This window comes from Pectinatus brassicae, from assembly GCF_014201835.1.
Classification (GTDB): domain Bacteria; phylum Bacillota; class Negativicutes; order Selenomonadales; family Selenomonadaceae; genus Pectinatus; species Pectinatus brassicae.
The window spans coordinates 1-57,671 of the sequence record NZ_JACHFH010000002.1 but is presented as its reverse complement, the minus strand read 5'-3'; the positions used below and the strand labels follow the sequence as shown (position 1 = coordinate 57,671).

Genomic DNA, 57,671 nt, shown 5'->3' with positions numbered 1-57,671 from the left:
GGAACTAGGAGCAGATGAAGTCATAAATGTCCGGCAGGAAATAGATATTGTCAGCGTATTAAGTGAGCTGACTGCTGGTCGAGGTGTAGATATAGCAATAGAAGCAGCTGGTACACCGGAAACATCGGCACAGGTATTGGCATTGCCGAAAAAAGGCGGCAAAGTTATATATATGGGGATTCCTTATCATGATGTCATGATAAAACGGTTTTATTTTGAGAAAATTGTTCGCAGTGAGCTGGCAATTTTTGGTACATGGAATGCGATATCGGGACCGTTTCCAGGCAAGGAATGGAGTACTTGTGTCGATTTTTTAGCAAAGAAGATTCTACAGACAAAGCCCTTGATAGCAGTGGATCTGCCTCTGGAGCAAGGCCCTGTTGCTTTTGAGAAGGCAGTAAAAGGTGAATTCGCTGGAAAAGTAATTTTTACCCCATGGGAAAAGGAGTAATATCTTATGGTAAATTGGAATGAACATCTTAATAAAAAAATAAGCTGTACATGTGGTCGCGACCATGAATGTGATATAGCACATGTTGAAATTGGTCAGGATGTTATTGAAAAATTAACCGAATATGTACAGGCAAATACATATAAAAGTATTTGTATCATAGCAGATAAAAATACAATAAAAGTTGCTGGTGATAAGGTTTATAAAGCCTTAGAGCAGGCTGAAGCCAGTTATGCACAATATATTTTTGCTGATGACGAATTGGTACCAAATGAACTTAATATAGGAAAGATATTTACACATATTCCGTATGACTGTGATTTTATTATTGCCGTAGGCTCCGGAGTTATCAATGACTTAATACGTTTTGTGGCACAGAAATTAAAATGTCCATATGTGATAGTGGCAACGGCACCATCAATGGATGGCTATGCTTCAGCTGTGTCACCGCTTATTGTTGATAATATGAAAACAACCTATGAACATCTTGGTTTTCCTTGGGCAATACTAGGTGATGTGGAAATATTGAAAGATGCACCAGAGCATATGATTGCCTCGGGTGCAGGTGATATTTTCGGAAAATATGTTTGTTTGGTAGAATGGAAACTGGCAAATATAGTCAATGATGAATATTATTGTCCGGAAATTGTAAAAATAATGCAAAATGCTGTAAATGAAGTGGCAAAAGCGGCTGATTTTGGTATAAAAGAACGAGATCCTGCGGCTATGGCATCGGTGATGGAAGGATTGGTATGGGCAGGGACAGGCATTAGCTATTGTGGTAATTCTCGTCCAGCATCAGGTTGTGAACACCAGATGGGTCATACCTGGGAAATATTATTCTTACAAAAAGGACGCCATGATATTTTGCATGGTACTTTAGTCGGTGTGGCAACTATCGTTGCACTTCATGTATATAAAGAAGCATTGGAAATATTGCAAAATAGTGAACTGTTGACGGCAAGTTCTTTTGATGAAATTGCTTGGACTGAAAAAATAAAAGCTTTTTTTGGTCCAGCAGCACAAGAAGTATTGAAACTAGAAAATACAGTGCATAAAAATGCTGAGGCTAAAATAGCAAAACGCTTGCAAAATGTTCTTGCCAATAAAGAAGAAATAATTGAACTACTTAAAACATTGCCCGATATAGATGTAATGATAAATAGAATGAAAAAAATCAATGAACCATACTTACCTAAACAAGTAAATGTATCACCAGAGTTATTGCGTAATACTATAATATATGCTAAAGAACTGCGTAACCGTTATGGTGTATTACAGATGCTGTTTGATTGCGGCAAACTGGAAGAAGCTGCCGATAAAGTATGTGCTAAAATTGCTAAAATCTCCTAATTTTAGATAAATTTCTCTATACTGCAAAAGCTGGCGATTTAAACCAGTTATAAACAAAAAACACCTGATAACAGGTGTTTTTTGTTTATAAAGATAATTTTATTCAGTTACGCCGTCTTTCATTATGGCTATTTCATGAAAATCCATATGTTCTGATTTAGTGAGCTGCCCAGAAGCTGTTTTTATTATTAAATCAAATAATTTATCACGTAGGGAATCTATGGAAACGTTATTTACTAATTCACCAGCATTGAAATCTATCCAATTGGCTTTATAGTCAGCTAACTGAGTATTAGTTGCAATTTTTATAACTGGTGTAATAGTTCCCCATGGAGTGCCGCGCCCGGTAGAAAATAATATGAGTTGACAGCCGCTGGCAGCTAAGGCGGTAGTTGATACGGAATCATTGCCGGGGGCATTTAATAGATTAAGACCTTGTTTTTCGAGGACAGCACCATAGGATAATGTTTCAACTACGGGCGCCAGGCCGCCTTTTTGTACGCAGCCTAGGGATTTATCTTCCAATGTTGTGATGCCACCTTGTTTATTGCCGGGAGAGGGATTATCGGAGATTATTTGATTATAGCGTTTAAAATATTTTTTAAAATCGTTTATTAAATTGACGGTTTTATTGAATACATTCTCGTTGACAGCTCTATTCATAAGCAGCGTTTCTGCACCGAACATTTCTGGGACTTCAGTAAGAACAGTGGTACCGCCACTACCAATAACAAGATCGGATAATTTACCGATTAGAGGATTTGCCGTAATGCCGGAAAGGCCATCGGAACCGCCGCATTTAAGACCAATGCGCAATTTATCAATGGAGCAGGCCGTACGTGTGAACTGATTGGCAAAGGTCATTAGTTCAGAAAGTAATTTTTCACCAACACTATTTTCATCAGTAACTTCCTGAGTTACAAGAAACTTTACGCGGTTATCATTATATGTCCTCAGTACTTTTTTAAATTCAGAGATATTATTGTTTTCACAGCCCAAGCCGACAACTAATACTGCACCGGCGTTAGGATGATTTACAATATCGGCTAAAATAGTCTGAGTCATTTTTTTATCATTGCCTATTTGAGAACAGTCGTAAGGGTGGGTTATAGCAATACAATTATCGACATTAGTAAAGTTTTTAACCAGTGTTCGACCAAATTGTTCTAAATAGCGAACTGTTGCTGTAACACAATTTACGGTAGGGATGATAAAAATATCATTGCGAATACCAACAATGTCATTGTCACGTTGATAGCCCATAAAAACGGCATTTTTACTGGGGAGACTGGCTGGAATAGCGGGTTTATAAGTGTAGTCAAGAATATTGCCTAGATTAGTTGTGATATTATGTGTGTGGACATGGCTGCCAGTAGGAATATTACAATTGGCATGACCGATAGGAAAGCCATATTTTATGATGTTATCATTGGCAGCAATTGCCTGCAGGGCAAATTTATGCCCCAAATTGATATCATCAAGCAGAACCACTTGTTTATTGTTTATTGCAATAATGTCATTTTTAGATAAATTTTCTAAAGCTACAGCTACATTGTCATTTTTATTTATTTGCAGTGCCTTCATAATGATACTCCAACACTTAAAAGATTTTTCATAACCGCTTTGCAGCCTTTTGTATCTATCTGATATAAGTAGCTGCCAACTGTTTCAGCAACTTCGGGAAATACCGAAAAATCTGTATCCCATAATGACGCATCATTTACAATTGCCACAGCAGTTTGCTGGGCAGTTGATTCACTATTAGCATATAAGCCCCAAGCCTGTTCTAATTTATTGATATTTATTTTATTATCAGTAAGTTCATATTCCTGTCCTTTTCGCAGGCCGTATAAATGATTATCGGCTGTACGAACAGGTTTATAAATATAAATATAAGCAGCAAAACTAAACAATAATTCATCAGGAAATTTATTAAATTTATCATGGTACTGCAATAATGAAGGAAGTACTCTTACTTTAAATTTAGAAGTTGAATTTAAGAGAATACTGAGCAAATAATGTTTGATAAATGGATTTTGAAAGCGTTCTACAACGGAATTAGCAAATTCAGACAGCATTTTTTTATCCATATTAATTGAAGGAAGGATAATATCATTGATGACATGGCGGGAAAATCTGCCGGTTGTACTATCATCCATCATTTGGGCAACAGTATCAAGACCGCTGAGAAAGGCTGCCGGAACATTAGCTGTATGACCGCCATTTAAAAGTCTGACTTTGCGCTGGCGGTATTTGCTGATATCTTTTTCTACGACAACATTAAGACCAATTTTAGCAAAAGGAAGTTTTTCTTTTAATATTTCATCACCTTCGATAGCAAAGAAATGAAATGGTTCACCGCAGACAAGTAATTTATCTTCGTATTGCAATTTGTCAGTCAATTCTTCAATTTCATCTTTAGGATAGCCGCTTACTACCCTATCCACGAGTGTATTATAAAATTTATTATTGTTATTTAGCCAGTTGATAAAGTTTTGCGGTAAATTCCAATCAGCGCAGTAATGCAGGATAATTTTTTTTAGTAAATCCCCATTAGCTTCGAGTAATTCGCAAGGTATAATATACATGCCCTTATCAGCAGCACCGTGGAAATATTCATAACGATGATAAAGATATAATGTCAATTTTGCGGGAAATGATAAAGGCGGCTGCATTTGGGCGGTATCCTCATTATTATAAGTAAGACCGGCTTCTGTAGTGTTGGAAAATACATATTCAATAGCAGGATTTTCAGCGCATTTTAACACATTATGCCAATTGGTATAAGGATTTATACCGCGGCTTACAGAGTTTATTATTTCGGCTTTATTTATAGTAGTACCGTTTTGGATGCCGCGCAGGATAGTTGTATATAGAGCATCCTGTTCATTAAGTTTACCAACTATCTGACCGTGTGGTGTTGGCTGTATGGCAACAACTCGGCCGTTAAAAAGATTTTTATCATTTAAGCGTTTTATCATCCAGTCGATAAAACAGCGCAAAAAATTGCCTTCGCCAAATTGAATTATTTTTTCAGGTAAGTTGGTTTTCATTTCAGGCTGGGTAGTCATATTTAACATTTTCATAAGAAAGACTCCTAAATTTAAAATTTAATTATAACTTTAAGCATGGAAGCGGCATTTTTGCTAAAGTCAGAAAAGGCCTTATCAGCGGTATCTAAAGTATAAGTATTGGTTATGATTTTTTCTATATCGACAGCGCCGGATTTTACTAAATCAATTAATTCTAAGAAATCTTTTTTTAAAGCGTTGCGTGAACCAAATACATTTAATTCCTTTTTTTGCAGCAGGGTAAAATCAAAATCATGATTTTTTTTGCCGACACCTATTTGTACCATACGACCACCAAAGGTTACAGCATCAATACAATTTTGGAATGTAGCAGGTAATCCTACTGCTTCAATAGTAACATCAAAAAGATTGTTATTGGTTATTTCATTTACTCTGGTTATAAATTCTTTGGGATTTGTATTTAATATACCACCATCAAGATTAAATGTTTTTATAGCGTAATCCATTTTTTCTTTAGAAATATCAGAAATATAAACATTGGCTTTAGCAGCTTTGGCAGCGATAGCTGCTAAGACACCAATTGTGCCAGCACCAACGATAAGTACATTGTCACCAGGGGTTATATGGGCACGGCTGACACCATGATAACTTATACAAAATGGTTCAATTAAGGCCAGCGTTTTTGCCGGTAGGCCTTTGCCGTCATAAATTCGCTCAACAGGCATTGTTATATATTGGGAAAAAGCGCCATCTCTTTGTGCACCTAAGGTTTCATTACTGGTACAGCAGTTTACGAGCCCCCGCTGGCAGGAATAACATTTGCCACAGTTAAAATATGGATTGCAGGTTACAATCATACCGGTTTTTAAATTATAGTCATTGTCATCAATTTCAATAATTTCAGCGGAAAATTCATGGCCGGGAATACGGGGATAAGAAGCATAGGCAAAGGTACCGCGATATGTGCCAAGATCACTGCCGCAAATGCCGCCGTATAATATTTTTAAAAGGGCTTCGCCCTTTTTGCGCGGTGGTTTTTCTGTTTCGATAATTTTTACTTGCCCAGGTTCAGGAATAATTACAGTTTTCATACGAGTACACCTCAGTATAGTTTTTATAAATATATATAAATAAAATAATGCAAATTATATGCCAATTTAATAAAAAACATTCATAAATATTTTATATAAAAAGAAAAACACAGCTGCAGCAAGGGCAGTGTGTTTGTAATAAATATATTTATGCAAGTTTTGTAAAATTTAATGTTGTTCATAGATAGTAAAATAATTTCAAAAATGAAATAAATAAAATTCATTTTTGAAATTATTTACATTTTCGCCATAATGTAACACGACTTATTTTCAGCATTTGACAGACTTCATCAGGTGAATATTTATCTAAAAGCTGCTGTAAAATATTTTTTTCCATTTCCTTTAAATCATTAACAATAGGGATTTTTAAATTGTTATCAGAGCTTTCCATGGCAGTATCATCAAGAATTGTTTTTATTGCACAGAGGTTTAAGTTATCAGGGTAACTAAAGGCTAGTGCCTCAGCCATATTTTTCAATTCACGTACGTTACCGGGCCAGAAATAAGTTTTTAGATATTTTATAATGTTTTCAGGGAAATTTGGCTTAGAGGAATTTTTAGCTGGTAAATATTTATGGAGATAAAAATAAATTAACGGCATAATATCTTCCTGTCGCTCACGCAGCGGCGGCAGGCTAAGGCGCAGTACATTGATACGGTAGTAAAGGTCTTGGCGAAATAGCCCATTTTTTATTAATTGTTTTAAATTTTTATTAGTGGCACAGATAATGCGGATATCTATCGGCATTATCTTATCGTCACCGATGCGCATTATTTCCCGTTCCTGCAGAACACGCAATAAGCGGCTTTGGATATCTAAGGGTAAATCACCTATTTCATCGAGAAATATTGTACCGGTATGGGCAAGTTCAAATAAGCCTTTTTTCCCGGAGCGGCGGGCACCGGTAAAAGCACCATCAACATAGCCGAATAATTCTGATTCAATTAAGGTTGGTGGCAGGGAGGCACAATTAACAGAAACGAAGGGTTTATTACGGCGCGGACTGCTATTATGGATGCTTTGGGCCAGACCTTCTTTGCCGGTGCCGGTTTCGCCGTAAATTAATATATTGGAGTTAGAATTAGCGAATCGCTGTGCTAATGTGATGACAGCAGCCATTTCTTTTGAGCTGTATTTTATATCGGAAAATTTCTTTTTAGCATATAAGCCTTTTTGTTGCAGGGCTGTGCGAATTCTTCGCGCGGAATTTTCAATATTGCTGACCTTTTGGAATATCAATATATTGTTTTTATATTCATTTGTTATATTTAATTCAATGAGGTCGAGTAAGATTTTTTCTGAATTTAATTCAATAACTTTTCCTTTATATTCTTCTAAATCTTTTATTAGTCGTTTAGAGTAATTATCAAAGAAAAAAGCAGGATTAGCTGACAGAATTTTTTGGCCTTCTTTATTGGAAAAAATAATTTTTTGTTCTTGGTTGCAGCCAATGATTCCTTCGTCAATATTATCAATAATAGCCTGCATGGTCTTTAACCGCAGCTGTTTATTTCGCTGATTAGCATCAAGTGATAAAGCTTCTTCAAGGGCTTTAGTTATAGAAAGAATACCAGAATCAATGTAAATACTGTTTTTAATTTGCAGGTTGTGTGCTGTTTTTACTGCCTGGATATCACCAATAATACCATCAATATTACAATTCGATAATTCTTGAATTTTTTTTATGATATGGGTATCATCTTTGCACGGACAAAATTTAATATTGATATCGCCAAAATTAAATAAATTACTGGCATTTTCTAAAATATTATCAGTGGAAACAATGGCAATATTTTTACTGCCGGCAGCAGCAATCTTTTCTATAGCGGTGCTTATGTCAATAAACGAAGTATGCAACTCAACTATTATTTTATTGGTATATTGGCGTAAATCACGAGCAGTGCCCCCGCGGCTTATAATTATAGAAATTTGTTCCTGGGTAATAGCTGCATTTACAGCGGCTTGATTGGAGGCCGTGATTACAGGGATATCGATATGCATTTTTTTAATAATCATTTGAGCAGTAGCGGCGATTTCTTCATGAGGAGCAATAAATAATATAGAAGTCATTAGCAATGTCTACCTTTATAAATGATTTTGATTTAGTTAATAAAAAGCGTATAGTAACTTTGTATTTTATGGTTTGAAGCCGGCCCTTTAGGGAAGGTGGCACTGCGAAGCGGTGACGGAAGGGTTAATATATCATATGTGACAGTCCTCTTTTGCTACTCAAAGTTTTATATATTATTATGTAAAACTTTTAAAACGGCTTTAGCAACACCATCGTTATCACAGCTGTCGGTTACAAAAGAAGCGGCTCCTTTGGCTTCGGGAATAGCATTTTCCGTAGCAACTGATAAGCCGGCATATTTAAGCATATCAATATCATTATCGCCATCGCCAAGAACCATGATTTCATCTTTAGTGATGCCGAGGTATTCACCAAGTCTTTTTACGCCAATAGCTTTATTGATATGCGGTGGAGTGATATCGATGGTATAGCCGGTATTTTGCTGGAATTTAACAGCAGTTTGATATTTATCTGTTAGAGTATTTAGTAAATCAGTAGGGATATTTTCTTCACTACGCAGAACAATCTGAGTAATATTTTTTGTATAGTTTTTATAATCTGCACCTAGTTCATTAATGGTAAAGTTTTTAACAGTACGATAGCCGGGAAACATATCCCAGGAAAAATAAGGTGCATATATCTGCGTGCCAATGTACCAGCTGCAATATATATTATGTGCATATAAAAAAGCCAGTAGATCTTCGCTGACAGTATCATCAATATATTCTTCATAAATAGCTTCATCGGTATTGATGTCGCGAATCATGGTGCCATTACAGGAAATAACCGGCACATTAGAACCGATGGTTTTGCCGAAAAACGATGCGGCCATATGCATGCGTCCTGTAGCTATGGAGGAAGCAACTTTCTGCTTCGAAGCTTCGGCAAAAGCTGCAATAGTAGCTGTGCTTACTAGTTTTTTAGTGTTTAATAATGTTCCGTCAAGATCACTGATTATGAGTTTTATTGCCATTTGAATCATCCTTTATAAAATCGAATTAACTAAAATGAGTATAACTTATTTAATGAATAAAATAAAGTCATCCTTATGGTGATAAAAGGTATTAATCTGCAATTTTGTATAAATATTAAGTTGCTTACAATTTTACAATATAGTAGAATTAAAACGTATATCTATATTGCTGCATAAAAATTAATATATAAGAATAAAATATCATAGTGAATGGATGATTTTATGAAAAAAGTTTTAACGATTGCGGGGTCTGACTGCAGCGGCGGTGCGGGAATTCAGGCTGATTTAAAAACAATAACGGCACATCGTTTATATGGCATGAGTGTAATTACAGCCCTTACAGCCCAAAATACGACAGGCGTTCAGGCGGTGCAGGCAATTGATGCCGATTTTGTTGGAGCGCAGCTGGATGCTGTTTTTTCTGATATAATACCGGATGCTGTAAAAATTGGCATGGTAGCAAATAAGGAAATAATACAAATGATTGCCAGAAAAATGCAGCAGTATAAGGTGCGAAATATTGTACTTGACCCAGTTATGGCAGCCACAGCAGGCAGTAAGTTATTGCAGAAAGAAGCAACAGTTATTTTACAGAACGAATTAATGCCGTTAGCTTCTATTATAACGCCCAATATTGGCGAAGCAGCAGTGCTGGCAGGTTTTACACCAACTACTACTGATGAAATGGAAAAGGCGGCAAAAATTATCTATGAAAAAGTTTTTGCTAAGAGACAAGATGATTGTGCAGTGCTGGTAAAAGGTGGTCATTTAACGGATTCGGCTGATGATGTTTTATGCGATAAAAATTTGACATATATCTATAATAGTAGAAAAATAGATAATAAAAATACACATGGTACAGGCTGTACTTTATCATCGGCAATAGCCTGTAATTTGGCGGAAGGGTTTAATCTTCAACAAAGTGTTAAAAATGCCAAAAAGTATGTGACTATGGCCATGCAAACAAATCTTGATTTAGGCAGTGGTGCAGGACCATTAAATCATATGGCAGCTGGTGGTTGGTTGACTTCGGATATTTGGCAGTGAATTTATAAGTTATTGACTGAGTAGTGTTTATATCCGTAAAAACTGTTGTCGGGTTGAGAAGCCGGATAGTTTTATTAAGGGATTTTCCAGGAGTAATTTTATGTTAAAAGATATATTAAAAAATGATAAAGTCGGTTATAAAGGTTCATCATTGCGTTTGCGCCAAATGCTCAGCGTACTGCGTAAATACGAAGTTGTACGTGGAATGAATCCAGAAAAAATGCGCTTGATATTAGAGGAACTCGGTCCCACTTTTGTAAAACTCGGACAGGTAATATCAATGCGTCCGGATTTTTTATCGGGGGAATACATTTACGAATTAAGTAAATTGCAGACGCAGGCTAATCCTTTACCATTTTCTATAATAAAAGAAGTTATTGAACAAGAATATGCCCAAAAATGGTCGAATGTTTTTGCTGATATTGATGAAGAGGCTTTAGGTTCAGCTTCGATTGCCCAGGTGCATAAAGCAACATTGAAGAATGGTGATAAAGTAGTAGTTAAAGTGCAGCGACCGGGAATATATGAAGTAATGGCACAGGATATCACGTTGCTTAAGCGAGTTGTACAGCTGCTGCAATTATTCAGCAAGTCACATGATGTTGTTGATTTTATGGCAGTTCTCGACGAAATGTGGACAATTACGAAGCAGGAAATGGATTTTATGATGGAAGCCGACCACATTGATGAATTTCGTCACTTAAACAGCGATGATTCTAATGTTGGTTGTCCGTATGTTTATAGAAAACTTACGACAGCACGTATTCTGGTTATGGAATATATAGCAGGAATACGTATTGACAAAGTCGATGAGTTAAAAAGAGCCGGTTATAATATTGAAAAATTAGGCTTAAATTTAGGCAAAAATTATATCAAGCAAATAATAAATGATGGTTATTTTCATGCCGATCCTCATTCGGGAAATATCTGGGTAAATAATGGCAAAATTATTTGGCTGGATTTGGGGATGATGGGGCGTTTATCACAGCAGGAACGAGCCGCATTAAAAAAAGCCATATACGCATTGGCCCATAATGATACTTTTGCGATGAAGTCAGCAGTGTTGTCACTAGGAACTGTAAAAACTAAGATAAATCATATAAAACTATATGAAGATATCGATGTATTAATGATGCATTATAATGATTTACAGTTCAAGGAATTAAGCTTAGGAGCGCTTTCGCATGATATTATAGCGGTACTGCGTCGCCATAATTTAGGTGTGGCACCGGGGCTTAGCATGTTTGCCCGAGGGATAATGTCTATTGACGGAGTTATGCAGATTGTTTGTCCGCAGGTTAATTTTGTTGATATAATGCGGGAACAGCTGCAAAAAGATTTTTCCCGTGATTTTAATTGGAAAGATGAAATAAAAAAATTCCAGCATGAAAGTTATTCTCTGATGTATCGTTCTATGCAGCTGCCGGAACAGTTATCAGATATGATAAAGATGACCATGAGTGGACAAACCAAGGTTAATCTTGATGTTACCGGCTCAGAAGAGCCGCTTAAATATGTTGATAAAATGATTAATAAGCTTATTATTGGTATCATAAGTTCGGCATTGTTGCTGGGATCATCAATAATATGTACGACTAATATGTCACCTAAGTTTTTGGAAATTCCTTTTCTAGGAGTATTAGGCTATTTAGCCGCACTGATTTTATGTGCACGCTTAATTATAAGTATATGGCGGCATCGTTAGATTTTGTATAATGATTTTAGGAGGAGATTTTGTTGCGGGGAATTCGTGGGGCAATAACTGTGGAAAAAAATGAAAAAACAATAGTAAATGAGGCTGTCCAGGAATTATTACAAAAAATAATTTTAGCAAATGACATAAATACAGAAGATATAGGGGCGGCAATTTTTTCAGCAACAACCGATATAGATGTGACTTTTCCAGCAGCTGCTGCCAGAAAACTTGCTGGCTGGGATATGGTGCCATTATTTGATGCCCAGCAGATGGCGGTTGATAACAGTATTGAAAAATGCATTCGCGTATTATTATTAGTCGATACTGATAAAAAGCAAAATGAAATACAGCATATTTATTTGAGAAGAGCGCAAAATCTGCGTCCGGATATAAGCAAGATATAATAAAAAAAACAGTTGGATTAATTCCAGCTGTTTTTTAGTTGCGCAGTACATGCAGTAATAAATCTCCGTTGTGTTTGAGCCACAGGCGATGTTTTTTATACGAAGGGTCATATTGGGCAACGATTGACCAGAATTTTACGGAATGATTCATTTCTTTTAGATGTGACAGTTCATGAACAATAAGATAATCGATTATATTATCAGGAGCCATCATAATGCGCCAGTTATAATTTAAGTTCTTTAAGGAAGAACAGCTGCCCCAGCGGCTTTTTTGATCTTTTACGGAAATATTGGCAGGATTTACCTGCAGTTTTTCTGCCCAAAAAATAGTGCGCTCAGTTAAATATAAGCGTGCCTGCATTTTGTACCAGGGTAAAAATATTTCTGCAAGTGGCAGCAGTAATGAGCTGGGATAGTATATATTGATATGGTCATCAATTAGTTGTACAGCTGGATATGTAGGGGAAAAGATACGACTGATATTAATTTTTCTGCCACGATATAATATGTAATTATCATTTATAGGGGCCTGCTGTGATAATTTTTCATAAGCTTGATTTTTTTCTTTTATCCAATCAGCATAGCGCTGCAAAATATCACAGGCTTCTTTTGCTGAAATATTATGGGGGGTTTTTATTAAAATTTGACCAGCATTTTTTAAAGCTATGGTTATGGTTTTGCGTTTTTGTTTTTGCTGAATATAGTCAAAACATGTATTGCCAAGCTGGATATTGGGCATGTTACCACCTTCGATAATAAAAAAGAGATTATAAATAATATGTTAAATACGCGTAGTATTTATAGTTATGTAAACAATTAAACGATAATAGCTGTATTAATAATAACAAATTGTATTTATTAATACAATGTTCATAATGTAAAATAAAATATTTTTCTATTTTTTTTAGTGTGATATAATAAAATTGTATGCAGTATATTAAATTATATCTAATATATAGAGTAGGCTTAGCATATTAGTTACCTTATAAATTTTATTTGGGAGGTATTAAAATATGGATTACGTTATTTTAGGCGCAGGCGGAACAGGAGCATGTATAGGCGGATTTTTAGCGGCAGCAGGCAAAGATGTAACACTTATTGCCAGAGGAAAACATTTGCAGGCACTAAAAGAAAATGGCCTTATATTGCATTCTGATAAAAAAGGTGAAACTCATCTGCCGGATATAAAGGTAATGAGTACAGAAGAATATAAAAGCAAAGCTGATGTTATTTTTGTAAGTGTGAAGGGATATTCCATTGATGAAATAGTTCCATTTTTAAAGAAGGTATCAGATCGTCATACTATTATAATTCCAATATTAAATATTTTTGGGACGGGCAAGCAATTGGCAGAAAAACTGCCGGGAAAAAATGTCCTGGAAGGATGTATTTATATTGTAGCTTGGGTTTCAGCACCAGGGGAAGTAACCCAACGTAGTGATATATTTCGCGTTGTTTATGGTACACGTGGGGAAACTGCTCTGCGTCCTAAATTAGAAAAAATTGCCGCTGATTTATTAGCGGCGGGCATAGCACCAGTGGTATCACAAAATATTGCTGCCGATACTTATCGCAAGTTTACGTTTGTCTCACCGATGGCAGCCGCAGGGGCATATTATGATATAACAGCTGGTAAAATGCAGCAAGATGGAGTGGAACGTGATACCTTTATCGCATTAGTTGATGAAGCAATAAAAGTAGGGCAGGCCATGGGGCTTGAAGTTGATGATGGGCTCAGAGAAAAGAATTTGGCAATTCTTGCAGCGCTTACATCGGAAACCACTGCTTCAATGCAAAAGGATTTAAAAAAAGGCGGCAATTCCGAAATAGATGGGCTGGTGTTCGAGGTTGTCCGGATGGCTGAAAAAGTAGGAATTTCTGTTCCTTGGTATAGTAAAATAGCTGAGAAATTTAATTTTAAGAAATAATATTGGCTGCCGTAACAGTATTTTAACTGGCGGCAGCTTTGTTTTATGGTAAAATAAAATTATATAAAAAGATGCGGCTAATTGGGAGAGTGAACATTTTTGGAACTTATAGTTTTATTTGCGGTAGGGATAGGCGTAGGGGCATTTGGTACATTAGTAGGTATTGGCGGCGGACTTATAATGATCCCTTTATTTATTTTATTTATGACGGGCAGTGCCTCAGCTCCAGCTAGTTTTTTTAATACTTTTCATAATGTTTATCAGGCTGTTGGGACATCATTGTTTGGCGTATTCCTAAATACGGCATCAGGTTCGTGGGCTTATATAAAGCAAAAAAGAGTTTATTTTGATGCGGCAGTTCCTTTTGCTATAGCTACGCTTCCTGGAGCTTTTTTAGGCAGTTATATAGCTGAATACTTCACTGGTAAGGTTTTTAATTTTGTCTTTGGCATGATGTTAATTATTTTGGCGATTATTATGTATTGGAAATCTTCAACTAAAAAGGCGACAGCTGAGGACTTTAACCAGAAAAATTTTAAATATCCTAAAAAATTAGGGATAACAATCAGTGTGTTTGTTGGTTTTTTATCTAGTGTATTGGGAATCGGCGGTGGTGTAATCCATGTACCACTGATGATATATGTATTGGCGTTTCCACCGCATGTAGCGACGGCTACATCACATTTTGTATTGGCAGTATCATCATTTATGGGCTGTGTTTCCCATTTTTTATTGGGACATATTGTTTGGAAACCGGCACTTGGTATTGGTATAGGTGCAATGGTAGGTGCGCAGATTGGTGCAGTAATATCAAAAAAAACCAGACCGCGCATTATTGTTATTTTATTATCACTAACAATGTGTGCATTGGGAATTAAGTTGATTTTTTTATCTGATTTATTGAAGTAATATATAGGGGCTGATACACATAAATAAATGTGCATCAGCCCCTTGTTTGTACGTTTTAAACTTGTATTTTCAGAGATAGTGTTATTCAAGCAATAATATAGTCAATGGCTTCACGAACAATTGATTCCGGAACATTATTGTCTAAATGAACCTGACCAATATCATCGAGTAGTACCCAATTTATTTTGCCGCCAATGGTTTTTTTATCATGGAAAAGATCGTTATAAATAGCATCAGCAGCGCAGTTAGAGCATTTTTGCGGCAGCTGGCATAATTGTAAAATATGCTCAATAGCAGGCAGAATACTGTTTTCAATCAGGTTCATTTTTACGCTTATAAAAGCAGCGGCGACCATGCCAATACCAACAGCTTCACCGTGATTATACTTTATGTAATTTGTTTCTCGTTCAATGGCGTGACCGATAGTATGACCAAAATTAAGTATGGCGCGCAGGCCATTTTCTTTTTCGTCCGTACTGACAACAGCAGCTTTTATCTCGCAGGAGCGGGCAATGATCTGGCTTAAAACATTTTCATTGTAGTTGAATATTTTAGCGGAATTATCTTCTATATAGGAAAAAAATTCTTTATCATAAATAAGACCATATTTGATAATTTCGCCGAGCCCAGTAGCAATTTCCCGTGGGGGCAGGGTTTTTAGCATTGAAATATCAATAAACACCGCTTTGGGCTGATAGAAAGCCCCAATGAGATTTTTTCCTAAAGGATGGTTTACGGCTACTTTACCACCTACGGATGAATCAACATGGGCCAGCAGACTTGTAGGGATTTGGATAAAAGGTATGCCGCGCATATAAGTAGCGGCAATAAAACCGGTAATATCGCCGACAACTCCGCCGCCTAAAGCAATTATCGGAGATTTTCTGTCAAGACCGGCATTTATAACTTCGGTATATAATATTTGCGCGGTCTCCATTGATTTGGAAGCTTCACCGGCAGAAATCATATAGCCAGTAACTGTATAGCCGGCTGTTTGCAGTAATTGAGTGATTTTTTCCTGGTATAAAGCACCAGTATTACTGTCAGAAACGATAAAGGCTGTACGGGAAAAGTTGCTTTGGCGGAAAAATTCAATTATTTTATCATCCAAATTATTATCAATATATATATCATAGCTGTTATCTGGTAATTTTACCTGTACAGTTTTCAATTTTTTCCCCTTTTTAAAAACAACATTATTTCACAAACTATCTGCCAGGGAGATAAATCATTGGTGTCAATTATAAAGTCGGCGTTATTATAAGCAGGACGACGTTTATTTAAAAGAGCAGTTATTTTGTTTTTTTCCTTGGCTAATAAAGGTCTATTATTGCGGTTTTTAGTGCGCTGGATAATTGTATCAACACTGGCACATAGGCAGATAATAACACCAGTTTCCCGTAAAATTTTCATATTTTCTATGTCCATGGGTACGCCGCCGCCAGTAGAGATGACCGCATTACACTGGGCTGCGGCTTTTTTTATGGCTTTTTTTTCTTTGGTGCGAAAGTAAGGTTCACCAAATTTAGTGAACATTTCCGGTATGCTCATTTGATTATCATTTTCAATTATTATGTCGGTATCTATAAAGGAAAAATTTGTTTTTTCAGCCAGCAATCGCCCTACACAGCTTTTGCCAGTGCCCATAAAGCCTATTAAGACAATGTTTTTCATTGTGCAGCCAATCTTTTTTTATAATTTGCCACAGAGTTTTTTATATCAATCATGGCATGACCGGCAAACTGCTCAAGCACAGCATTGGCAATCGTTATAGAGACCATGGCTGCACCAACTATAGAAGCGGCAGAAACAGCACAGGCATCACTGCGTTCTTTGCAGGCCAAAACTTCTTCACGACTGGCAATGTCAATAGAATGAAGCGGCTGCATTAGTGTAGGAATTGGCTTCATGACAGCGCGGACAATAATAGGCTCACCGTTAGTCATACCGCCTTCAAGACCACCGGCATGGTTTGTTTTGCGGTAAACTTTTTTATTTTCATCGTAAAACATTTCATCATGCATTTTACTGCCGGAATTATTGGCATATTCAATACCATCACCTATTTCAACAGCTTTTATGGCTTGAATCGCCATCATGGCTTGAGCTAGTCTGCCATCGAGGCGTTTATCCCATTGAATATGGGAGCCTAAGCCCTCAGGTGCACCGGTTACAATAACTTCAAAAGCACCACCCAAGGTATCACCGTCAGCCATAGCCTGACGGATTTTTTCACACATTTTTTCTTCAGCAGCAGTGTCAAGACAGTTAAGCTCAGATGTATTGTCATTTATTTTAGTATAATCTATTTTTGTTTTATCAACGGTAACACCGCCAATATTAACGACATGAGAAGCAACGGTAATGCCTAATTCAGCCAAAAACTGCTGGCAGACAGCACCAACAGCAACTTTACTGGCTGTTTCCCGGGCACTGGCACGTTCTAAGATGTCGCGGATATCTGTTCGATTATACTTATGTATTCCTACTAAATCTGCATGACCGGGACGGGCGGCGGTTACTTTATCACCAAATGGTTCACCGCTTACAGACATTTTTTGCGTCCAATTTTCCCAGTCACGATTTTTAATTTGTAAGGTAATGGGGTCACCCATGGTCTCACCAAAACGTACACCAGATAAAATATCGGCAGTATCGGTTTCTATTTTCATACGGCCGCCACGGCCATAACCCATTTGGCGGCGAGCCAGTTTTTGATTTATCATATTAATATCTATTTTTAGACCGGCTGGAATCCCTTCCAGTATAGCACTTAAACATTGTCCGTGTGATTCTCCTGCTGTTAAAAAACGTAACATATCAACAATCCTTTCTTAGTGGTCAGTCTGTTTTTATCCATTGATTCCATACAGGTGGAACAAAGATTTCATTGAATTTAGCAACAGCATAGCTGTCGGTTAAACCGGCGATATAGTCAACGACTATCTGCTGTTTTCCCCAGGCATCTTCTTTTATTAAGAATTCAGTGGGCAGTTTATCAAAATGCTTCATATAATAGTGAAAAAGCTGTTCGATGATAAAGCGGGACTGATAACGTTCCTTGGCTAATATTTTAGAGTGATAAATTTTTTCAAACATAAAATTGCGAAATGAATTCATTACCTCAGTCATATGTTCTGATAATAAAATATCATGTTTGTTGCTCGATGACAATATCATATCACAAACCATACCTGTTATCATAGAGGAAGGAACATCGCCCAATGATTTTTTTACAAGAGAAGGTAAATCATTTTTGCTAAGGAGCCCCGAACGTAGGCTGTCATCATAATCATGGCAAAGATAAGCAATCCGGTCAGCTGTTTTAACAATTTTTCCTTCAAGGGTTTTGGGCAATGTTTTACCGGTATGGTTTAAAATACCATCTTTTACAGCTACAGTTAAATTTAATCCCTTGCCATTTTTTTCGAGATATTCAACCATACGCAGACTTTGTTCATTATGGGAAAAATGACCGATTAAATCAGCCATTGTTTCTTCGCCAACATGACTAAATGGGGTATGACCAACATCATGACCTAAAGCAATAGCTTCGGTTAAATCTTCATTTAGACGCAGACCGCGGGCTATAGTACGGGAAATTTGAGATACTTCCAGACTGTGGGTAAGACGGGTGCGATAATGGTCATCAGAAGTTATATATACCTGAGTTTTATGTTTGAGTCGGCGAAATGATTTAGAATGAAGAATGCGGTCGCGATCACGTTGGTATGCTGTGCGGAATGGACAAAGAACCTCATTGGTTTTTCGTATGGCTTCGCGGCTTTTGGCAGCATCTGGTGATAGAATTTTGTATTCAAGCTCCTCGGTTATTTCTCTGACATTCATGATTAATTGGCACCACCTTATATAATAAAATCTAATGTATCTAGTCATATTATTGATTATATTAAATACCGCTAAAATCCTTTATAAAATGTATTTTAAAAGATAATTCTTATTATGATTATATAACATATGTCGTGTTGTACTAGTTAATAAACTAGTGTGTCCTTAAAGCCGTCCCTGCACGGTGTGTATTGTATTTCTAAAGTGCTAAAGCACTAAGAACTACAGCATAGGGAAGGTGGCTTGACGAAGTCAAATCGGAAGGGTTAACCCCTCAGGCAGCTTTGCTGCCAGCTCCCCTACAGGGGAGCCTTTCAGGCATCTAAATTTCAATTAGCACAATGCGAAATATATGGTATAATAAAAAGAAAATTAGATTTAATGGAGGCTTTTCAAATGCGTATTTTAAAAACGTCAATTTTATTAATGTTTATAATGCTGATCACATCATATACAGCTTTTGCGGCTGCACCTAAAGTTACGGCAGATAAGACCACTTTTGATATTTTATCGGGTACATATAAACTCGATGGCAATGTCAATGTTGATACTAGTAAGTTTTCGGTAAAAGCAGATCATGCCCAGGTTAATTTAACATCCTTTGAAGTGTGGGCACAGGACAATATTAAATGTGTTTATGGTAATAAGGAAGATAACAGCCTTATTAATTTTGCCGGTGATGATTTATATGGAGCATGGAACGATAAAACAATAACGGTTAAAGGCGGAACCAGCTTTAAATATGGTGATTTATCAATAACGGCAAATCAGACATCCTTTAACTGGGATACCAAAATAGCTGATTTTTCTGGTAATGTAGTTGTTAATGAAAATGGCAAGATATCATCATATAATGAAATAAAATATAATGTCATCGATAAGAAATTTTTAAATAATGATGGCACAGAAAAATAAATAATATATAGTGGAAATGATAAAACAGGCACCTTTCAATGCCTGTTTTATTTTTTTACATATTTTTAATGGGAATAATGCCGCGTGATAAAGCAATTGGACCGGTGCGGGCAATTTCAATGATTTCATAACAGCTGAGCATATCAGTTAATGCCGCCAGCTTATCTTCTTCCCCAGTAAGTTCAACAACAAGATTTTGATGACCTACATCAACAATATGTGCCCGGAAAATATTGGCAATGTTTACAACGTCAGCGCGTCCCTGGGCTGAATCGGCTTTTACCTTAACAAGGATAAGTTCACGGCTTACCGAGGGGAGTTCGCTGATATTGACTATTTTTATGACATCAATAAGCTTAGCCATCTGATGGATTACCTTGTTTAGTTCCATTTTATCATAGGCATTAACAACGATATTAATTCTGGTGACATCATTTTCTTCGGTATAGCCGGCATTTATTGTTTCAATGTTAAAGTCGCGTCGGCTGATAAGACCAGATACATGTGTCAAGACACCAGGCTTATTTTCCGCTAAAATAGCTATCTGGTATTTCATTTTTAGACATCTCCTTCCCGTACCATTTGGTCAAGACGTTTGCCGCCGGGAACCATAGGTAGAACATCTTCGACTTCCGGAACGATGATATCAATTAGAATTGGCCCTTTATGGGAAAGTGCATCCTGCAATTTATTTTGCAAATCAGCTTTTTTATCGATGCGGCAGGCTTTTATACCCATAGCTTCGGCAATTTTAACAATATCAGCTTTGCTGTTTAAAAGTGACTGCGAATAGCGTTCACCATAAAACATGCGCTGCCATTGTGTAACCATACCCAGAACATGATTATGGATGACAATTATTTTTATATCGACATTATAATCGGCTAAAGTTGCCAGTTCCTGGCAGTTCATCATAATACTGCCGTCACCTGTAAATAAAATAACTGGTTTATCAGGACAGGCAATTTTAGCGCCCATGGCAGCCGGTAAACCATAGCCCATAGTGCCCAAACCACCTGAAGTAATAAAGTGACGAGGCATATTTACCGGGAAAAATTGAGCTGCCCACATTTGGTGCTGTCCAACATCAGTGGCAGCGATGCTGTCCCTAGGGGCAATTTTGGCAACAGCAGCAATAGCTTCTTGCGCTAAAATCATTTCGGCTGAATTTTTATAGGTAAATGGATTGTTTTTATGCATATCTATTATATAACGAGTCCAATTAGCAGCAGCTGTTTTTATTTGTTCAGTAATTGGCCGTATTTTTTCCAATAATAAAGGCAGGGACCACTTGAGGTCACCAATAACGCTGATATGGGAAGTTACATTCTTATTTACTTCAGCATAATCAATATCAAATTGGACTATTTTGGCATGGGGTGAAAATTCACTCATAATACCAGTTACGCGGTCATCAAAGCGGACACCAATGCCAAGCAGCAAATCGCATTGCATAATGGCCATGTTGGAAGCATATGAACCATGCATGCCGGCCATACCCAGTGTTTTCTCATCTTCTGGGTCAGCACAGCCTAGTCCCATAAGCGTGCTGGTTACAGGAATTTGTAAATTTTCAACGATTTCACGGAATGCTTCATGCATGTTAGCGGAAACTACGCCGCCGCCGACAAAAATCAGAGGTTTTTGCGACTGCTTTAGAGCTTCGATAACGGTATCAACATCATCTTTATTACCAATATATTTGCCGCTATAGCCGCGTAATTTAACTTCCTGCGGATAATTAAAGTCCAGTTCGGCGGCAAAGACATCTTTGGCTATATCAATTACAACAGGTCCGGGGCGGCCGGTGCGGGAAATAAAAAAGGCTTCTTTTAAAACACGCGGTAAATCATTTACATTGCGTATTAAATAATTGTGTTTGGTTATTGGTGCCGTTATACCGCAGACATCAGCTTCTTGAAATGAGTCGCGGCCGATAAAAGGAGTGGCTACCTGTCCGGTGATGCATACCAGAGGTATGGAATCAATATTAGCAGTAGCAATGCCGGTTATTAGATTGGTAGCACCAGGACCGGAAGTGGCAATGCACACACCCACCTTACCAGTTGCACGGGCATAACCGTCGGCGGCATGAACAGCGCCCTGTTCATGTTTGGTCAATATGTGGGGGAATTTTGTTTTATATATTTCATCATAGAGTGTCAATACAGCTCCGCCGGGATAGCCGAATACTAAATTGACGTTTTCCTGTTTGAAACTTTCAATAACTGCTCTAGCTCCATTTATAGGCATGATTATAACCTCCTCGTTAATTTTTAATGTAAAATTTAGCGATAAAAAAAGCGGTAAAGCAGACTCAGTAGTCTACTTTGCCGCTTTTTTATTATAGCTTAGTCTTTTTTATCGTTCTTATCCAACCATGACATCATTTTGCGAAGTTTTCCACCAACTTCTTCGATTTGATGTTCAGCATGTCTACGACGCATTGCATAAAATTGTGCGCGGCCGGCTTTATTTTCAGTAAGCCATTTTGTTGCAAAGGAACCATCCTGAATATCGGTAAGAATATTTTTCATTTCTTTTTTAGTTTCATCAGTAACGAGACGAGGACCTGCGGTGTAATCACCATATTCAGCAGTATCACTGATAGATTTACGCATTTTGGCCATGCCGCCTTCATACATTAAATCAACGATTAATTTCATTTCATGGAAGCATTCAAAATAAGCAATTTCTGGCTGATAACCGGCATTTACCAAGGTTTCAAAGCCAGCAGTAATTAGATGGGTAACACCACCGCATAAAACAGCCTGTTCGCCAAATAAATCGGTTTCAGTTTCTTCCTGGAAAGTGGTTTTAATAACACCAGAACGAGTGCCGCCAATGCCGCGGGCATAAGCTAAAGCAATATCCAAAGCGCTGCCGGTAGCATCCTGCTGAACTGCAAATACATCAGGTACACCGCCGCCTTCTACAAAGGTGCGGCGAACAAGATGGCCAGGTCCTTTTGGAGCAACCATGAATACATCAACATCAGCTGGTGGTTTAATCTGTTGGAAATGAATATTAAAACCATGCGCGAAGGCTAAAGCACTGCCCGATTTTAAATTTGGTGCTATTTCAGTTTTATATATAGCGGCTTGTATTTCATCAGGAATTAGAATCATAGTAATGTCGGCATTTTTGACGGCATCAGCAACTTCTGCCACTTTTAGTCCGGCATCTTTAGCTTTTTGTGCCGATTTACTGCCAGCATAAAGCCCGACGGTGACATCAAGACCACTTTCTTTTAGATTTAAAGCATGAGCATGACCTTGGCTGCCATAACCAATAATGGCAATTTTTTTGTCACTTATAATATTCCAATTAACATCCTGATCGTAATAAACCTTTGCCATAAATAAAACATCTCCCTAAATTTTAAAATTGACTAATGAAGTCAATATTTTGTAGTATTTACAATGTTACAAAAGAACATTGTATACAGGATACACTTTGCCAATACGTTTGTCAATAGTGATTAGTGAAAAAAATTACAAACTAACAAAAATCAAAATTCAATAAAAGTATTTATTCCTGTACTGGTGTTAGTCATTGGTTCAACAAAAGATTTGCTGATGTTTACTACTATTACCTGTGGCATAGTGTTTTTTAAAGCATTGCAAAAAGCTTCGATGAAATCATCGATGCTATGGACATCGTAAGCTTTTATGCCAAAACTTTCCGCATATTTTACATAATCCATTTTATGGGGAAGATTGCAGGAAAAATAACGTTCATTGTAAAACACTTTTTGCAGCTGGCGAATCATACCCAGGCATTCATTATTTATGATAATGGAAATTATAGGCAGATTTAAGGTAGCCATTGTATAGTATTCGTTACCAGTCATTTTTATACTGCCGTCGCCGCTTATATGGATGATTCGTGCAGTGTTTTTAAAATATAATTGGGTCCCAATAGCAGCAGGCAGACCAAACCCCATGGTGCCAAGCCCGCCGGAAGTAAACCATGTTTTAGGCAGAAAGCGCTTGATATGCTGGGCTGCCCACATTTGATGTTGTCCAACATCGGTAACAATGGCAAATGACTGATTATCTTTATTAATTTCCTTAGAAATGATATGCATTACATTAGGCACATCATATGTACCATTATATTCATAGGTGAATTTTTGCTGCATGGCATGCAGTGTTTTCCACCAGGCAGTTAAACTGTTAGTGGCAGGTCGCTGCATTAGCAGCTGTAAAATTGTTTTCATATCACCAGATAAACCAATGCTGCTGTGGACGTTTTTATCTATTTCAGCCGGATCAATATCAATATGGATAAAATGTTTGTCATGGATATAATGTTCAATATTACCTGTCTGTCGGTCACCAAAGCGGCTGCCTACGGCTATTACAAGATCTGCTTGTGCCACGGTCATATTGGCTGCTTTTCGCCCATGCAGGCCGGCAAACCCCATGTATAAGGAATGACTATTGGGAAATACGCCAATACCCATTAAGGTAGCAACTACTGGTAAATTATATTTTTCAGCAAAAGAAATGAGTTCTTTATGCGCTTCGCCTAAGATGACACCACCTCCGGCAATGATAACAGGACGCTGGGCTTTTAATATTTCATCAATAGCTTCAGCGATGCAAATACTAAAATCCGCATCGGGTTCCTGCGGTAAAACTGGTTTTACAGGTATAGGACTGTAAATGATATTGGCAGAAAAAAAATCTTTGGGAATATCAATTAGCACGGGGCCTTTTCTGCCACTGTTGGCAATAGAAAATGCCAAATGCAGTGTAGTCATTAATTCATCAGAATTATTAAGCTTGAAATTATGCTTAGTAATAGGCATCGTTATGCCAAAAATATCAGTTTCTTGAAAAGAGTCTTTGCCTAAAAGATTGCTGTCAACCTGTCCGGTAATTATAACCATTGGGATTGAATCCATAAAAGCGGTAGCGATGCCAGTTACAAGATTGGTAGCACCAGGACCAGAGGTAGCGATACAGACACCTGGTCGGCCGCTGGCACGGGCATAGCCGTCAGCAGCATGGGCAGCTGATTGTTCATGGGTGGTTAGGATAAAATTAATATCATTATCTTGAGATAAGGCGTCAAATAAGGGCAGAATCATGCCGCCGGGATAACCAAAAATGGTATCAACATTGTATTCTTTTAAGCATTTTACGATTGCAGCTGATCCTTTCATATTGTCTACTCCATAAAATTATATTAAATTACATTTTTGCCGTAAAAACTATTTTTAACGGGAATGCTGCCGATTGTTGTCTCGCCGCGCTCCAATGCTACCTGCCCAGTACGAATTATTTCCAAAATACCATAAGGTGTGAGCAAGCGTATAAAGGCAGCAACTTTTTCGTCCTGACCAGTAATTTCGAATATAAGCGTTGTCGATTGTACATCTATGACATGGGCTCGAAATAATTCAGCCAGTTTTAATACATCGAGGCGATTGCTGTCATCAGCATTTACTTTTATTAAAGTCATGCCGCGATAAACGGCATCGTCAGGATTATGCAGCTGGACAGCAGCTACATCAGGTATTTTTTCTAATTGTTTAATCATTTGGTCAACAATATAGGATTCACCCTGAAAAAATATTGTGATGCGGGAATATTTTTCTGGCTGTGTAACGCCCACGGATAAACTATCAATATTAAAAGCGCGGCGTGAGAACATTCCGACTACACGCAGGAGAACACCAGGTTTATTATTGACTAGTACGGAAAGAGCATGTTTCATAAATAAACCACCTTTGTATACATAATGACAAAAATAAATGAGCGTATTTATATAAAAATACTATATTAATATAAGATTTTACAACAATATAGCGAAAAAATCTATAGAGGTAATTAGCTTTATTTAAAAAAATAAAAAAATAGAACATTATTATTGATGCTTAATAATGTTCTATTAATGATATATGTTAAAATTATTTTTTTGTTAAAATAAAAACAGTGCCGACAATTAATATGCTGCCAATTATTTCGGGTAAGCCTAAATGAACATTCATAAAAACTACTGATAGGACAACAGAGGAAAAAGGTTCTAATGAAGCTAACGTACCAACTTCAGTAGGATATAAGTATTTAGTACTTTCAATATAAGTCCAAAAAGAAAAAACAGTACCGCCGAGAACTACGAATAAAAGAGCCAGTATTGCTGGCAAATCGCAAATACCAGTAAAATCGAATGGCGATTTAAATAAAGAAAGAACGATGCCGCCAATGAACATTCCCCAACCGATAATTAAAGTAGTGTGAAATTTACGTATCATACCACGTGGCTGTAAGGTATAAAAGGCAGCAGCAAAAGCTGATATCAGACCCCAAAATAATGCAGAATGGGAAATGGCTAAAGCGTTGAGATTTCCTTTAGTTACTAAAAGAAAAGTGCCAATAAAAGCCAGTATGATGCAAAGTGATTCTTTAAAACGGGGCGCCCGTTTTTCACTAAATAGAATGTAACAAAGAATGACAATAGGCATTAAATATTGCAAAATAGTAGCTGTGGCAGCATTGCTATATACGATGGTCATCATATAGCTTAGCTGTGTTGCCAGCATGCCAAAAATACTAAACATAAGTAAATTTTTTACCATGCTGCTATGCCAGATGGGCATGATGTTACTTTTATAAAAAGTTTTTTCAATAAACAGTAATATGATACCAGCAGCAATAAGACGAATACAGGTTAACCATTGGGCATCGAATAACTTGTCGTGCAATAAATACTGGGAAACAACACCGGCTGAGCCCCATAAAATGGTACCAATGCATATTAAAAGAAATCCTTTTAGACGATTATTCATTTATAAATAAAATACTCCTTAAAAATGTTTTATGATACAGTGATATTTTAAAGGAAGTAAGCAACTTTTACAATATGAAAGATTGAATATAACGATTGTTTGATAAAGAATAAAATATGCAGTATACGAAAATGACAGCTGAAAATCAGCTGTCGAGAGGCTTTAATACTGAGCTAAGGAAAGCTTGTGTACGTTTATGGGCAGGTGCAGTAAATAGTTTTTCGGGGTTATCTTCTTCAACGATATAGCCGTCAGCCATAAAGATAACTCGGTTGGCAACTTCACGAGCAAAATTCATTTCATGTGTGACAACAACCATGGTCATGCCGGAATCGGCTAACGAACGCATAACCTTTAATACTTCACCGACCATTTCGGGATCAAGGGCTGAGGTTGGTTCATCGAACAGCATTATCTTGGGATTCATGGCCAAAGCCCGGGCAATAGCAATACGCTGCTTTTGTCCGCCTGATAGGGTATCGGGATAGACATTTTTTTTATCGGCTAAGCCTACTTGAGCCAATAATTCATCGGCTTTGGCATCGGCTTCTTCTTTATTCATAAGTCCTAATTGAGTTGGTGCCAGCATGATGTTTTTAGCAACGGTATAATTAGAAAAAAGATTAAATAGCTGAAATACCATACCAATATTTTCACGGAATTTATTTAAGTTTTTGACTTTGTTAATATTGGTGCCAAAAACCTCGATATCACCAGCCTGAATTTCTTCCAAGCGGTTAAGGCAGCGCAGTAAGGTACTTTTACCAGATCCGGATGGGCCGATAATGCAGACAACCTCGCCCTTAGTGACATCGAAGGAAATATCTTTGAGTACTTCCAGACTGTCATATGATTTATGCAGATTTTTTACCTCAATGACTTTTTCCATGTTGTAATCTCCTTTCAACATATTTAGCGAATAACGATAAGGCAACAATTAGGATTAAATACATTGCTGCGGCATAGGAATATACTTCAAAGGGACGATAATTGCGGGCAATAATTATCTGGGAGTTCATAGTTAATTCGCGAACGCTGATTACCGACAATATCGATGTATCCTTTAAGGTTGTAATAAATTGGTTGATTATTGGCGGAATCATTATTTTTACAGCCTGAGGAATTACAACTAGTGCCATGGTGCGAAAATAACCTAAGCCTAAACTGCGGGCGGCTTCTACCTGTCCAATATCAACGGCTTTGATGCCGCCGCGGAAGATTTCGGCCAGGTAGGCGCTGGCATTTATAGTCAGGGTGATAATACTGGCCAATAATGGATTAAATTTTATATTGAGCAGAGCACCTACACCGAAGAATAAGAACAGGCCGAAGATCATAACCGGGATACCACGGACGATATAAACATAAAAGGTATAAAAGGCCTCAAGCACTTTGATCTTGGACAGGGCAAAAATTGCTAAGATAAGGCCGAGAATAAAAGCTAAAATCAGTGAAGCACCAGCCATTATAATAGTAGTTTTTAAACCATCTAGTAAAGATGGCAGGCATTGTATCAGTAAGTTAAAATAATCATTCATGGCAATCCCCCATAATTAAAAAATAGCGGATAGATTACTCCATCCGCTATTATCAACAAATACAGCAATATTTATATTATAGATATTGGCCGACTATTTTATCATAGGTGCCATCGGCTTTTATTTTTTTCAAACCTTCATTGATTTTTTTGAGTAAATCAGCGTTTTCATCTTTTTTAACAGCAAAACCGTATTTAGGCGGATCACTGTCAATATGTTTAACAGCCAATTTTAATTTAGCCTGTTCACCGATTTTGATTTGATAAGAAATTACAGGATAGTCTTCAAGCAAAAAGTCAGCATTGCCATTAGCAACAGCCATCATCATACCAGGAGAATCATCATAATAGGTAATGTGCAGATCATATTTATCTTTATTGTCTTCAGCAAATTTAGCACCAGTAGTTCCTTTTTTTACAGCAACAGTTTTGCCTTTAATATCTTCAAGCTTGGTAATTGACGTATTGTCTTTGCTGACAACAATTGAAGAACCGGAGTCGATATAAGCATCAGAAAAATCAACGGCTTTTTTACGTTCGTCGGTGATTGTTATGCCGGCAACAGCCGCATCAATTTGACCGGATACAAGACCGGGGATAATGCCGCTGAAGTCCATTGGTTTTAAATTGTATTTAAAACCTTCGGCTTTAGCAATAGCAGCCAAAAGCTCAACATCGATACCTTTGTATTTACCGTCTACTTCCATAGAAAACGGTGCATATTTAGCATCACAGGCAATGGTATAGACCTTGTCGGAAGATGCAGCAGAAGAGCTTGATGACTCAGATTTTTCTGAGTTGCCGCAACCGGCCAGCATAACAGTAGCTAAGGCGGATACAGCCAGGGCTGAAATAATTTTTTTCCATTTCATTGTAAAAAACATCCTTCCTCAAACAATAATTATTAATGCATAAAAAAAGACCGAAAAACATAAAATGTTTTTCGGCCACGTTGCCTTATTAAGTACAAACTTATAATATCACAGGAAATTATAAAAATCAACAGGAATAATTTATTTTTTTAAAAACAAATATTAGCATATTTAATGCATAAATTGATTTTTATTGAAAAAATAAATGTTTTAATATATAAAGGAGTTTAGTTAGGCATTTAAGAATATTAATCAGATAATAAATAGTGAAAAATTATTAGAAAAGAAGGGAAGTGAAAGATAATGGAGCAGTTAAAAATAATTATTGCTGAATTTTTTCAGCTGAAAAAAGATACGGCATCTATGGAAGAGATTGCGGCACGTGTTCATGATGGGAGTTTGATAAAAGGCACAAATATGTCAATATTGATTTTAGCGATATTTATAGCTTCAATTGGTCTGAATATGAACAGCACAGCTGTCGTTATCGGTGCTATGCTGATTTCGCCGCTGATGGGAGTGATTATGGCTATAGGCTATGGAATGGCTACCTATGATACGCTCTATGTAAAAAAATCATTTTTTAAGCTGATCTTTCAGGTATTATTGTCAGTATTGGCTTCAGCTCTATATTTTAAGCTTTCACCAATATCAACGGCATCGTCGGAGCTGCTGGCACGTACAGCACCGACAATATGGGATGTGCTTATCGCTGTATTTGGCGGATTGGCTGGAATAATCGGCATTACGAGGCAGGAGAAAAGCAATGTAATTCCCGGTGTGGCCATAGCTACGGCACTTATGCCGCCATTGTGCACAGCAGGCTATGGGCTGGCGATTATGTCTTTGAAATTTTTTGTTGGGGCATTATATTTATTTTTTATAAACAGTTTTTTTATTTGCTTAGCCAGTTTTATCGTATTAAAGATAATACGTGTTCCATTGAAGACTTATGTATCACAGGCCGTTTTTAATAAACAGCGGCGCTATCTCACTTTTATCGGCATAATAATAATTGTGCCTAGTATATATATGGCATATCAAAGTGTCAGGATAAATTTGGAAAATTCGCAGACAAAGCAATATATAAATGATAATTTTAATTTTAATGATCTACAGGTTATTTCTTATAAAATACGCAATATTGATAATACATTAGAGATTGTAGTTATTGGTCAACCTTTGGACAATCGCGATATAGATACTCTTACGGCCTATCTTAAGAATTACAGTCAACTGCAGAATTTTAAGCTTAAAATTATCCAGAATGATTATTCCCGTACAGTAAGTAAGGATGATGTTCAGGCTCTGATCGATAATAAGCTGCATGAAGCAAGTAACAATACTTTAATATCAAGTAAAGATGAAGAGTTAAAAAAATATAAAGAATTAAGTATCAATTATTATCCGGCATTTTTGCATGTTAATAATGATAAAAAGATTTTGTCTCAATTAAATAAAAGTGTCAATGTGCTTTTTCCAAAAGTGGAAAAAATAGAAGGCGCATCGGTGTTAAATAGTGATGAAAAAGGAAATATTACAGCGGGAAAATTTATAGCTGTTGCTTTAGTAAAAACAGCACTTTTGCCGGAAGAAGCCGCTAAATTACAAAAATGGATTATGGCAGAAGCTGAAATGCCGGTAATGCTTAATTTGCAATTAGTTGATGATAGCAAGGACAACATAATATCAGGTAATGGCATAAACTGGTAATAAAGAATGAAAAAACGATTTGACAAATATAATATAAAGCAATACAATACAGCATATAATATAATATTTTGCAAGGGAGCCTATGAAAGAGGCTGAGAAAGGGCTGTGAGCACCTGACCTTTGACCTGATCGGGATAATGCCTGCGTAGGAAGCTTGTGATTTATTGGATTTATACGTCTATCCTTATTAGGATAGGCGTTTTTTTTTATTTTTAGGAGGGATTTTTGTGCAGATCATTGTTAATGGAGAAAAAACTTTATTAGCTGCAGCAATAACACTGCAGCAGATGATGGAGGATCGTAATTTAGCTGATGGACAGGCAGTTGTAGAACTAAATGAGAAAATTATCGATAGAAAGGATTGGCGGCAAATAAGCCTGCAGGAAAGTGATTCGGTAGAAATTGTTACTTTTATGGGAGGCGGGCAGGAGGACTGCCTGCAGATTGGTGGACAGAAATTAAAAAGCCGATTCTTTATGGGAACGGGTAAGTTTGCCGATAACAAAAAAATGCCACAGGTAATTGATGCCGCGTCAGCAGCGGTGGTGACGGTAGCTTTACGCCGGGCAGATAAGAAATCAGCCAGCGAAAATATTCTTGACTATATACCTAAAGATGTTATTTTAATGCCTAATACCTCTGGTGCCCGCACTGCGGAAGAGGCTGTGCGTATCGCGCATTTATCAAGGGCAATGGGCTGTGGTGATTGGATAAAGATAGAGGTTATTGCTGATAACCGTTATTTACTGCCGGATAATCTGGAAACAATAAAAGCAACGGAAATATTAGTACAGGAAGGCTTTACTGTATTGCCATATATAAGTCCTGAGCTTATGGCAGCCAAGCGGCTGGCTGATGCGGGAGCAGCTGCGGTAATGCCGTTGGCTGCTCCGATCGGTTCTAATCGGGGGTTGGAAACAAAAGAAATGCTGCAGATTATCATTAATGAAATAGATTTGCCAATTATTGTTGATGCCGGTATTGGCAAGCCGTCAGAAGCGGCTGCCTGTATGGAGATGGGGGCTGCGGCAGTCTTAGCAAATACAGCAGTGGCTACAGCCGCTAATCCTATGGAAATGGCAAGGGCGTTTTCCAAGGCGATTGAAGCAGGCAGAATGGCTTATTTAGCCGGACTGGGGCGGGTTTTAAATAATTATGCCAGCGCATCTTCACCACTTACAGGTTTTTTGCAGGAGTTAGCAAAATGAGGACAGCACAGAATTTTTTACAGGAAAAAGAACAGTATAACAACTTGGATTTTGATGAGTTTTTTGCCGCCGTTACGGATGATGCTGTTAGTTCCGTCTTAGTTAAAGATAATTTAAATAGATGGGACTTTTTAACATTATTGTCACCAGGTGCGCAAAAATATTTAGAACAGATGGCTCAACGTGCCCGTAGGGAAACCATAAGAAATTTTGGTTATGTGATGCAGCTGTTTACACCAATGTATATAGCCGATTATTGTGATAATCTTTGTGTATATTGTGGCTTTAACCATGCTAATGATATTAAGCGTCGCCAGTTATCTATGGACGAGATAAGGACAGAAGCTGCAGCTATAGCTAAGACAGGACTTAAAAATATCCTTATTTTGACAGGCGAATCACAAAAATATAGCTCAGTTGATTATATTTTAGAAGCAGTACATACATTGCAGGAATATTTTAGCAGTGTTTCTATGGAGGTATATGCATTTAGTCAGGCTGACTATATACGGGCAGCAGAGGCTGGTGTTGACGGCATGACGATGTTTCAAGAATGTTATGCTAAAGATGTTTATAAAACACTTCATTTGGCAGGACCTAAAGCCGATTATGAATATCGTTTGGATGCGCCGGAAAGAGCCTGCCGGGCTGGCTTGCGCAATGTAAATATAGGAGCATTGTTGGGGCTTAATGAATGGCGGCAGGAAGCTTTTTTCACAGGCGTACATGCTGATTATTTGCAGCATAAGTATAAAGATGTAGAAATTGCTATATCAACACCAAGAATGCGGCCATGTTCAGCGGGGTTTGCACCACGTTCAATAGTAAATGATACAGATCTTGTTCAATATATAACAGCTTTGCGCATATTTATGCCGCGGGCAGGCTTGACTTTATCAACCAGGGAAACAGAAACAATGCGCGATAATCTAATAAAAATAGGTATAACTAAAATATCGGGCGGGGTTACAGTGGCAGTTGGCGGCCATACCAAAGGCGAAGATGAAGGGCAGTTTGTGATATCGGATTCACGCTCATTGGAACAAATGGCAAAAATGCTTTATAGTAAAGGCTATCAGCCGGTATATAAGGATTGGCAGACCTTAGCAGTAAAATAACAGTATAATATAAAAAAATAGCAGGAATATCATATCTGTACGCGAAGTATAAATTTATATATGATTAGTGGTATAAATGCCAGTTTTTTGTTAATATATAAAGCAGGTATTTATAATCATTATATCTCCCAAAATTAATGACAAGAATTATATAATAGTAAGCTGACCATTGATTGGGGGATAAATATAATCACACAGGAGGATGTTTATGAACTTACGAGCAGGTATGGAATCTTTTTTTAATACAGGTATTTATGGAATAACTGCTGAAAACATATCCAATGGACGTGATAATATTGAAATTGTCCGTGATATGCTTGAGGGTGGTATCAAATTTATTCAGTACCGTGAAAAGGAAAAAGATGCTCTTTCTCGTTATGAAGAATGTCTTATTTTGCGTGATATGATAAAACAGGCTGGCGGTGTTTTTATTATTGATGATTTTGTCGATCTGGCACTGGCTGTTGATGCCGATGGTGTTCATATTGGGCAGAGTGATTTACCGCCGCGTGTGGTAAGAAAACTTATTGGCAGGGAAAAACTGCTGGGGTTATCTACGCATAATACTGAGGAGCTGGAGCAGGCTAACGAATTAAAAAAATATATTGATTATATTGGTGTAGGGCCTATACATGCTACAGCAACGAAGATAAATGCTGAGCCAGTTGGCTTCGAGTATTTGGACTATGCCGTAAAAAACGCACAGCTGCCATTAGTTGCTATTGGTGGTATTAAAGAGCAGAATATTGACGATGTTCTTCATGCCGGAGCTAAGACAGTGGCAATTGTAAGTGATATTGTCCAGTCAGAAAACATTGTGAGCAAGGTGGAACGCTTACGTGATAAAATATTTAATAAATAATAAAGGAACTCAGCCGATTGTTGGCTGAGTTCCTTTATTATTTAGAGATGAGTTGTGCTTTATTGGTAAAAAAACCACGGTAAGCCCAATAGCTGGCAGTGAAAGAAGAAATTGTTATGGCACCAGTCAGCATAAATGCAACCATGATTTGGTATTTAATAGCAGTTTCGGGTGCTACACCGGCGAGGATAAGACCAGTCATCATGCCAGGCAATTGTACAATACCCAGTGTTTTCATGGAGTCGATAGTGGGCACCATTGCTGTTTTTATGCTATTGCGGATAAGCGATTGGGCTGCCTGGTGCGGTGAAGCACCAAGACATAGTTTTACCTCGATTTCATCATGCCGGTCAGCAAAATTACTTATAAGATTGCGATAAAGTATCCCTAGAGCCACCATGGAGTTACCAACGACCATGCCACTGATCGGAATAACCTGGCTGGGAGTATAGTTGATAGCGTTAAAGAGTACTAGACTGCCTAAAGTAAGGAATAATGATAAAAATATGGCGGTAAATGATATTGCCTTTACATGGGCGATGCCCTGACCTCGCTGTGCAGCAACTATACAGGCATTATAAATCATTATTAATAAAATTAAGCTGGTTAAATAAGCATTATTGATACCAAAAATAAATTTTAAAGCCAGGCCAATTAAGACTAATTGGATTACAGCACGGATACTGCCGATTATAATGTCTTTTTCCAAACAGAGTTTTTCCCGGTAAGAAATAAACAGGGCAATGGCTGGCAAAATATAGGTTAAGATCAAGGCGGTATTATTCATTGCTGTTCTCCTTAGCGGCAAAATATTTTTCTGTGTCAGCAAAAATATTTACCTGTCCCTTTTCAATATAAATTACTTTCTGGGCCAGACGATGCAGCTGACTGCTATTGTGAGTAACAAAGATAACCGTTATTTGTGAATGTTTATGTAAATCATTGATAAAATTTTCCAATAAAATGGTAGTATTTTCATCAAGTGCAGCTGTTATTTCATCAAGCAGTAATACTTTTGGTTTTATCAATAAAGAGCGGATAAAGGCAATGCGCTGCTGTTCACCACCAGATAACTCATGGCGGGTTTTAGATGCATAACTTAATGGTATATGGACTTTTTCTAAAAAAGATGCAATTTCTTCTTTATCAACTTTCAGGCCATGTAGATAATAGGGATATTCCAGATTATCAAGGACGGTGCCGTCAAAAAGATAGGGTTTTTGCAGGACATAGCCAATTTCCTGCCGTAATTTCATCGGGTTATAGTCCATAATGTTTTTATTATGATAAAAAATAGTTCCCGAAGTAGGGCTGATAAGCAGGTTGAGCAGACGCAGCAATGAGGATTTGCCCGAGCCGGATGGGCCGGCAATGCCAATAAGGGTATTTTCTTCAATTGTCAGGGTTATATTTTGTAAAATATGTTGATTGTTTATCAACAAGCCAACTTTATCAAGCGTTATTATGCTCATATAAGCTCCTACTATAACAAGATTATAAATAATAGCAATATTATAGCACTTATTAACAGGGAAAAAAATAACGAGACAAAGAAAAAACTTTGTCCCGTTAAAAATTTACATAAAATTAGCATAAATGGATACGGCAAAAACAGTTATAATACCAGCAACAACAATTGATAAACTGCTGATGGCGGCTTCAACCTTGCCCATTTCCATTGCTTTAGCAGTGCCGATAGCATGGGCAGATGAGCCAATAGCGACACCCTTTGCCACTGGTTCAATAATTTTAAAAGTATGGCAGACTTTCTCTGCAATTATATTCCCCAAAACACCAGTAATGATAATTACTGCAACTGTAATAGTAACAATACCACCGAGTTCTTCGGAAACTCCGATGCCAATAGCAGTCGTAATTGATTTTGGCAGCAAAGTAACATATTCTTGATGGTTAAAATGAAAAATAACACTTAGAACAAGTATGCTTGTCATACTGGCAAAAACACCAGAAGAAATGCCAACGATGATAGCTTTAGCATTTTTTTTCAAATAGTCAAGCTGCTCATAAAGCGGAATGGCCAGACAGATTGTTGCTGGTGTAAGCAGGTAGCTGAGATATTTGGCACCACGATTATATTCATCATAGCGAACGTTAAAGAAAAGTAAAAATAAAATAATTAAAAAAATAGCAATTAATAAAGGATTGAATATAGCCAGTTTAAATTTCTTTTTTATCAGCATACCTATTTCATAGGCAGCAATACTGATTATAAAACCAAATAAAGCAGAATGAAAAATAAGGTTATCCATTATTTAGCATCGCCCCGTCTTTGGTCAATATGAATGACCATTTGGGTAACACGGCCGGAAATAACCATAACGGTTACTGTCGATATTGCTACAACCACCAATAAAGGCAATACAATAGTTTTTACTACCGTCCATGAATTTAATAGCCCAACAGCCGCAGGGATAAACATTAAAGGCATTGTTTCCAATAAAATTTTACCGGCATGCTTTACTGATGCTAATGGAATGATTTTTGTTTTTAATAAAACTAGCATTAGGATTAAACCGTAGACGCTTGCTGGAATAGGTAGTGGAACTACAGCCCTTATGATTTCAACAATCAATGTTAAAGTGAGAATGATACCAAATTGTTCCAAAAGTCGCATAAAAATTCCTCCACCTAAAAATCAACTTTTATGATAAATTTATAAAGAGTGTCAAACAATATTATCTTATAACAGTCAATATAGTATCTAATGACAACTAATTATATAATTTTTTTATCATAAGTCAATAGTGTAATCAAAAAAAGTTATATTAAAAAAACACAGATTATTATGAAATCTAATCAAGAAGTAAAAAGATGTTTTTATAAAGGATGTTTGTGAAGAAATTGATTAAAAATAAAATAATTAGCGATAAAGTAGATCTAATTTTTATTTTATTGTTTTTTTTATAAGAAAAAGATAAAAAATGTATATTTACATAAATATAAGCCTTATTTCAGTGCTGAAATACAGCAATTGAAATAAGGCTTATTAATTAGGGCATATTATTTTATAACATCAACGCCCATGTATTTGCGTAATACTTCCGGTACGACGACAGAACCGTCAGCTTGCTGATAGTTTTCTAAAATAGCAGCTACTGTACGGCCAACAGCAAGACCAGAACCGTTTAAGGTATGGATATATTCAGGCTTGGACTTGGTGTCACGGCGGAATCTGATATTGGCACGGCGAGCTTGGTAATCTTCTACATTTGAGCAGGAAGATATTTCTCTATACATATTGCAGCTAGGCAGCCATACTTCAATATCATAAGTTTTTGCAGCAGTAAAGCCGATATCGCCGCTGCATAAAGTAATTACACGGTATGGTATTTCAAGTAATTCAAGAATATGAGATGCATCATGCACCATTTTTTCCAATTCATCATAAGAGGTTTCAGGTTTTACAAATTTAATTAGTTCTACTTTATTGAATTGATGCTGACGGATAAGTCCACGAGTGTCACGACCAGCAGAACCAGCTTCTTCACGGAAACAGGCAGTATATACACAGTAATGTTCAGGTAAGCTGTCAGCATCGAGGATTTCATTGCGATGATAGTTGGTGGCAGGTACTTCGGCAGTAGGTACAAGATAAAGGTCGGCATCTTGTATTTTAAACATATCTTCAGCAAATTTTGGCAGCTGACCGGTACCAATCATACTGTCTTTATTTACGATATAGGGAGCGAGCATTTCCTGATAGCCGTGTTCATTAGAATGTGTATCCATCATAAAATTGATTACAGCACGTTCTAAACGAGCGCCAAGACCTTTATAAAAAGTAAAACGTGACTGGGAAACTTTAGCGGCACGTTCGGAATCAAGAATACCAAGATCAGCACCAATATCCCAATGAGCTTTTACTTCAAAGTCAAACTCACGCGGCTGTCCCCAGCGGCGCATTTCTGGATTATCTGCTTCATCATTGCCGATAGGAACGGCAGAATTGAGCATATTAGGAATATGCAGCAAAATATCACGCAGCTGTTCTTCTACTTCGTTTAAGCGCTTATCAAGTGCACTGATTTTTTGACCAACTTCGCGCATTTTAGCAACAATTTCATCAGTATTTTCCTGACGTTTTTTCATTTCACTTACTTGCTTGGATACACTATTGCGCTCATTCTTTAATGTTTCTGTTTCACCGATTATTTGGCGGCGTTCGGTTTCTAATTCTTTAAAATTATCGAGATTCATGCTGTTATGACGGTTTTTTAGCATTTCTAACACTGCATCAGTGTTATCTCTTACAAATTTAATATCGAGCATTGTTATTTAACCTGCCTTTTATATTATTATTTACAATAAATGCATACAAAATAAAATTATAGCTATGATTAATCTTATAAATTATTTTAAGTAATAAGTAGTTTAATTCTATCACATTTATGGAGAAAAATGCACATTAATTTTACTGTTTTCCTTAATAAGGGTATTGGCATTAGGTGATTGACTATCACAAATACCGCTGCCAGCAATATTTATCTGTAGATGATATTTAGCCAGCAGTTCAGTAGCTTCCCTGATTGTTTTGCCAATTAAGTCGGGAATAACGGTCATTCCTTTGGGACTGTTTTCTGGCACGGGGAGGGCTGTCGGAGGTGTTGGTGCAGGTACAGTATTTTTTGTATCAACATCATTTTTGACAGAAATGGTTGGCTTTAGATGGCGATAATGAAATATTGCCGAGAATATGTCGTGAGCAATCGGGGCAGCTATTTGACCGCCGTAATAGTTTATTTTAGTAGGATCATCAATTATAACCAAAACAACAAACTGTGGATCGTTAACCGGGGCAAAGCCACAAAATGACCCAATGTAATGTCCAGGCAGATAGCCGCCATGGACAGGATCAAGCTTTTGGGCTGTACCAGTTTTGCCGGCAATGCGGTAACCTGGTACGGCAGCTTTATTACCACCGCCTTCTGAAACAACTTTTTCCAATAATAATTGTAAAGTTTTATCGGTAGAAACATCAATAGTCTGATGTACTGGATGTGGTTCCTTCTCCTCGTAAACACTGCCATCCATGTTATAGATGGTTTTCACGATATGGGGCTGCATTAAAAGGCCGTTATTAGCAATGGCAGCCATGGCTGTAACAATCTGTAATGGAGTGACAGCGATACTTTGGCCAATAGAGGAGGTAGCAATATTAATATCGGACATATTTTTCGGATCAAATAAAATACCCTGCTCTTCACCAGGCAAATCAATACCGGTTTTTTTGCCAAAACCAAATAAACGGGCATATTTCATAAGTCGTTCGCCGCCAAGCTGCAGGCCAACATGAACAAAGCCGGTATTAATTGATTCTTCAATTACTTTTGTAAAGGTGACTGTGCCGAAACTGCCGCCGCTCCAGTTTTGGATGCGGCGACCATTGACCATTAGATAACCAGGATCGACAAAGATATCATTAGGGCGAACTACTTTTTCTTGTAATGCTGCTGCTGCGACTACTGCTTTAAAGGTTGAGCCGGGTTCGTAAATGAAAGAAATGGCTTTGTTTTTCCAGTTGGCAGCAGGATATTTTGAAAAATTATTAGGATCATATGAAGGTCGGGAGGCCATCGCTAATATTTCACCGGTCTTAGGGTTCATGACAATAGCTGTGGCTGCGGTTGGAGCATAGTTGGACATGGCTTTATCCAAAGCCTGTTCGGTAATAAATTGAATCGTACTATCTAAAGTTAAGACTACATTTTTGCATTCACTGCTGTCCGTAGGAACCATATTTTTCAATACTGAACCTAATATTGGCCGGGCAAAAGCATCGGTAAATAGGGATTTTTTTATTATTTGCCCCCGTATTACCTTATCCATAGATTGTTCAATGCCGTCGAGCCCATTATCGTCAGTACCAACAAAGCCTAAAATATTGGCAGCTAGTATATTATTGGGATAATAGCGTTTGCTTTCCTGACGGAACCCCAGACAGTCAGTATACGAGTTTTTAGCAATTAACTTATGTACGGCTTTGGACATGTCTGGTTCCATCTGACGTTTAAGCCAGACAAAGCCGCCGCCATAAGAAATCCGCTTTAAGATTTCCTGTTTGGACATATTAATGACAGGTGCTAAATCACTAGCCAGTTTGTCGGGATCTTTTACATGATTTGGGTCAACAAACAATGAATCAGTCATATTGCTTATTGCCAGTTCACGCTTGTTACGGTCATAGATAGTGCCCCGCGGTAAGTGAATAGTATAACGTTCACGGGCTTGGTATTCAACCCGGGCAAGCAGCTGGTCATGCTGTACTATTTGCACCCAGGTATAGCGCAGAGCAATTATTATGAAATAAGCCAGTAATAGCAGCGCTAATATCGCAATGCGAAATTGTGCCCGTTTAGCACCTATATGATTTTTCTTGTTGCTGTATTTAGCCACTGCAGTACTCCTTTGTTTAATGTGATATTGGCCAAGTGAAGACCTGTTCTATAGGTGCTGGAAAATCAGCATTCATTTTTTTAAAATGCCAGGTATATATTGTTCGTAAGGCAGCATTATCAAAGTCCTTATTGCCGGAGCTTTTTTCGATATTAGCCTTAACATGGCCATCAGCGGTGATTATATAGATAACAGTAACGCTGAGTTTAGTTATAGTGGAATCTAAATTATCGGGTAGTTTAAAGTCTTCACCCGCAATTTTTACGGGAATTGCGGGTGGCGGAATAATAGGAACTTTATCAGCTAAATTACCATGAGGAAAGCTGATGGCATAACGTTGCGGAGTAGATAATGGTTTGGGAACTGCTGCCGGGAGCGGAGGCGTAGTTTCCTGTTTTTTCTCAGTCAGTTTCTTTGTGGGAGTTTTATTAAGTAGAGAGTGATTGGTATCGGCTTGATTTTGCGTTGATTCGGATGCATCATCAAGATTTGTCGAGACTGCAGCTGGCGGTTGCTGTTCAGCAATAAAAATTTCCGCTGGCAATTTTTTTACAGCAGGTGCAGCCGGCCGGAATAAAGTAATGACGAGAAATATTATTATATGAAATAGCACAGAAACGAAAATGGCCAGTGGCCAACGATTTTTAGTGTTCATAGAAAAGTCCTATCTAAATAGATACTTACATAAGTTATCTCTGTGGCTTAAGAACGATATAAAAGAAAAACACCAGCACAAATAAGTGCAATTCCACCGACTTTATATAAGGTCATGCTTTCGCCAAAATAAAAATAGCCGACAAAGGCAGCTATTATATAGCCAATACTTAAAAATGGATAGGCATAGCTGACTTCAGTACGTGACAGAACCATGAGCCAAACAAAAAAACTCAAGACATAGCATAATAAACCAAGATAAATATAAATATTAGTCGATGCTTTAAGCAGCATAGACATAATTGAAGATAAATCTACTTGGACTGAGCCGATAATGGACATACCTTTTTTTAATACGAGCTGGGCAATGGCATTTAAAATTACGCCGGTTAAAATTAATATGAAATTCATAATGAGTTACCTTCTATATAAAAATTTATTTATCAAAATACTGTTGGAATTGGTAAAATAACAGGAACAATGTCAGTGAAACAGCAAAAAAATATTCGCCAAGACTGTTTACCGTAAAAAGTTTTATACCAATTTTCTTATTGTAGGAAATAAGGGGAACTTTGCCGCACAGGGAGTCTTCAATAATATGTAATAATGCCCCAAGGGTAAAAAATAAGGCAATAGTCGCTATAGGCCAAAATGCAGGAGAAATTATGGCTAAATGATGTAATAACAAGATGACTGCTATTATCGTAAGATAAGGCACAGTCCAATGTGTCCAGGTACGGTGCTTTTGCCGCCACTGCCAATAGGCTTTTTTGTTTTTGGGTGGTTTTCCTTCTAAACGGTCGGGCAGGACACTGCCGGCAATGCTGTAAACTGCCAGTAGGGGGTCAGCTGTAGCCGCATATACTATGGCGCCTGTTACCATCATATGGTTTACCCATTTCAATAGATATTCTCCTCAAATTATAAAATTTTAAAGTAAGTCATATTTTCATTGTCTTTTTGTCCGCCAAATGACTCATAAAATCCCTGGGCCGGTTTATTCCAAGTCAGGCATTTCCATTCAAGCTTGCAGCAATTATTGTCATAAGCAATTTGCTCGAATTTATGCAGTAATTGTTTGCCAAGTCCTTTATGGCGATGTTCTTCCCGTAAAAATAAATCATCCATATAAGCAATTTTTTTACCATAAAAGGTTGAAACCATATAAAAATACGTCAGTAAACCGGCAGGCTTATCATTAGCATCAAAAGCAATTACAGCCTGCAGGAGATTTTCCTTAAACAGATTTTTTATATCGTCAGTAGTACTTTTACAAACATCGGTAAGATTTTCATATTCAGCTAATTCATGGATAAGATTGGCGGCAGTTTCCCATAAAGCAGCTGAATCTGCAGTTTTTAAACTATACATTATATACCTCGTCAATTGCAAATTTAAATTCAATCCATCTTGCTATATTTTACGCAAAAAATAGGTCTTCTGCAAGTTATTGACGAAAGTATACGAAAAACACCTGCCGCAAAAACAGAATGATGATTGATAGCTGTTTTGCGGCAGGTGCTATAAAGATATTTAAAGAGAAAAATTATTTCTTTTCAGCTATTATGCGGCGGACAAAATAAATCATTGCTAATATACAAACAGCAAAACCTAATAGTTGAGCACTGTGCTCGAAATTATCACCGACAAGAGCTAATGGATTGCCACTGCCGCCTGAGGTTACAGACATTACAATAATACCAGCAACAATTACGCCCATAAGACTTTCACCGACAATCAAGCCGGAAGCAAAAAGAACACCGCGACGTTCATGCTTTTCTACATCTTTTTTAACATCAGCAACATTTTTTTGTTCGGCGCGTTTTTTGAGATATTTATGAACAAAATAAGCAACAACAGCACCAACTACTAGTGGCTCATCAGCGGCTGGCGGCAGATATATGCCCATGCCTACAGCAAGCGGTGGTAATGATAAAGACGGATTAACTCGCTTGAGTATTACATCAATGATTATTACAACAATCCCTAGTACAACACCTGTGCCGATAAGTGTCCAGTCAACATTATGATTAAAAATACCTTGGGCAATTGTAGTCATCAAATTGGCCTGAGGTGCAGCCATGGCTTGGGATAAGTCCATACCGGTACGAGGCATAGCGCCAGCAAAACCATAAGCCTGATATAAAAGATTTAAGATTGGTGCGATAATAGCAGCACCAAATACACAGCCTATCAGTAAAGCAACCTGTTGTTTCCAAGGGGTTGCACCAACTAACTGGCCTGTTTTTAAATCCTGTAAATTATCGTTAGAAATAGTTGCTGTAGCAAAAATTAAACTTGTAACAAAAATAGCAAAAGCAATAGCAAATTTTTTACCTAACGGATCAGCAAAAATATTTTGTGAGGTACCAATTAATAAGACAATTATTGAAGTAATGATAATACCGAGAAGACCAATACCGGAAATAGGACTCGACGACGAACCTACAAGTCCGGCCATATAGCCGCAGGCTGCAGCAACTAAAAAGCCGATTATGAGCACGACGATTGTGCCGGCAATAGTAAAACACCACAAAGTTGCACCAGTGAAACCGGCTTGGGCAATAAAGGCATAAATAGTAACGGCCATACCGATAACTATTAATAATAATAAAATTCCCATAGCTTTAGGTGAGAGGTCAGTATCCATGCGGTGCAAAGTTTTTTCAGTACTGCCAGAGCTTTGCATTAATTCCTTCATACCGGAAATAACTGGTTTTAAAAGTGTCAACAAGGTCCATAAAGCAGCAATACCGATTGTTCCAGTACCAATAAAGCGAACTTTAGAAGCCCAAACGGAAGAAGCAAAACTTACTAAATCCATGCCTTCTTTAGGACTGATCAGCGTTGTGAAATATGGCGTAAAAACCCCCCAGGCTAAAATCATGCCTATGAGCATGGCGATACCGCCAGCAAGACCGATTAAGTAACCGGCACCAAAAAGTGCCAAAGAAAGACCTAAGGTGGCGCTAAATACTGCTTTGCCGATCGAAAAGGCCCAGCTTACTTCACCGGATAAGATACGAAAACCAGCAGTACACAGACTGACAATAGCTGCTAGAGCACCACCAATACCAATTTCTTTAAGACCGTTGTCCTGATTATCAGCTTCAGCAGAATTTTTATCATGGGAAGCACTGCCGGCTTTTAATATTTCGGCTGCAGCACGACCTTCAGGATAAGTAAGATCACTATGAACAACCATAGCACGACGCAGTGGTATGGTAAATAATACGCCTAGTGCTCCACCACACAGACAAAGCATAAATGTCTGCCAAAGTGGAAATTCTGCCCAGTAACCGCTCATTAATAAGCCAGGAATAATAAAAATAACTGCAGATAAGGTACCAGCAACAGATACCTGGGTTTGTACCATATTGTTTTCTAAGATATTAGAGTTGGAAAACATGCGTAAAACTGCCATGGAAATAACAGCAGCGGGAATAGAGGAAGAAAAGGTGAGGCCTACCTTCAATCCTAAATACACATTTGAAGCAGTAAAAATACCTGTCAGAATCATGCCTAACAGCATACCGCGAAAGGTCAGCTCAGGTAGATTAACCTTATGAGCCATAACATCAACTGATTCTTTCATAAGAATCCTCCTAATATAAATTTGACTATTGTCCATTCATAATGGTGTACAGAGTTACAGTTAAAAATAAAACAAAACAATAGTTTTAAATGCCTGTTTTTTAGATATCATGATATTTTACTAAAAAAACAGAACATAATATAGTTTTGTATAATAAATTAAAAGCACATAATATATGATTAAAAGTACAAACTATAATTTATCAATACTATAATATGATAACCTGTATCGACTTGAATGTAAACAAATTTATAAAATATCTTTTTAAAGTTACTACTTAATCTTTGCTAGGAAGATATAATGTGAAACAAGTCAGAATGTTTTCTTTACTATCAACAGTTAACAGACCATGATTTTTTTCTGTAAGAGATTTAGCGATAGATAAACCTAAGCCGGTGCCCTCATATTTGCTGGCATTATCAGAACGGTAAAAACGATTGAATATATGTGGTAAGTCTTTAGTGGGAATACCGATACCCGTGTTAGTAACGCTTATTGCTAATGCATCGCTTTTGGAGAAAACATTAATGCTTATTTTTCCGTACTTTGGCGTATATTTAATCGCATTGTCCAAAAGAATAGTCATGATTTGCTTAAAATGATTACTGTCAACATAAACAAAGCTGTCAGGTACATTGTTCTCATAAGATAAGGTGATATGGTTATCTGCTGACAATGAAGTAAAAATATTGCTTATATCTCTTAAGAAGGGATTTAAAGGTATCTTTTCTTTGTTTACAGTCATGGCGCTGTTATCACAGCGAGCCAGCAATAATAAATTACTGACCAGTGTTTTCATTTTTAAGACTTCAAGGCGCATATCACCGACAATCTCGTTGGAAAAATCAGTTAATCTATTTTCCTTATCGTTTTGTAGTATATCTATACCAGATAGCAATACGCTAAGCGGTGTGCGCAGTTCATGAGATGCATTGGCGGCAAACAGCATTTGTTTTTCGAAGGATTCAATAATTGGCTGCATGGCGCTGTTAGCCATATATTTACCGGCTTTGTAAACGATCAATAGGGAAATCAATAATAAAATCATTATCCAAAGAAATAGCCGTCCTAAAAACATAAAATCTTTGCTGATATCGATACCTACATAAACTTTTCCCATATAAATATTGTTGTTATAAATACTTTCCTGGGAGATGGCATAAAAACGAAAATCATCCTTACTGGTAAATACAGATTTAATAATAGTTTCGCCACTGGCAAGATTATTGGCAGCAATAATACCGTGCACAGATTCTTTGCTCCAATCGATGTGATTGGAATTATGCAGTAACTTGCCATGGGCATCATACATATAGTAAAAAATATTATTTAAATATTTTTTACTTTCGTCGCTGGTTGGTTCAGATTTTAAATAAGGGTGCTTATCATTTAGAATATAGCTTAGTTCTTCAGCCTCTTCGGTTGCCAATAAGTTGACTTTGCTGATGATATTGTGCTGTACTGATGAAGCCATAAATCCAAAAATAAGCAGCATCATAATAAAAATTAATATGCCAGTGAGTTTAACATACCTATAGATTAATTTTTCACGAAACTGGGAGAAGATTTTCATAGCTAATCCTCAATTCTATAGCCAATGCCATGGATGGTTTTAATAATATTAGAACTGCCAGCGTCGGTTAGTTTTTTGCGCAATAACTTTATTAAGGCATCAAGTGCATTAGAAGATATACTGTCTTCGGTATTCCAAATATAATCAATTATCTGCGCACGCGGCATTGTAATATTTTTGTTTTCAATTAAAAGCTCTAAAAGCTGGTATTCACGTTTGGTTAGTGATAAATCGGAATTTTTATAAGCTGCGGTGAATGTAGTTTTGTTTATTGATAAGCCATTATTTAAATCAATAATGTCTGATACAAAAGCTTTGGGCTGACGTCTTTTAATAGCACGTATACGGGCTAATAGTTCAAGAATTTCAAATGGCTTTACAATATAATCATCAGCACCGCTGTCGAGTCCTAAAATCTTATCATCAAGGGTGTCTTTTGCTGTTAAGAGCAAAATACCGCAATTGTTATCATGGCTGCGGATATATTTGCAGACATCAATACCGCTTTTTTGCGGCATCATCCAGTCTAATAAAACTACATCGTAATCGGTAAGCTTTATATATTCGATGGCATCATTGCCATTATCGACAGCATCGACACTATGCATTTCTTTTTTCAATAAATACACAAGCATTTTTGACAGCTTACTGTCATCTTCAGCCAATAAGATTTTCATGAAATAACCTCACATTTTCAAATATCGGTATATCTATAGTTATTTTATAATAGGCATGATAAAAATAAAAGCCGGTCAAATGATGACCAGCCACATGGTTATAATATAACTTACTATTGCAGCAGAAAATAAGCAAGAATAATGATGCCTAAGATAATTCGATACCAGCCGAAGACTTTAAAATCATTGTTTCTGATATAACGTAGTAAAAATTTAATTGAAATTATTGATACAATATAAGCAATAATCATGCCTACCAATAAAATAATGATTTCGTTGCCGGTGTAATTAAAACCAAATTTGATTAATTTTAGCAAGCTGGCGCCAAACATGATAGGAATTGCCAAAAAGAAAGTAAATTCAGCAGCAATGTAGCGGGATACACCAAATAAAAGTCCACCGAGAATTGTTGCGCCAGAGCGGGAAGTGCCGGGAACAAGGGCTAAAACCTGAAAAAGGCCGATAATAAAAGCTGTTTTATAATCAAGCTCGGCTAGAGTGTTTATGCGTGGCTGGCGGTTGCTGTTGTAGTTTTCAACGACAATAAATAATATACCATAAATAATAAGGGTAAAGGCCACGACATGGGCATTCATAAAATGTTCTTCCATGTATTTATTAAAAAGCAAACCAATTATTCCAGCCGGAATGCAGGCGAAAATAACCTTGCCCCACAGGGAAAATGTTTCTTTTCTTTCAAAAAGTTTTTTGTGGTCAGAAAACGGGTTTAATTTAGTAAAATTCATTGTTACAACGGATAAAATAGCACCCAGTTGAATTACAACAAGAAACATATCCATGAATTTTGTATCTACAGGCATATGAATAAATTCATTGACCAAGATCATATGTCCGGTACTGCTGATTGGCAGCCACTCGGTAAGACCTTCGACGATGCCTAAAATAACGGCTTTTATTATAATAAGAATGTCCAAGCTAATATTCCTCCTAGATTGTTATGCCATAATTCTAGATTATTGGTCTGAAATTTATCTGAAAAATTATTATTGCGAAAATGAAGATAAATTTATCATAATAATTTCATTTTTTTTCGTTAGAATATTTACCGTGAGTAATGTGTGATAATCATTGTCTTGCGAAAAAGCAGTATGATGATATAATAATTTTAGCTATGTATTAAAAGGAGGATATTGTGCATACTTTAAGCGTGCGACAAAAAAAATGGGCAGTCATTGCCATTGTTATTTCTATCATGGCCTTATATCTTGTGCATATTGGTGATTACCCTTTAATGGAGCCAGACGAAGGTCGTTATGCAGAGATTCCACGGGAAATGCTGGCTACTGGCAATTTTATAACACCACATTTAAATGGGGTGGAATATTTTGAAAAGCCTGCATTGCAGTACTGGCTTACAGCCGCTTCGATGAAAGTTTTTGGAGAAAATGAAGGGGCAACACGCGTTGTACCAGCTGTAGCTGCCACAATAAACGTCTTTCTCACAATGTGGCTGGCGCGACTCATGTTTACGGGGCGGACGGCATTGCTGGCCGGCGTGATTTTAGCGACGAGTACACTGCATATTGTTGTGGGCTCGATAGATATTCTCGATATGCTGATAACGATGTTTATTACATTGTCCTTGACAGCTTTTTATAAGGTTCAATGCAGCAATAATCGACGCTGGTATCTGCTTTTTTATGCAGCGATGGCCTTGGGACTTTTGACCAAGGGACTCATTTCGATAATACTGCCCTTGGGAATTATTTTTTGGTATATGGTATTTACTCGAAAATGGTCAATAGCACGAGAAATATTTTATTGGCCGGGTATTTTACTGTTCTTTGTAATGGCGGTACCATGGTTTTATCTTGTTTGTCAGGCTAATCCGGACTTTTTTTATTTCTTTTTTATCAGAGAACATTTTTTACGCTTTGCTACTAAGTTTGCTGAAAGATATCAGCCTTTTTGGTTTTTTATTCCAATGATTATATTGGGCACTTTTCCTTGGATGGGATTTTTGCCATCACTTTTGTCAAAAAATGGTGTTATCCGTAAAATTGAATCAATTGAAGATAAAAGGAATATAATATTGTTGCTGGCATGGTTCTTTGTTATATTTATATTTTATTCAATATCTGATTCTAAATTAGTTCCATATATAATGCCTTGTTTTACACCGCTGACCATATTGCTGGCAGCATCAATAAGACGTTCGTCACAGCAGGGGAAATGGCTTAGTTATGGGCTTTGGCTTAACTGCTTGGGCTGGTTTGTTTTTACGGCAGCACTTATTATTTATTCAGTGCATGCTGATTATTTAAGTGCTGGACAGATTTTCCGCAAGGGCTGGCTTATTTTTGTATCAATGTCACTGGGACTTGTGGGAGTACTCATAGTATGGTTTAAGACTAAGCAAATACGCTGTACAATGGCAGCATTGGCAGTGGTAGCATTCCTATTTGCCTGCGGACTCCAGTCTATTCATGGCGCAGTAGCTTCGCAAAGAACAGCCAAGTATGTAAGTGATGATATTGCTCAAACATTGCAGGCTGATGATATTGTTGTATCATATGGTTATTATGTGCAGGGCCTGCCTTTTTACTTGCAAAAACGTATTGTAGTAGCATCGTTTTTAGGTGAACTTGAATTTGGCTCAGAGCATCCGTCGGGCAAGGGCTGGTTTATTGATGATGATGAGTTGCTTTCCTTATGGAACAGCAATAAAAGAGTTTTTATTGTCTATGAGAAAAAGAAAGAAAAAACAATAGAAAATTTAATAAAAAATCATGGTAAATTAATTCATCCAAAGGGCAATTACTACTATATTGTAAATCGCTGATAAAGTATAAAATTACTAAAAACAGACAATAAATTAATTATGCAGGGAGTTTTTATAATGAGAAAAGATTTTTTACCATTTTCCAAACCAAGTGTAAGTGAAGACGCTATAGCTGATGTATGTGATTCTATTCGTTCAGGATGGCTGGCAATGGGGCCTAAAACAGTTGATTTCGAAAAGAAATTTGCCGAATGTGTTGATGCCAAACATGCAGTAGCAGTAAATTCAGCAACGGCCGGACTTCATTTGGCAGTAATGGCTGTTGCAAAATCCGGTGATGAAGTTATTACTACCCCCATGACTTTTGCCAGTACGGTGAATGCTATTATTTATTCGGGAGCAGTGCCCGTACTTGTTGACATTGACCCTGTTACGTTTAATATTGATCCTAAAAAAATTGAAGAAAAAATAACTGCCAAAACTAAAGCTATAATTCCGGTTCATTTTGCCGGACGTCCTTGTGATATGGATGCTATTGAAGCTATTGCCCAAAAATATGATTTAGCAATTATTGAAGATAGTGCTCATGCTTTAGGTGCGAGCTACCATGGTAAAAAAATTGGTTCGTGTAAAGCGGCTCGTCACATTGCTGTATTTAGTTTTCATCCCACTAAAAATATTACCACTGGCGAAGGTGGTATGATAACTACCAACGATGAAAAAGCAGCTGATCAGATGTCAGTACAGCGTCAAAATGGTATGGATAAAGGAGCTTGGAATCGTTTCGGGGCTAAAGGAAAAAGCCATTATGATATCTTTATCCCAGGACTTAAATATCAGATGATGGATATGCAGGCAGCAATCGGTCGTGACCAGCTTAAATATTTATCTGAATTCAACAGCCGTCGTACCCAGATTGTCGCTCGTTACAATAAAGAATTGGCGGGCTTAAACGGTGTTGTTTTGCCGGCAGCGGTTGAAGATAATACGGTTCATTCCTGGCATATTTATACTATTTTGCTTGATGAAGATAAACTTGGTTTTAGCCGTGATGAATTTATGGAAAAGATGAAGGAATATAATATCGGTACAGCATATCATTATCAGGCACTTCATTTATTTACTGCTTATGGTGAAATTACTGGTCTTAAGAAAGGTGATTTGCCAATAGCCGAAAAAGTCGGTGAACAAATAGTATCATTGCCATTATTCCCAGCCATGACGGATGCAGATGTAGAAGATGTGGTTGCAGCTGTAAAAAGTATTTGTAAATAAATCTAAAAAGGTGAAATAATGACTCCAGAAATATCAATAGTAATACCGGTATATAATGAAGAAGAATCATTGCCACAGCTGTTTACAGAGCTATATCCTGTGATGGAAAAAATGCAGAGAAACTATGAAATAATTTTAGTAAATGATGGCAGCAGGGATAAATCTTTTTCCTTGTTGTATGATTTTCAAAAAATGCATAATAAAAATGTGCGGGTTATTGATTTTAATGGTAATTTTGGTCAGCATATGGCAATTATGGCAGCATTTTCCAATGTACGTGGTAAGTATATAATTACATTGGATGCCGATTTGCAAAATCCACCAGCTGAAATTCCCAATCTTATACAGCAGATGGATGATGGGCATGATGTTGTCGGTACATATCGTGAGAATCGTCATGACCCTATATTTCGTAAAGCAGCCTCTAAAATAGTTAATAAGATAACTAATAGTATAACGGGACTGCACATAAGTGATTATGGCTGTATGTTGCGTGGCTATAGCCGCAGGATAGTTGATATAATTGCTCACAGTGATGAATCAACGACTTTTATCCCAGCCTTAGGGCAAAAATATGCCGTTAATCCGATAGAAATTGCGGTAAAACATCGCGAACGAGAATTTGGCGAATCTAAATACAGTATGTTTCGTTTGATACGATTAAATTTTGACCTCATGACCAGCTTTTCATTATCTCCATTGCAATGGGTAACAATGAGCGGAATAGGAATAAGTATATTAAGCTTTATTTTAGTTGCCTATATGGTGGTTCGTCGTTTTGTAATTGGTTCGGAAGCTAATGGATTATTTACATTAATGGCAATACAGTTTTTTTTAACAGGAATATCCATAATGAGTCTGGGAATTATCGGTGAATACATTGGTCGTATTTATAAACAGATACAAAAGAGACCACGTTTTGTAATAAAAAAAATATGGGAAGAAAATGCTGATGAAGAAGATAACTGATGCAAGACCAAAGATTGCACTATTTGCCTATAGCCAACCTGGTTATGCCTGCTTGGAAGAACTTATAGCAAATAAGGCCAATGTTTCAGCAGTTTTTACGCATATTGACGCTGAAGATGAGGGAATCTGGTTTGATTCTGTTTTTGAATTGGCGAAAGAAAATAATATAAAAGTATATCGTAGTAAAAAAGTGGATGAAGAAGCTTTAAAAATTTTTGCCGCAAGCGAAGCGGATATTATAATATCGGCATACTATCGTGCGATAATTCCCGATGAAATATTAAATGCAGCGAAATTAGGAGCGTATAATTTGCACGGTTCGCTTCTGCCTAAATACAGAGGAAGAGCCTGTATTAACTGGGCCGTTCTAAATGGCGAAAAGCAAACCGGTGTAACTATGCACGTAATGACAGCTAAGGCGGATAAAGGCGATATAATTGCGCAGGAAGCTTTTCCTATTGAAATTAACGATACAGGCCATACTGTATTTCTAAAGGTAAGTCAGGCTGTACGAATAATTATAAAAAAATACCTGCCCGTGCTGGAAAATGGCACAGCAAAGCATAGCATTCAGGATGAAAGTCAAGCTACAAAATTTGGCAGGCGCTGTCCTGCTGATGGAATTATTGATTGGACTAAGGATGCCAATACTATTTATAATTTAATTCGCTCAGTAACCCATCCATTTCCAGGGGCGTTTACTTTTTTTGCTAAACAAAAATTATTTATCTGGTGGGCAGAGCCAATACTTGATAGTGTTCTTAGAGAAAAAATTGACTACACAAAATACAAACCGGGCGATATAATTAAATTAGATGATAAAGTTATTATAAAATGTGGCAGTAATTGTCTGCTGCTAAAGAAAGTAGCATGGGAGCAGCAGCCGGACAAATTACCTAACGATGCAGTATTTAAAAGTACTCTTAAAACAGGTGCGCATTTGGGCGAAGTATTAATAGAAAGTGAGTAATAGCAATAATGAAAATATTTATTACAGGTATTAATGGATTTATCGGCACGTATTTATTACGTGCAATATTACATAAAACTGATTGGCAGGTTCAGGGCTTCGATTTACACGATAATAACTTGGATGAATTTAAGGATAATCCGCGTTTTTCCATGAAACTCGGTGATATTTTTAAGGAAGAAGCATGGCTGGAAGAAGCGGTAAAAGACAATGATGTTATTTTGCCGTTGGCAGGTATAGCTCGTCCCGCTTATTATATAAGTCATCCTTTATGGACGTTTGAACTTGATTTTGAACAAAATCTTAAAATTGTGCGTCACTGTGCTAAGCATCATAAACGTGTTATTTTCCCATCCACTTCAGAGGTTTATGGAATGCCGACAGAAAACAGCTGTATTATGATTGAAGATGAAAGTACCTTAACACTTGGACCAATAAAGAAATCACGCTGGATATATAGTTGCAGCAAACAGATGATGGACAGAGTTATTTTTGCTTTTGGTCAGGAAATGAATCTGCCATTTTCTATTTTCCGTCCGTTTAACTGGGTGGGTCCCGGTCTTGATACATTTAAGGATGCTGCTGAACACAAGGCTCGTTCTATTACGCAGTTTATTTATGATATCTTATATACAGGCAAGATAAATTTAGTTGGTGGTGGCGCTCAGAAACGCTCATTTATCTGGGTTGAAGATGGTATTGATGGTCTGCTGACAATTATAAAAAATGAAAATGGCAAAGCAAATGGTGAAATATTCAATTTGGGGAACCCTAATAACCATTATTCAATAAAAGAATTGGCGCAAATGATTGTCGAAGAAATGAAAAATTATCCGCAGTTTGCCGATAAAGCCAATGCAGTAGAATTAGTGGAAATTCCAGCGGCTCAGTATTATGGTAAAAACTATGACGATATGCAGGACAGACTGCCATCAGTTGAAAAAATGAAGGATTTATTAGGTTGGCAGGCTGATACAACTTTGCGCGAAGCAATAAGACTTACATTGGACTGGCATGCTAAAAATATGATAAAGGAATAAATAGCCTATGAGTAAAAAAATAGCGATAAAGATAGATGTTGATACAAAACGAGGTTATGCTGAAGGCGTACCTAATATGCTCGATATCTTTCATAAGCATGATGTACAGGCTAGTTTTTTCTTTTCAATGGGACCTGATAATTCAGGCAAGGCAATACGGCGAATATTTCGCAAGGGTTTTTTAAGCAAGATGCTGCGGACAAAAGCACCATCTACCTATGGCTTAAAAACGATGATGTATGGAACTCTTTTGCCGCCACCGCAGATAGTAAAACCAAATCCAGCACCATTACTACGCTCGCTGCAGGAAGGGCATGCTTGTGGAGTTCATTGCTGGGACCATGTTTATTGGCAGGATAAGCTGCCGCATTTGACAGAAGAAAAAATTCGCGAGCATTTGACTTTGGCTTGTGAATTGTTTACGGAAATAACCGGGGATAAGCCGCGTTTTTGTGGTGCACCGGGCTGGCAGGTAACAGCGGATAGTTTGAAGGTGCAGCAGGAGTTTGAGTTTGATTTTTGCTCGGATGTGCGTGGTTATGAGCCGTTTTATCCTGTTATGGAAAAACAGAATTTTATGCCGCTGCAAATTCCGGGAACATTACTGACTATGGATGAAGTTTTAGGCGCCAATGGCATAAATGATGATACCATTGTTGACTATTGGCTTAAGAATTGTGACAAACAGTGGAATGTGTGGACTATTCATGCGGAAATGGAAGGTTTGTCCAAACTATTTATTTTGGATGAATTTATTACAAAAGCTAAGCAGCAGGGGTTTGAATTCGTACTGTTAAAAGAAGGAAAAAACTTGCCGGATATAAAAAAATGCCGCGTTTATCAGGGATTCCTGCCAGGCAGAGCAGGTACATTGGCGCTGCAAAGTGATCCCTTAAATTAGGGAAATAAAAAAGTTCTAGTGATATTTTTATATCGCTAGAACTTTTTTACTTATATATTAAACTAAAGCTGTTTTTATTTTATTGACGAGTTCATTATATTCATTATCACTTAATTTTACTTTATCTGGATTCATGGCAAAAACACCGCCCCATTCAAATGCATCCTTATATTTAGGCACTAAATGAGTATGAATATGTTTGGCAGTATCGCCATAAGCACCATAGTTGATTTTATCGGGATTAAATAATTTATGTAAAATACGGGAAACTTTGGCAACATCCTGATAATAGGCGGAAACATCACTGTTGTTGAGATCGGCAATATCAGCAACATGGTCTTTATAAGCGACTATGCAGCGTCCTTTATGACTTTGTTCCTTAAATAAATATAATTTACTGGCAGGCAGGTTACATATGAATATACCAAAACCAGCTAATACTTGCTCATTGCCGCAATAAGCACAATTTTCATCTTTCATATCAACATCTCCTAATTGTGAGATTATCAAATGATTATCATTTTATAATCAAAAAATAATTTGATTATAAATGATATTTTGTTAATTTACAATTACTAATTAAAAAATATGTATTGACGTTACAAAAATGATATGATAGTATATTCCTTATAAAATTTATAACATATTGAATATATACAGCTTAATAACTGATATGTACTGGCTAATTAGAAAACTAAAGGCTGGGCAGACATTTGTATTTTTATGCATTTGTCTGTCTGGCCTTTTTATTTTGCTGAAAAGGAAAAATATTATGTTTAAGATGGTAATACTTTTACTGCTGGGAAGCTGCTTGTTTTTACTTACAGGCTGTAGTAATACGCAGCAAAATAACTCAGCTGAAATTATAAATGTTTCTTATGATTCAACCAGAGAATTATACCAACAATATGATGACGTCTTTAAAAAATATTGGCAGCAAAAAACTGGTGAAAATATAAATATAATTCAATCACATGGTGGCTCTGGTGCCCAGGCTCGTTCTGTCATTGAAGGAAATGCTGCCGATATTGTTACCTTGGCAACAGCTGCTGATATTAATGCTATAGCAAATAGCAATTTGCTCGATAAAAATTGGCAGCAAAAATTACCAAATGAAAGTACGCCATACACATCTACTATAGTTTTTTTAGTGCGAAAAGGAAATCCTAAAAATATACATAGTTGGCAGGATTTAACAAGAAAAGATGTGGGAATTATCACTGCTAATCCGAAAACTTCTGGTGGTGCTCGCTGGATTTATCTGGCAGCCTGGGCTTATGGTGCAGAAAAATATCAGGGAAACGAGATAGTAATAAAGCAATTTATGAAAAAAATATTTGCCAATGTATTGGTGTTAACATCAGGTGCCCGCAGTGCTACAACCGCATTTGTTGAAAATCAACAAGGCGATGTCCTGCTGGCATGGGAAAATGAAGCTTATTTGGCAGCCAAGGAACATCCCGATGAATTTACGATAATATCACCAGCAATAAGTATTATGGCACAGCCAACAGTAGCAGAGGTGGATAAAGTAACAGCAAATAAAAAAACTCATGCTGCAGCTAAGGCATATTTAGAATATCTGTATTCACCGCAGGGACAAAATATTGCAGCGCAAAACTATTATCGTCCCAGTGACAGCAAAATCTTACAGCAATATGACAAGGTGTTTAATTTACATATGAAGCTTATAAAGATAGACAGCTCGATATTTGGCGGCTGGACAGCCGCAGCAAAAAAGCATTTTTCGGATGGCGGAACATTTGATCAGATATATCAATAAAATTTTGTGAAATGAGGTAATGTCAATGCAAATAAAAAATAGCAGTATTATCCCCGGGTTTAATATCTCGATGGGCATTACTATCTTTTATATTAGTTTTATTATATTGCTGCCGCTTATTTCTATTATAATTGTGGCAGCTGATATGACATGGATGCAATTTGTTCATGCTGTTTTTGATAGAAGAATTATATCTGGTTATATTGTAAGCATTGTTTGTTCATTGACTGCGGCTATCATTAATTGTTTGTTTGGTACTGTTTTAGCATGGGTTTTAGTACGTTATGATTTTCCCGGCAAGGCAATTATCGATGGGCTCATAGAATTGCCTTTTGCAGTGCCAACGGCGGTAGCAGGTATATCCTTGGCATCGTTATATGCACCAGCGGGATTGATTGGCTCGATAACTGCACCATGGGGGATAAAATTAGCCTACTGTCAGATAGGAATAACGATTGCTCTTGTGTTTGTAACGATTCCGTTTGTGGTAAGAACGATACAGCCTATATTGCAAAATCTTGATCCGTCATTTGAAGAAGCTGCTTTTACATTAGGGGCAGGACGATTTACTATTTTACGCAAAGTGGTATTACCAGAGCTTCTGCCAGCATTGCTGTTAGGTGGTGGGTTAGCTTTTGCCAGGGCATTGGGGGAATATGGCAGCGTAATCTTCATTGCTGGTAATATGCCTTATAAAAGTGAGATTGTTCCACTATTGATAATGGTTAAGCTGCAGCAGTTTGATTATCCGCAGGCTACTGCTATCGCTATTGTAATGCTGATATTTTCTTTTGTTATCATGTTGGCAATAAATTCACTGCAAATACATTATCAGGCAATTATCAGCGGGGGCAGAAAATAGTATGGCAAATTTAAAAAATATAATGAGCTGTAAATATATTTTGATTGCAATCAGTATAATATTTATTTTTATTATGCTGCTACTGCCGCTGATTGTTATTTTTCATGAGGCATTTAAAAATGGCATTAATTCTTATATAGTAGCAGTCAGTAATCATTTAACTTTGCAGGCACTGCAGTTATCGATAACAACAACTCTAATTGCTGTTATTTGCAACAGTATATTTGGCCTTTTTGCGGCATGGGCTTTGACACGGTTTTATTGCCGGGGCAGTAAATTTTTGACAACACTTATTGATTAAATGGGAGCCGCACACTCGTGACTTTAGTCGTGAGTTAGGCGACCAAACTAGTCAGTATGTATAGAAATATGCATATAGAGATTGG

The 57,671-nt window shown here is 37.1% G+C and carries 55 protein-coding genes, 1 pseudogene and 1 riboswitch (1 of these 57 running past the window's edge); of the genes and pseudogenes, 22 read left to right on the top strand and 34 right to left on the bottom strand.

The genetic code is table 11. The features are described from left to right. Together HNR32_RS01250 and HNR32_RS01245 are read left to right on the top strand one after the other, a co-directional pair. Window positions 1-451, top strand: partial view of a galactitol-1-phosphate 5-dehydrogenase gene (locus tag HNR32_RS01250; protein WP_183858968.1) — the 3' end only. It extends 608 nt beyond the left edge of the window; the window shows 451 of its 1,059 coding nt (coding positions 609-1,059); the start codon falls outside the window, past its left edge; it ends in the stop codon at window positions 449-451. Window positions 452-457: 6 nt separating this feature from the next. After that, window positions 458-1,804 carry a sn-glycerol-1-phosphate dehydrogenase gene (locus tag HNR32_RS01245; protein WP_183858967.1) on the top strand — a complete coding sequence of 449 codons (1,347 nt, stop codon included), beginning with the start codon at window positions 458-460 and terminating at the stop codon, window positions 1,802-1,804. Window positions 1,805-1,903: 99 nt separating this feature from the next. Here HNR32_RS01245 and HNR32_RS01240 read toward each other — a convergent pair whose 3' ends face one another. The 5 genes from HNR32_RS01240 to HNR32_RS01220 form a co-directional block, all read right to left on the bottom strand. Then, window positions 1,904-3,388: a UxaA family hydrolase gene (locus HNR32_RS01240; protein ID WP_183858966.1), complete on the bottom strand. Its 1,485-nt coding sequence runs from the start codon at window positions 3,386-3,388 to the stop codon at window positions 1,904-1,906. Next, on the bottom strand, window positions 3,385-4,890 hold the full coding sequence (locus HNR32_RS01235; protein ID WP_183858965.1) for a tagaturonate reductase: 1,506 nt from the start codon (window positions 4,888-4,890) through the stop codon (window positions 3,385-3,387). The genes HNR32_RS01240 and HNR32_RS01235 overlap by 4 nt, the downstream gene beginning before the upstream one ends. Window positions 4,891-4,907: 17 nt before the next feature. Further along, window positions 4,908-5,927, bottom strand: a complete 1,020-nt coding sequence (locus tag HNR32_RS01230; RefSeq protein ID WP_183858964.1) for a zinc-binding alcohol dehydrogenase family protein — start codon at window positions 5,925-5,927, stop codon at window positions 4,908-4,910. Between the two features lie 232 nt (window positions 5,928-6,159). After that, a complete protein-coding gene (locus tag HNR32_RS01225) occupies window positions 6,160-7,998 on the bottom strand; it encodes a sigma 54-interacting transcriptional regulator (protein ID WP_183858963.1) in 1,839 nt (612 codons plus the stop codon). Window positions 7,999-8,165: 167 nt separating this feature from the next. Then, a complete protein-coding gene (locus HNR32_RS01220; RefSeq protein WP_183858962.1) occupies window positions 8,166-8,972 on the bottom strand; it encodes a Cof-type HAD-IIB family hydrolase in 807 nt (268 codons plus the stop codon). A gap of 222 nt (window positions 8,973-9,194) precedes the next feature. On the opposite strand from HNR32_RS01220, the gene thiD reads away from it, so the two are divergent. The 3 genes from thiD to aroH all read left to right on the top strand — a co-directional run bounded on the left by thiD (window position 9,195) and on the right by aroH (window position 12,119). Then, window positions 9,195-10,019: a bifunctional hydroxymethylpyrimidine kinase/phosphomethylpyrimidine kinase gene (thiD, locus tag HNR32_RS01215; protein WP_183858961.1), complete on the top strand. Its 825-nt coding sequence runs from the start codon at window positions 9,195-9,197 to the stop codon at window positions 10,017-10,019. Between the two features lie 100 nt (window positions 10,020-10,119). Beyond that, window positions 10,120-11,724, top strand: a complete 1,605-nt coding sequence (locus HNR32_RS01210) for an ABC1 kinase family protein (RefSeq protein WP_183858960.1) — start codon at window positions 10,120-10,122, stop codon at window positions 11,722-11,724. Window positions 11,725-11,756: 32 nt separating this feature from the next. Then, complete coding sequence (gene aroH / locus HNR32_RS01205) at window positions 11,757-12,119, top strand: chorismate mutase (RefSeq protein ID WP_183858959.1); 363 nt, start codon at window positions 11,757-11,759, stop codon at window positions 12,117-12,119. 34 nt (window positions 12,120-12,153) lie between these two features. Here the strand turns inward: aroH and HNR32_RS01200 are convergent, their stop codons facing one another. Beyond that, on the bottom strand, window positions 12,154-12,858 hold the full coding sequence (locus HNR32_RS01200) for a M48 family metallopeptidase (protein ID WP_183858958.1): 705 nt from the start codon (window positions 12,856-12,858) through the stop codon (window positions 12,154-12,156). A gap of 274 nt (window positions 12,859-13,132) precedes the next feature. Between HNR32_RS01200 and HNR32_RS01195 the strand changes: the two genes are divergently transcribed. Together HNR32_RS01195 and HNR32_RS01190 are read left to right on the top strand one after the other, a co-directional pair. Beyond that, a complete protein-coding gene (locus tag HNR32_RS01195; RefSeq protein ID WP_183858957.1) occupies window positions 13,133-14,047 on the top strand; it encodes a ketopantoate reductase family protein in 915 nt (304 codons plus the stop codon). A gap of 99 nt (window positions 14,048-14,146) precedes the next feature. Continuing rightward, window positions 14,147-14,956 carry a sulfite exporter TauE/SafE family protein gene (locus tag HNR32_RS01190; protein WP_183858956.1) on the top strand — a complete coding sequence of 270 codons (810 nt, stop codon included), beginning with the start codon at window positions 14,147-14,149 and terminating at the stop codon, window positions 14,954-14,956. 85 nt (window positions 14,957-15,041) lie between these two features. On the opposite strand, the gene aroB is transcribed toward HNR32_RS01190, so the two are convergent. From aroB to HNR32_RS01170, 4 genes are read right to left on the bottom strand one after another with little or no spacing between them, the layout of a single operon-like run. Next, window positions 15,042-16,127 (bottom strand): 3-dehydroquinate synthase, encoded by a 1,086-nt coding sequence (gene aroB, locus HNR32_RS01185; RefSeq protein ID WP_183858955.1) that lies wholly within the window; start codon window positions 16,125-16,127, stop codon window positions 15,042-15,044. Beyond that, window positions 16,124-16,630 (bottom strand): shikimate kinase, encoded by a 507-nt coding sequence (locus HNR32_RS01180; protein ID WP_183858954.1) that lies wholly within the window; start codon window positions 16,628-16,630, stop codon window positions 16,124-16,126. Before HNR32_RS01180 ends, aroB begins: the two co-directional genes overlap by 4 nt. Next, on the bottom strand, window positions 16,627-17,775 hold the full coding sequence (aroC, locus tag HNR32_RS01175; protein WP_183858953.1) for a chorismate synthase: 1,149 nt from the start codon (window positions 17,773-17,775) through the stop codon (window positions 16,627-16,629). The genes HNR32_RS01180 and aroC overlap by 4 nt, the downstream gene beginning before the upstream one ends. A gap of 22 nt (window positions 17,776-17,797) precedes the next feature. Beyond that, a complete protein-coding gene (locus tag HNR32_RS01170; protein WP_183858952.1) occupies window positions 17,798-18,805 on the bottom strand; it encodes a deoxyguanosinetriphosphate triphosphohydrolase in 1,008 nt (335 codons plus the stop codon). A gap of 396 nt (window positions 18,806-19,201) precedes the next feature. On the opposite strand from HNR32_RS01170, the gene HNR32_RS01165 reads away from it, so the two are divergent. Further along, window positions 19,202-19,720, top strand: coding sequence for an organic solvent tolerance protein OstA (locus HNR32_RS01165; RefSeq protein WP_183858951.1), 519 nt, complete (start codon window positions 19,202-19,204; stop codon window positions 19,718-19,720). Window positions 19,721-19,775: 55 nt separating this feature from the next. Here the strand turns inward: HNR32_RS01165 and ilvN (HNR32_RS01160) are convergent, their stop codons facing one another. The 9 genes from ilvN (HNR32_RS01160) to HNR32_RS01120 all read right to left on the bottom strand — a co-directional run bounded on the left by ilvN (HNR32_RS01160) (window position 19,776) and on the right by HNR32_RS01120 (window position 28,928). Then, window positions 19,776-20,276: an acetolactate synthase small subunit gene (gene ilvN, locus HNR32_RS01160; protein WP_183858950.1), complete on the bottom strand. Its 501-nt coding sequence runs from the start codon at window positions 20,274-20,276 to the stop codon at window positions 19,776-19,778. A gap of 2 nt (window positions 20,277-20,278) precedes the next feature. After that, window positions 20,279-21,973 (bottom strand): biosynthetic-type acetolactate synthase large subunit, encoded by a 1,695-nt coding sequence (gene ilvB, locus HNR32_RS01155; RefSeq protein ID WP_183858949.1) that lies wholly within the window; start codon window positions 21,971-21,973, stop codon window positions 20,279-20,281. A 98-nt stretch (window positions 21,974-22,071) separates the two neighbouring features. Then, the gene (gene ilvC / locus HNR32_RS01150) at window positions 22,072-23,079 is read right to left on the bottom strand and encodes a ketol-acid reductoisomerase (protein ID WP_183858948.1); all 1,008 of its coding nucleotides are present in this window, start codon (window positions 23,077-23,079) and stop codon (window positions 22,072-22,074) included. A gap of 152 nt (window positions 23,080-23,231) precedes the next feature. Continuing rightward, window positions 23,232-24,893, bottom strand: coding sequence for a biosynthetic-type acetolactate synthase large subunit (gene ilvB / locus HNR32_RS01145; RefSeq protein ID WP_183858947.1), 1,662 nt, complete (start codon window positions 24,891-24,893; stop codon window positions 23,232-23,234). 23 nt (window positions 24,894-24,916) lie between these two features. Beyond that, the gene (gene ilvN, locus HNR32_RS01140) at window positions 24,917-25,447 is read right to left on the bottom strand and encodes an acetolactate synthase small subunit (RefSeq protein ID WP_183858946.1); all 531 of its coding nucleotides are present in this window, start codon (window positions 25,445-25,447) and stop codon (window positions 24,917-24,919) included. 193 nt (window positions 25,448-25,640) lie between these two features. Then, a complete protein-coding gene (locus tag HNR32_RS01135) occupies window positions 25,641-26,519 on the bottom strand; it encodes a DMT family transporter (protein WP_183858945.1) in 879 nt (292 codons plus the stop codon). 145 nt (window positions 26,520-26,664) lie between these two features. After that, entirely contained in the window at window positions 26,665-27,408 is a 744-nt protein-coding gene (locus HNR32_RS01130) for an amino acid ABC transporter ATP-binding protein (protein ID WP_183858944.1), read from the bottom strand. Then, a complete protein-coding gene (locus tag HNR32_RS01125; RefSeq protein WP_183858943.1) occupies window positions 27,392-28,057 on the bottom strand; it encodes an amino acid ABC transporter permease in 666 nt (221 codons plus the stop codon). Before HNR32_RS01125 ends, HNR32_RS01130 begins: the two co-directional genes overlap by 17 nt. Window positions 28,058-28,133: 76 nt before the next feature. Then, window positions 28,134-28,928, bottom strand: coding sequence for a transporter substrate-binding domain-containing protein (locus HNR32_RS01120; RefSeq protein WP_183858942.1), 795 nt, complete (start codon window positions 28,926-28,928; stop codon window positions 28,134-28,136). A gap of 303 nt (window positions 28,929-29,231) precedes the next feature. Here HNR32_RS01120 and HNR32_RS01115 point away from each other — a divergent pair, with 303 nt between their 5' ends. From HNR32_RS01115 to thiE, 5 genes and pseudogenes are all read left to right on the top strand, one after another. Further along, a complete protein-coding gene (locus HNR32_RS01115) occupies window positions 29,232-30,641 on the top strand; it encodes a DUF389 domain-containing protein (protein WP_183858941.1) in 1,410 nt (469 codons plus the stop codon). Window positions 30,642-30,703: 62 nt separating this feature from the next. Then, a riboswitch (TPP riboswitch) is annotated at window positions 30,704-30,810 on the top strand. 58 nt (window positions 30,811-30,868) lie between these two features. Further along, window positions 30,869-31,054: pseudogene (gene thiS / locus HNR32_RS14585) on the top strand (sulfur carrier protein ThiS); the annotation flags it as partial. Next, window positions 31,055-31,849, top strand: a complete 795-nt coding sequence (locus HNR32_RS01110; RefSeq protein WP_446430390.1) for a thiazole synthase — start codon at window positions 31,055-31,057, stop codon at window positions 31,847-31,849. Then, a complete protein-coding gene (gene thiH / locus HNR32_RS01105) occupies window positions 31,846-32,967 on the top strand; it encodes a 2-iminoacetate synthase ThiH (RefSeq protein ID WP_183858940.1) in 1,122 nt (373 codons plus the stop codon). The genes HNR32_RS01110 and thiH overlap by 4 nt, the downstream gene beginning before the upstream one ends. Before the next feature lie 208 nt (window positions 32,968-33,175). Continuing rightward, window positions 33,176-33,829, top strand: a complete 654-nt coding sequence (gene thiE / locus HNR32_RS01100) for a thiamine phosphate synthase (protein WP_183858939.1) — start codon at window positions 33,176-33,178, stop codon at window positions 33,827-33,829. A gap of 37 nt (window positions 33,830-33,866) precedes the next feature. On the opposite strand, the gene HNR32_RS01095 is transcribed toward thiE, so the two are convergent. The 14 genes from HNR32_RS01095 to HNR32_RS01030 form a co-directional block, all read right to left on the bottom strand. Then, window positions 33,867-34,616, bottom strand: a complete 750-nt coding sequence (locus tag HNR32_RS01095) for an ABC transporter permease (protein WP_183858938.1) — start codon at window positions 34,614-34,616, stop codon at window positions 33,867-33,869. Beyond that, window positions 34,609-35,301, bottom strand: a complete 693-nt coding sequence (locus HNR32_RS01090; RefSeq protein WP_183858937.1) for an ABC transporter ATP-binding protein — start codon at window positions 35,299-35,301, stop codon at window positions 34,609-34,611. Before HNR32_RS01090 ends, HNR32_RS01095 begins: the two co-directional genes overlap by 8 nt. Window positions 35,302-35,406: 105 nt before the next feature. Beyond that, window positions 35,407-36,099 carry an LrgB family protein gene (locus HNR32_RS01085; protein WP_183858936.1) on the bottom strand — a complete coding sequence of 231 codons (693 nt, stop codon included), beginning with the start codon at window positions 36,097-36,099 and terminating at the stop codon, window positions 35,407-35,409. Then, window positions 36,099-36,464, bottom strand: coding sequence for a CidA/LrgA family protein (locus HNR32_RS01080; protein ID WP_183858935.1), 366 nt, complete (start codon window positions 36,462-36,464; stop codon window positions 36,099-36,101). The genes HNR32_RS01085 and HNR32_RS01080 overlap by 1 nt, the downstream gene beginning before the upstream one ends. Window positions 36,465-36,850: 386 nt before the next feature. Next, window positions 36,851-38,119 carry a serine--tRNA ligase gene (gene serS / locus HNR32_RS01075; RefSeq protein WP_183858934.1) on the bottom strand — a complete coding sequence of 423 codons (1,269 nt, stop codon included), beginning with the start codon at window positions 38,117-38,119 and terminating at the stop codon, window positions 36,851-36,853. Between the two features lie 117 nt (window positions 38,120-38,236). Beyond that, complete coding sequence (locus HNR32_RS01070) at window positions 38,237-40,243, bottom strand: PASTA domain-containing penicillin-binding protein (RefSeq protein WP_311636223.1); 2,007 nt, start codon at window positions 40,241-40,243, stop codon at window positions 38,237-38,239. 16 nt (window positions 40,244-40,259) lie between these two features. Beyond that, a complete protein-coding gene (locus HNR32_RS01065) occupies window positions 40,260-40,898 on the bottom strand; it encodes an energy transducer TonB (protein ID WP_183858933.1) in 639 nt (212 codons plus the stop codon). A 47-nt stretch (window positions 40,899-40,945) separates the two neighbouring features. Next, entirely contained in the window at window positions 40,946-41,308 is a 363-nt protein-coding gene (locus HNR32_RS01060) for an EamA family transporter (protein WP_221300531.1), read from the bottom strand. Between the two features lie 25 nt (window positions 41,309-41,333). Further along, complete coding sequence (locus HNR32_RS01055; RefSeq protein WP_183858932.1) at window positions 41,334-41,801, bottom strand: metal-dependent hydrolase; 468 nt, start codon at window positions 41,799-41,801, stop codon at window positions 41,334-41,336. 17 nt (window positions 41,802-41,818) lie between these two features. Further along, a complete protein-coding gene (locus tag HNR32_RS01050) occupies window positions 41,819-42,268 on the bottom strand; it encodes a GNAT family N-acetyltransferase (protein WP_183858931.1) in 450 nt (149 codons plus the stop codon). 175 nt (window positions 42,269-42,443) lie between these two features. Continuing rightward, entirely contained in the window at window positions 42,444-44,492 is a 2,049-nt protein-coding gene (locus tag HNR32_RS01045; protein ID WP_183858930.1) for an OPT family oligopeptide transporter, read from the bottom strand. Between the two features lie 277 nt (window positions 44,493-44,769). Continuing rightward, window positions 44,770-46,065: a sensor histidine kinase gene (locus tag HNR32_RS01040; RefSeq protein ID WP_183858929.1), complete on the bottom strand. Its 1,296-nt coding sequence runs from the start codon at window positions 46,063-46,065 to the stop codon at window positions 44,770-44,772. Between the two features lie 2 nt (window positions 46,066-46,067). Beyond that, on the bottom strand, window positions 46,068-46,742 hold the full coding sequence (locus HNR32_RS01035) for a response regulator transcription factor (protein ID WP_183858928.1): 675 nt from the start codon (window positions 46,740-46,742) through the stop codon (window positions 46,068-46,070). Between the two features lie 113 nt (window positions 46,743-46,855). Next, window positions 46,856-47,677 (bottom strand): undecaprenyl-diphosphate phosphatase, encoded by an 822-nt coding sequence (locus HNR32_RS01030; protein ID WP_221300530.1) that lies wholly within the window; start codon window positions 47,675-47,677, stop codon window positions 46,856-46,858. Between the two features lie 218 nt (window positions 47,678-47,895). Between HNR32_RS01030 and HNR32_RS14320 the strand changes: the two genes are divergently transcribed. Genes HNR32_RS14320 through HNR32_RS01000 form a run of 6 tightly spaced genes read left to right on the top strand, consistent with a single transcriptional unit; the run spans window position 47,896 to window position 54,640 of the window. Next, entirely contained in the window at window positions 47,896-49,545 is a 1,650-nt protein-coding gene (locus tag HNR32_RS14320) for a phospholipid carrier-dependent glycosyltransferase (protein ID WP_311636219.1), read from the top strand. 57 nt (window positions 49,546-49,602) lie between these two features. Further along, a complete protein-coding gene (locus HNR32_RS01020) occupies window positions 49,603-50,760 on the top strand; it encodes a DegT/DnrJ/EryC1/StrS family aminotransferase (protein ID WP_183858927.1) in 1,158 nt (385 codons plus the stop codon). Window positions 50,761-50,778: 18 nt separating this feature from the next. Beyond that, window positions 50,779-51,729 carry a glycosyltransferase gene (locus tag HNR32_RS01015; RefSeq protein WP_183858926.1) on the top strand — a complete coding sequence of 317 codons (951 nt, stop codon included), beginning with the start codon at window positions 50,779-50,781 and terminating at the stop codon, window positions 51,727-51,729. Beyond that, a complete protein-coding gene (locus tag HNR32_RS01010; RefSeq protein WP_183858925.1) occupies window positions 51,713-52,699 on the top strand; it encodes a formyltransferase family protein in 987 nt (328 codons plus the stop codon). Before HNR32_RS01015 ends, HNR32_RS01010 begins: the two co-directional genes overlap by 17 nt. A gap of 8 nt (window positions 52,700-52,707) precedes the next feature. Continuing rightward, complete coding sequence (locus HNR32_RS01005; protein WP_183858924.1) at window positions 52,708-53,739, top strand: bifunctional UDP-4-keto-pentose/UDP-xylose synthase; 1,032 nt, start codon at window positions 52,708-52,710, stop codon at window positions 53,737-53,739. Window positions 53,740-53,746: 7 nt separating this feature from the next. After that, window positions 53,747-54,640 (top strand): polysaccharide deacetylase family protein, encoded by an 894-nt coding sequence (locus HNR32_RS01000; protein ID WP_183858923.1) that lies wholly within the window; start codon window positions 53,747-53,749, stop codon window positions 54,638-54,640. A 57-nt stretch (window positions 54,641-54,697) separates the two neighbouring features. Here HNR32_RS01000 and HNR32_RS00995 read toward each other — a convergent pair whose 3' ends face one another. Further along, entirely contained in the window at window positions 54,698-55,120 is a 423-nt protein-coding gene (locus HNR32_RS00995) for an HIT family protein (RefSeq protein WP_183858922.1), read from the bottom strand. 292 nt (window positions 55,121-55,412) lie between these two features. Between HNR32_RS00995 and HNR32_RS00990 the strand changes: the two genes are divergently transcribed. The 3 genes from HNR32_RS00990 to HNR32_RS00980 are packed head-to-tail and all read left to right on the top strand — an operon-like array spanning window position 55,413 to window position 57,586. Next, complete coding sequence (locus tag HNR32_RS00990; RefSeq protein ID WP_183858921.1) at window positions 55,413-56,423, top strand: sulfate ABC transporter substrate-binding protein; 1,011 nt, start codon at window positions 55,413-55,415, stop codon at window positions 56,421-56,423. 25 nt (window positions 56,424-56,448) lie between these two features. Further along, entirely contained in the window at window positions 56,449-57,285 is an 837-nt protein-coding gene (gene cysT, locus HNR32_RS00985; protein WP_196611106.1) for a sulfate ABC transporter permease subunit CysT, read from the top strand. Between the two features lies 1 nt (window position 57,286). Then, complete coding sequence (locus HNR32_RS00980) at window positions 57,287-57,586, top strand: ABC transporter permease (RefSeq protein ID WP_183858919.1); 300 nt, start codon at window positions 57,287-57,289, stop codon at window positions 57,584-57,586. The last annotated feature ends 85 nt before the right edge of the window (window positions 57,587-57,671 follow it).

Excerpts from the sequence above, each read along its gene's own strand:
- HNR32_RS01180 (WP_183858954.1), bottom strand. The coding sequence starts at position 16,630 with ATGAAAAACATTGTCTTAATAGGCTTTATGGGCACTGGCAAAAGCTGT.
- aroC (WP_183858953.1), bottom strand. The coding sequence starts at position 17,775 with ATGTTACGTTTTTTAACAGCAGGAGAATCACACGGACAATGTTTAAGT.
- HNR32_RS01045 (WP_183858930.1), bottom strand. The coding sequence starts at position 44,492 with ATGAAAGAATCAGTTGATGTTATGGCTCATAAGGTTAATCTACCTGAG.
- HNR32_RS01060 (WP_221300531.1), bottom strand. The coding sequence starts at position 41,308 with ATGAATTTCATATTAATTTTAACCGGCGTAATTTTAAATGCCATTGCC.
- serS (WP_183858934.1), bottom strand. The coding sequence starts at position 38,119 with ATGCTCGATATTAAATTTGTAAGAGATAACACTGATGCAGTGTTAGAA.
- HNR32_RS01135 (WP_183858945.1), bottom strand. The coding sequence starts at position 26,519 with ATGAATAATCGTCTAAAAGGATTTCTTTTAATATGCATTGGTACCATT.
- HNR32_RS01035 (WP_183858928.1), bottom strand. The coding sequence starts at position 46,742 with ATGAAAATCTTATTGGCTGAAGATGACAGTAAGCTGTCAAAAATGCTT.
- ilvN (WP_183858950.1), bottom strand. The coding sequence starts at position 20,276 with ATGAAATACCAGATAGCTATTTTAGCGGAAAATAAGCCTGGTGTCTTG.
- HNR32_RS01240 (WP_183858966.1), bottom strand. The coding sequence starts at position 3,388 with ATGAAGGCACTGCAAATAAATAAAAATGACAATGTAGCTGTAGCTTTA.
- ilvC (WP_183858948.1), bottom strand. The coding sequence starts at position 23,079 with ATGGCAAAGGTTTATTACGATCAGGATGTTAATTGGAATATTATAAGT.
- HNR32_RS01165 (WP_183858951.1), top strand. The coding sequence starts at position 19,202 with ATGCGTATTTTAAAAACGTCAATTTTATTAATGTTTATAATGCTGATC.
- HNR32_RS01195 (WP_183858957.1), top strand. The coding sequence starts at position 13,133 with ATGGATTACGTTATTTTAGGCGCAGGCGGAACAGGAGCATGTATAGGC.
- HNR32_RS01115 (WP_183858941.1), top strand. The coding sequence starts at position 29,232 with ATGGAGCAGTTAAAAATAATTATTGCTGAATTTTTTCAGCTGAAAAAA.
- HNR32_RS01095 (WP_183858938.1), bottom strand. The coding sequence starts at position 34,616 with ATGAATAATACCGCCTTGATCTTAACCTATATTTTGCCAGCCATTGCC.
- cysT (WP_196611106.1), top strand. The coding sequence starts at position 56,449 with ATGCAAATAAAAAATAGCAGTATTATCCCCGGGTTTAATATCTCGATG.
- HNR32_RS01235 (WP_183858965.1), bottom strand. The coding sequence starts at position 4,890 with ATGAAAATGTTAAATATGACTACCCAGCCTGAAATGAAAACCAACTTA.
- HNR32_RS01170 (WP_183858952.1), bottom strand. The coding sequence starts at position 18,805 with ATGAATGTCAGAGAAATAACCGAGGAGCTTGAATACAAAATTCTATCA.
- HNR32_RS01090 (WP_183858937.1), bottom strand. The coding sequence starts at position 35,301 with ATGAGCATAATAACGCTTGATAAAGTTGGCTTGTTGATAAACAATCAA.
- HNR32_RS01225 (WP_183858963.1), bottom strand. The coding sequence starts at position 7,998 with ATGACTTCTATATTATTTATTGCTCCTCATGAAGAAATCGCCGCTACT.
- HNR32_RS00980 (WP_183858919.1), top strand. The coding sequence starts at position 57,287 with ATGGCAAATTTAAAAAATATAATGAGCTGTAAATATATTTTGATTGCA.
- HNR32_RS01125 (WP_183858943.1), bottom strand. The coding sequence starts at position 28,057 with ATGAATGATTATTTTAACTTACTGATACAATGCCTGCCATCTTTACTA.
- thiD (WP_183858961.1), top strand. The coding sequence starts at position 9,195 with ATGAAAAAAGTTTTAACGATTGCGGGGTCTGACTGCAGCGGCGGTGCG.
- HNR32_RS01020 (WP_183858927.1), top strand. The coding sequence starts at position 49,603 with ATGAGAAAAGATTTTTTACCATTTTCCAAACCAAGTGTAAGTGAAGAC.
- HNR32_RS01085 (WP_183858936.1), bottom strand. The coding sequence starts at position 36,099 with ATGGATAACCTTATTTTTCATTCTGCTTTATTTGGTTTTATAATCAGT.
- HNR32_RS01130 (WP_183858944.1), bottom strand. The coding sequence starts at position 27,408 with ATGGAAAAAGTCATTGAGGTAAAAAATCTGCATAAATCATATGACAGT.
- HNR32_RS01010 (WP_183858925.1), top strand. The coding sequence starts at position 51,713 with ATGAAGAAGATAACTGATGCAAGACCAAAGATTGCACTATTTGCCTAT.
- HNR32_RS01110 (WP_446430390.1), top strand. The coding sequence starts at position 31,055 with ATGGGAGGCGGGCAGGAGGACTGCCTGCAGATTGGTGGACAGAAATTA.
- ilvB (WP_183858949.1), bottom strand. The coding sequence starts at position 21,973 with ATGCCTATAAATGGAGCTAGAGCAGTTATTGAAAGTTTCAAACAGGAA.
- HNR32_RS01210 (WP_183858960.1), top strand. The coding sequence starts at position 10,120 with ATGTTAAAAGATATATTAAAAAATGATAAAGTCGGTTATAAAGGTTCA.
- HNR32_RS01065 (WP_183858933.1), bottom strand. The coding sequence starts at position 40,898 with ATGAACACTAAAAATCGTTGGCCACTGGCCATTTTCGTTTCTGTGCTA.
- thiH (WP_183858940.1), top strand. The coding sequence starts at position 31,846 with ATGAGGACAGCACAGAATTTTTTACAGGAAAAAGAACAGTATAACAAC.
- HNR32_RS01200 (WP_183858958.1), bottom strand. The coding sequence starts at position 12,858 with ATGCCCAATATCCAGCTTGGCAATACATGTTTTGACTATATTCAGCAA.
- HNR32_RS01220 (WP_183858962.1), bottom strand. The coding sequence starts at position 8,972 with ATGGCAATAAAACTCATAATCAGTGATCTTGACGGAACATTATTAAAC.
- HNR32_RS01000 (WP_183858923.1), top strand. The coding sequence starts at position 53,747 with ATGAGTAAAAAAATAGCGATAAAGATAGATGTTGATACAAAACGAGGT.
- HNR32_RS01245 (WP_183858967.1), top strand. The coding sequence starts at position 458 with ATGGTAAATTGGAATGAACATCTTAATAAAAAAATAAGCTGTACATGT.
- HNR32_RS01120 (WP_183858942.1), bottom strand. The coding sequence starts at position 28,928 with ATGAAATGGAAAAAAATTATTTCAGCCCTGGCTGTATCCGCCTTAGCT.
- HNR32_RS00990 (WP_183858921.1), top strand. The coding sequence starts at position 55,413 with ATGTTTAAGATGGTAATACTTTTACTGCTGGGAAGCTGCTTGTTTTTA.
- HNR32_RS01080 (WP_183858935.1), bottom strand. The coding sequence starts at position 36,464 with ATGCGACTTTTGGAACAATTTGGTATCATTCTCACTTTAACATTGATT.
- HNR32_RS01040 (WP_183858929.1), bottom strand. The coding sequence starts at position 46,065 with ATGAAAATCTTCTCCCAGTTTCGTGAAAAATTAATCTATAGGTATGTT.
- HNR32_RS01230 (WP_183858964.1), bottom strand. The coding sequence starts at position 5,927 with ATGAAAACTGTAATTATTCCTGAACCTGGGCAAGTAAAAATTATCGAA.
- HNR32_RS01005 (WP_183858924.1), top strand. The coding sequence starts at position 52,708 with ATGAAAATATTTATTACAGGTATTAATGGATTTATCGGCACGTATTTA.
- HNR32_RS01050 (WP_183858931.1), bottom strand. The coding sequence starts at position 42,268 with ATGTATAGTTTAAAAACTGCAGATTCAGCTGCTTTATGGGAAACTGCC.
- ilvN (WP_183858946.1), bottom strand. The coding sequence starts at position 25,447 with ATGAAACATGCTCTTTCCGTACTAGTCAATAATAAACCTGGTGTTCTC.
- HNR32_RS01015 (WP_183858926.1), top strand. The coding sequence starts at position 50,779 with ATGACTCCAGAAATATCAATAGTAATACCGGTATATAATGAAGAAGAA.
- HNR32_RS00995 (WP_183858922.1), bottom strand. The coding sequence starts at position 55,120 with ATGAAAGATGAAAATTGTGCTTATTGCGGCAATGAGCAAGTATTAGCT.
- ilvB (WP_183858947.1), bottom strand. The coding sequence starts at position 24,893 with ATGAAAGGATCAGCTGCAATCGTAAAATGCTTAAAAGAATACAATGTT.
- thiE (WP_183858939.1), top strand. The coding sequence starts at position 33,176 with ATGAACTTACGAGCAGGTATGGAATCTTTTTTTAATACAGGTATTTAT.